This is a genomic window from Shewanella chilikensis, assembly GCF_037953065.1.
GTDB classification, from domain to species: Bacteria; Pseudomonadota; Gammaproteobacteria; order Enterobacterales; family Shewanellaceae; genus Shewanella; species Shewanella chilikensis.
Map to the genome: position 1 here is coordinate 4538472 of NZ_CP149966.1, position 56269 is coordinate 4594740.

The 56269-nt window shown below is 53.5% G+C and carries 59 protein-coding genes, 1 tRNA gene and 1 pseudogene (2 of these 61 only partly in view); 44 read left to right on the forward strand and 17 right to left on the reverse strand.

Annotated features, from left to right (window positions below):
* The 3 genes from WKR14_RS20375 to hslR all read right to left on the reverse strand — a co-directional run.
* Positions 1–69 carry the beginning of a phosphoenolpyruvate carboxykinase gene (locus tag WKR14_RS20375; protein WP_101054222.1) on the reverse strand. It extends 1473 nt beyond the left edge of the window, so the window shows 69 of its 1542 coding nt (coding positions 1–69); the start codon lies at positions 67–69; its stop codon lies off the left edge, out of view.
* A 164-nt stretch (positions 70–233) separates the two neighbouring features.
* Entirely contained in the window at positions 234–1097 is an 864-nt protein-coding gene (gene hslO / locus WKR14_RS20380) for an Hsp33 family molecular chaperone HslO (RefSeq protein WP_339087123.1), read from the reverse strand.
* A 19-nt stretch (positions 1098–1116) separates the two neighbouring features.
* The gene (gene hslR, locus WKR14_RS20385) at positions 1117–1515 is read right to left on the reverse strand and encodes a ribosome-associated heat shock protein Hsp15 (protein WP_101054217.1); all 399 of its coding nucleotides are present in this window, start codon (positions 1513–1515) and stop codon (positions 1117–1119) included.
* A 258-nt stretch (positions 1516–1773) separates the two neighbouring features.
* Between hslR and gspC the strand changes: the two genes are divergently transcribed.
* The 15 genes from gspC to WKR14_RS20460 all read left to right on the forward strand — a co-directional run bounded on the left by gspC (position 1774) and on the right by WKR14_RS20460 (position 15345).
* Positions 1774–2685, forward strand: a complete 912-nt coding sequence (gene gspC / locus WKR14_RS20390; protein WP_165565889.1) for a type II secretion system protein GspC — start codon at positions 1774–1776, stop codon at positions 2683–2685.
* 25 nt (positions 2686–2710) lie between these two features.
* Complete coding sequence (gene gspD, locus WKR14_RS20395; protein ID WP_165565888.1) at positions 2711–4834, forward strand: type II secretion system secretin GspD; 2124 nt, start codon at positions 2711–2713, stop codon at positions 4832–4834.
* Entirely contained in the window at positions 4827–6392 is a 1566-nt protein-coding gene (gspE, locus tag WKR14_RS20400; RefSeq protein ID WP_339087124.1) for a type II secretion system ATPase GspE, read from the forward strand. Before gspD ends, gspE begins: the two co-directional genes overlap by 8 nt.
* 3 nt (positions 6393–6395) lie before the next feature.
* Complete coding sequence (gspF, locus tag WKR14_RS20405) at positions 6396–7619, forward strand: type II secretion system inner membrane protein GspF (RefSeq protein ID WP_101054205.1); 1224 nt, start codon at positions 6396–6398, stop codon at positions 7617–7619.
* Positions 7620–7668: 49 nt separating this feature from the next.
* Complete coding sequence (gene gspG / locus WKR14_RS20410; protein WP_101054202.1) at positions 7669–8103, forward strand: type II secretion system major pseudopilin GspG; 435 nt, start codon at positions 7669–7671, stop codon at positions 8101–8103.
* A 1-nt stretch (position 8104) separates the two neighbouring features.
* Positions 8105–8680, forward strand: coding sequence for a type II secretion system minor pseudopilin GspH (gspH, locus tag WKR14_RS20415; protein WP_101054199.1), 576 nt, complete (start codon positions 8105–8107; stop codon positions 8678–8680).
* Positions 8667–9050: a type II secretion system minor pseudopilin GspI gene (gene gspI / locus WKR14_RS20420; protein WP_101054196.1), complete on the forward strand. Its 384-nt coding sequence runs from the start codon at positions 8667–8669 to the stop codon at positions 9048–9050. The genes gspH and gspI overlap by 14 nt, the downstream gene beginning before the upstream one ends.
* Positions 9031–9774 (forward strand): type II secretion system minor pseudopilin GspJ, encoded by a 744-nt coding sequence (gspJ, locus tag WKR14_RS20425; protein WP_101054193.1) that lies wholly within the window; start codon positions 9031–9033, stop codon positions 9772–9774. The genes gspI and gspJ overlap by 20 nt, the downstream gene beginning before the upstream one ends.
* Positions 9774–10766, forward strand: coding sequence for a type II secretion system minor pseudopilin GspK (gspK, locus tag WKR14_RS20430; RefSeq protein ID WP_101054191.1), 993 nt, complete (start codon positions 9774–9776; stop codon positions 10764–10766). Before gspJ ends, gspK begins: the two co-directional genes overlap by 1 nt.
* A 48-nt stretch (positions 10767–10814) precedes the next feature.
* A complete protein-coding gene (gspL, locus tag WKR14_RS20435) occupies positions 10815–12005 on the forward strand; it encodes a type II secretion system protein GspL (protein WP_226565521.1) in 1191 nt (396 codons plus the stop codon).
* A complete protein-coding gene (locus WKR14_RS20440) occupies positions 12006–12485 on the forward strand; it encodes a type II secretion system protein M (RefSeq protein ID WP_101054185.1) in 480 nt (159 codons plus the stop codon).
* A 9-nt stretch (positions 12486–12494) separates the two neighbouring features.
* Positions 12495–13256, forward strand: a complete 762-nt coding sequence (locus tag WKR14_RS20445; RefSeq protein WP_234555797.1) for a type II secretion system protein N — start codon at positions 12495–12497, stop codon at positions 13254–13256.
* Between the two features lie 215 nt (positions 13257–13471).
* Positions 13472–14035, forward strand: a complete 564-nt coding sequence (nudE, locus tag WKR14_RS20450; protein ID WP_101095902.1) for an ADP compounds hydrolase NudE — start codon at positions 13472–13474, stop codon at positions 14033–14035.
* A 58-nt stretch (positions 14036–14093) separates the two neighbouring features.
* Positions 14094–14906, forward strand: a complete 813-nt coding sequence (gene cysQ, locus WKR14_RS20455; RefSeq protein WP_226565519.1) for a 3'(2'),5'-bisphosphate nucleotidase CysQ — start codon at positions 14094–14096, stop codon at positions 14904–14906.
* 4 nt (positions 14907–14910) lie between these two features.
* A complete protein-coding gene (locus WKR14_RS20460; protein ID WP_101095900.1) occupies positions 14911–15345 on the forward strand; it encodes a GNAT family N-acetyltransferase in 435 nt (144 codons plus the stop codon).
* A gap of 158 nt (positions 15346–15503) precedes the next feature.
* Here WKR14_RS20460 and WKR14_RS20465 read toward each other — a convergent pair whose 3' ends face one another.
* The gene (locus WKR14_RS20465; RefSeq protein WP_039035180.1) at positions 15504–16067 is read right to left on the reverse strand and encodes a NapC/NirT family cytochrome c; all 564 of its coding nucleotides are present in this window, start codon (positions 16065–16067) and stop codon (positions 15504–15506) included.
* Between the two features lie 388 nt (positions 16068–16455).
* Here WKR14_RS20465 and WKR14_RS20470 point away from each other — a divergent pair, with 388 nt between their 5' ends.
* The 6 genes from WKR14_RS20470 (at position 16456) to WKR14_RS20495 (ending at position 23196) form a co-directional block, all read left to right on the forward strand.
* Complete coding sequence (locus WKR14_RS20470) at positions 16456–16815, forward strand: hypothetical protein (protein ID WP_339087125.1); 360 nt, start codon at positions 16456–16458, stop codon at positions 16813–16815.
* Between the two features lie 68 nt (positions 16816–16883).
* Positions 16884–17339: a DUF2057 family protein gene (locus WKR14_RS20475; RefSeq protein ID WP_101054172.1), complete on the forward strand. Its 456-nt coding sequence runs from the start codon at positions 16884–16886 to the stop codon at positions 17337–17339.
* Positions 17340–17461: 122 nt separating this feature from the next.
* Positions 17462–17929, forward strand: coding sequence for a hypothetical protein (locus WKR14_RS20480; RefSeq protein ID WP_339087126.1), 468 nt, complete (start codon positions 17462–17464; stop codon positions 17927–17929).
* A gap of 115 nt (positions 17930–18044) precedes the next feature.
* Positions 18045–18365, forward strand: coding sequence for a heavy metal-binding domain-containing protein (locus WKR14_RS20485; RefSeq protein WP_101054170.1), 321 nt, complete (start codon positions 18045–18047; stop codon positions 18363–18365).
* Between the two features lie 197 nt (positions 18366–18562).
* Positions 18563–20044, forward strand: a complete 1482-nt coding sequence (locus tag WKR14_RS20490; protein ID WP_404830194.1) for an efflux RND transporter periplasmic adaptor subunit — start codon at positions 18563–18565, stop codon at positions 20042–20044.
* Between the two features lie 8 nt (positions 20045–20052).
* Positions 20053–23196, forward strand: a complete 3144-nt coding sequence (locus WKR14_RS20495) for an efflux RND transporter permease subunit (protein ID WP_101054163.1) — start codon at positions 20053–20055, stop codon at positions 23194–23196.
* 95 nt (positions 23197–23291) lie between these two features.
* On the opposite strand, the gene WKR14_RS20500 is transcribed toward WKR14_RS20495, so the two are convergent.
* Entirely contained in the window at positions 23292–23459 is a 168-nt protein-coding gene (locus tag WKR14_RS20500) for a hypothetical protein (RefSeq protein WP_165565880.1), read from the reverse strand.
* 297 nt (positions 23460–23756) lie between these two features.
* Between WKR14_RS20500 and WKR14_RS20505 the strand changes: the two genes are divergently transcribed.
* Positions 23757–24284 carry a DUF2937 family protein gene (locus WKR14_RS20505; RefSeq protein ID WP_286996517.1) on the forward strand — a complete coding sequence of 176 codons (528 nt, stop codon included), beginning with the start codon at positions 23757–23759 and terminating at the stop codon, positions 24282–24284.
* A gap of 81 nt (positions 24285–24365) precedes the next feature.
* On the forward strand, positions 24366–24839 hold the full coding sequence (locus WKR14_RS20510; RefSeq protein ID WP_028780860.1) for a peroxiredoxin: 474 nt from the start codon (positions 24366–24368) through the stop codon (positions 24837–24839).
* A 7-nt stretch (positions 24840–24846) separates the two neighbouring features.
* Here the strand turns inward: WKR14_RS20510 and WKR14_RS20515 are convergent, their stop codons facing one another.
* The 6 genes from WKR14_RS20515 to modA form a co-directional block, all read right to left on the reverse strand.
* Positions 24847–26772 carry a methyl-accepting chemotaxis protein gene (locus tag WKR14_RS20515; protein ID WP_339087128.1) on the reverse strand — a complete coding sequence of 642 codons (1926 nt, stop codon included), beginning with the start codon at positions 26770–26772 and terminating at the stop codon, positions 24847–24849.
* A gap of 90 nt (positions 26773–26862) precedes the next feature.
* Positions 26863–28179: a two-component system sensor histidine kinase EnvZ gene (envZ, locus tag WKR14_RS20520; RefSeq protein ID WP_028780858.1), complete on the reverse strand. Its 1317-nt coding sequence runs from the start codon at positions 28177–28179 to the stop codon at positions 26863–26865.
* Positions 28176–28901 carry a two-component system response regulator OmpR gene (gene ompR, locus WKR14_RS20525; RefSeq protein WP_025010803.1) on the reverse strand — a complete coding sequence of 242 codons (726 nt, stop codon included), beginning with the start codon at positions 28899–28901 and terminating at the stop codon, positions 28176–28178. Before ompR ends, envZ begins: the two co-directional genes overlap by 4 nt.
* A gap of 135 nt (positions 28902–29036) precedes the next feature.
* Complete coding sequence (gene modC, locus WKR14_RS20530; RefSeq protein ID WP_101054153.1) at positions 29037–30125, reverse strand: molybdenum ABC transporter ATP-binding protein ModC; 1089 nt, start codon at positions 30123–30125, stop codon at positions 29037–29039.
* On the reverse strand, positions 30119–30811 hold the full coding sequence (modB, locus tag WKR14_RS20535) for a molybdate ABC transporter permease subunit (protein ID WP_028780857.1): 693 nt from the start codon (positions 30809–30811) through the stop codon (positions 30119–30121). Before modB ends, modC begins: the two co-directional genes overlap by 7 nt.
* Positions 30812–30827: 16 nt before the next feature.
* Positions 30828–31595 (reverse strand): molybdate ABC transporter substrate-binding protein, encoded by a 768-nt coding sequence (modA, locus tag WKR14_RS20540; RefSeq protein ID WP_339087129.1) that lies wholly within the window; start codon positions 31593–31595, stop codon positions 30828–30830.
* 161 nt (positions 31596–31756) lie between these two features.
* Here modA and WKR14_RS20545 point away from each other — a divergent pair, with 161 nt between their 5' ends.
* The 4 genes from WKR14_RS20545 to WKR14_RS20555 all read left to right on the forward strand — a co-directional run bounded on the left by WKR14_RS20545 (position 31757) and on the right by WKR14_RS20555 (position 33838).
* Positions 31757–32542, forward strand: a complete 786-nt coding sequence (locus WKR14_RS20545) for a TOBE domain-containing protein (protein ID WP_101054147.1) — start codon at positions 31757–31759, stop codon at positions 32540–32542.
* Positions 32543–32668: 126 nt separating this feature from the next.
* A complete protein-coding gene (gene greB, locus WKR14_RS20550) occupies positions 32669–33163 on the forward strand; it encodes a transcription elongation factor GreB (RefSeq protein WP_039035338.1) in 495 nt (164 codons plus the stop codon).
* Positions 33164–33292: 129 nt separating this feature from the next.
* Positions 33293–33598 carry an NINE protein gene (locus tag WKR14_RS21425; RefSeq protein ID WP_157823036.1) on the forward strand — a complete coding sequence of 102 codons (306 nt, stop codon included), beginning with the start codon at positions 33293–33295 and terminating at the stop codon, positions 33596–33598.
* Positions 33599–33607: 9 nt separating this feature from the next.
* The gene (locus tag WKR14_RS20555) at positions 33608–33838 is read left to right on the forward strand and encodes a TM2 domain-containing protein (RefSeq protein ID WP_039035336.1); all 231 of its coding nucleotides are present in this window, start codon (positions 33608–33610) and stop codon (positions 33836–33838) included.
* Between the two features lie 39 nt (positions 33839–33877).
* Here the strand turns inward: WKR14_RS20555 and WKR14_RS20560 are convergent, their stop codons facing one another.
* On the reverse strand, positions 33878–34117 hold the full coding sequence (locus WKR14_RS20560; RefSeq protein ID WP_101054141.1) for a hypothetical protein: 240 nt from the start codon (positions 34115–34117) through the stop codon (positions 33878–33880).
* A gap of 286 nt (positions 34118–34403) precedes the next feature.
* Between WKR14_RS20560 and WKR14_RS20565 the strand changes: the two genes are divergently transcribed.
* Complete coding sequence (locus WKR14_RS20565) at positions 34404–35378, forward strand: ribonuclease T2 family protein (protein WP_335921378.1); 975 nt, start codon at positions 34404–34406, stop codon at positions 35376–35378.
* A gap of 6 nt (positions 35379–35384) precedes the next feature.
* Here WKR14_RS20565 and WKR14_RS20570 read toward each other — a convergent pair whose 3' ends face one another.
* The 4 genes from WKR14_RS20570 to plsB form a co-directional block, all read right to left on the reverse strand.
* Complete coding sequence (locus tag WKR14_RS20570) at positions 35385–36182, reverse strand: VOC family protein (RefSeq protein WP_101054135.1); 798 nt, start codon at positions 36180–36182, stop codon at positions 35385–35387.
* A 583-nt stretch (positions 36183–36765) separates the two neighbouring features.
* Positions 36766–36839, reverse strand: a tRNA-Gly gene (locus WKR14_RS20575).
* Between the two features lie 98 nt (positions 36840–36937).
* Positions 36938–38185, reverse strand: coding sequence for a tryptophan permease (mtr, locus tag WKR14_RS20580; RefSeq protein ID WP_101054132.1), 1248 nt, complete (start codon positions 38183–38185; stop codon positions 36938–36940).
* Complete coding sequence (gene plsB, locus WKR14_RS20585) at positions 38185–40611, reverse strand: glycerol-3-phosphate 1-O-acyltransferase PlsB (RefSeq protein WP_101054290.1); 2427 nt, start codon at positions 40609–40611, stop codon at positions 38185–38187. The genes mtr and plsB overlap by 1 nt, the downstream gene beginning before the upstream one ends.
* Before the next feature lie 264 nt (positions 40612–40875).
* Here plsB and lexA point away from each other — a divergent pair, with 264 nt between their 5' ends.
* The 6 genes and pseudogenes from lexA (at position 40876) to WKR14_RS20615 (ending at position 46643) form a co-directional block, all read left to right on the forward strand.
* The gene (gene lexA / locus WKR14_RS20590; protein WP_101054130.1) at positions 40876–41496 is read left to right on the forward strand and encodes a transcriptional repressor LexA; all 621 of its coding nucleotides are present in this window, start codon (positions 40876–40878) and stop codon (positions 41494–41496) included.
* Positions 41493–41984, forward strand: a complete 492-nt coding sequence (locus WKR14_RS20595; protein WP_165565873.1) for a cell division inhibitor SulA — start codon at positions 41493–41495, stop codon at positions 41982–41984. Before lexA ends, WKR14_RS20595 begins: the two co-directional genes overlap by 4 nt.
* 471 nt (positions 41985–42455) lie before the next feature.
* Positions 42456–43577, forward strand: a pseudogene (coxB, locus tag WKR14_RS20600) (cytochrome c oxidase subunit II); the annotation flags it as partial.
* Positions 43578–43595: 18 nt separating this feature from the next.
* Positions 43596–45206, forward strand: a complete 1611-nt coding sequence (ctaD, locus tag WKR14_RS20605) for a cytochrome c oxidase subunit I (protein WP_101054124.1) — start codon at positions 43596–43598, stop codon at positions 45204–45206.
* 1 nt (position 45207) lies between these two features.
* Positions 45208–45771 carry a cytochrome c oxidase assembly protein gene (locus WKR14_RS20610; protein ID WP_028780846.1) on the forward strand — a complete coding sequence of 188 codons (564 nt, stop codon included), beginning with the start codon at positions 45208–45210 and terminating at the stop codon, positions 45769–45771.
* Entirely contained in the window at positions 45768–46643 is an 876-nt protein-coding gene (locus WKR14_RS20615; protein ID WP_025888193.1) for a cytochrome c oxidase subunit 3, read from the forward strand. Before WKR14_RS20610 ends, WKR14_RS20615 begins: the two co-directional genes overlap by 4 nt.
* On the opposite strand, the gene WKR14_RS20620 is transcribed toward WKR14_RS20615, so the two are convergent.
* Positions 46640–46858 (reverse strand): DUF2909 family protein, encoded by a 219-nt coding sequence (locus tag WKR14_RS20620; RefSeq protein WP_025010819.1) that lies wholly within the window; start codon positions 46856–46858, stop codon positions 46640–46642. The genes WKR14_RS20615 and WKR14_RS20620 overlap by 4 nt on opposite strands.
* Between WKR14_RS20620 and WKR14_RS20625 the strand changes: the two genes are divergently transcribed.
* The 10 genes from WKR14_RS20625 to WKR14_RS20670 form a co-directional block, all read left to right on the forward strand.
* The gene (locus tag WKR14_RS20625) at positions 46830–47576 is read left to right on the forward strand and encodes an SURF1 family protein (RefSeq protein WP_101054285.1); all 747 of its coding nucleotides are present in this window, start codon (positions 46830–46832) and stop codon (positions 47574–47576) included. The two genes, WKR14_RS20620 and WKR14_RS20625, sit on opposite strands and share 29 nt — an antisense overlap.
* Positions 47577–47636: 60 nt before the next feature.
* On the forward strand, positions 47637–48179 hold the full coding sequence (locus tag WKR14_RS20630; protein ID WP_339087132.1) for a hypothetical protein: 543 nt from the start codon (positions 47637–47639) through the stop codon (positions 48177–48179).
* Positions 48179–49162, forward strand: a complete 984-nt coding sequence (locus WKR14_RS20635; RefSeq protein ID WP_101054118.1) for a COX15/CtaA family protein — start codon at positions 48179–48181, stop codon at positions 49160–49162. The genes WKR14_RS20630 and WKR14_RS20635 overlap by 1 nt, the downstream gene beginning before the upstream one ends.
* 13 nt (positions 49163–49175) lie before the next feature.
* Complete coding sequence (gene cyoE / locus WKR14_RS20640; protein WP_028780842.1) at positions 49176–50081, forward strand: heme o synthase; 906 nt, start codon at positions 49176–49178, stop codon at positions 50079–50081.
* Between the two features lie 3 nt (positions 50082–50084).
* Positions 50085–50732 (forward strand): SCO family protein, encoded by a 648-nt coding sequence (locus WKR14_RS20645; protein ID WP_339087133.1) that lies wholly within the window; start codon positions 50085–50087, stop codon positions 50730–50732.
* A gap of 105 nt (positions 50733–50837) precedes the next feature.
* A complete protein-coding gene (locus WKR14_RS20650) occupies positions 50838–51155 on the forward strand; it encodes an STAS domain-containing protein (RefSeq protein WP_165565867.1) in 318 nt (105 codons plus the stop codon).
* Complete coding sequence (locus WKR14_RS20655; RefSeq protein ID WP_101054110.1) at positions 51133–51495, forward strand: response regulator; 363 nt, start codon at positions 51133–51135, stop codon at positions 51493–51495. Before WKR14_RS20650 ends, WKR14_RS20655 begins: the two co-directional genes overlap by 23 nt.
* Positions 51496–51516: 21 nt before the next feature.
* A complete protein-coding gene (locus WKR14_RS20660) occupies positions 51517–53607 on the forward strand; it encodes a chemotaxis protein CheA (protein ID WP_286996513.1) in 2091 nt (696 codons plus the stop codon).
* Between the two features lie 12 nt (positions 53608–53619).
* Positions 53620–54171, forward strand: a complete 552-nt coding sequence (locus WKR14_RS20665; RefSeq protein WP_101054104.1) for a chemotaxis protein CheW — start codon at positions 53620–53622, stop codon at positions 54169–54171.
* Positions 54172–54189: 18 nt separating this feature from the next.
* A protein-coding gene (locus WKR14_RS20670) for a methyl-accepting chemotaxis protein (protein WP_339087135.1) crosses the window boundary here: on the forward strand, positions 54190–56269 show its 5' portion. Its footprint extends 506 nt past the window's final position; only the first 2080 of its 2586 coding nucleotides appear in the window; its start codon is at positions 54190–54192; its stop codon lies off the right edge, out of view.

Genomic DNA, 56269 nt, shown 5'->3' on the forward strand with positions numbered 1-56269 from the left:
CAGAATAGCCTGCTCGACCAGTTGGGCACTGTTGAGGTTGAGTTGAATGCGGTTTGCTTCTGCCGCCATAAGTAAGGTCTCCATCTATTATGAGGTCTGGTAAAGTCCCGGTCTGCTGTCGGGTTGGCGCGATTGTAACTTAAGCCGCGGCTAAAGTGTGAGCATGTTCTGAAAAATGACAAAAAAAAGAGAGCGATCACTCGCTCTCTTAAAAACAACTGAATATCACCCCATTATTGGGGAGTATTCGGTGTCTGACTGTTGGCAAAAATGGCTTCAATATCGATGGCATCGAAGCGGTAGTGACTGTTGCAATATTCACAGCCCATCTCCACCAGCCCCTTCTCCTGAATGATAGCGTCTATCTCTTCCTTCGCCAGGGTGCGGATGGCTGCAGCGCTGCGCTCACGGGAACAGGTACACTTGAAGCTGACACTCACAGGATCGAACAGTCGCACCTGCTCTTGATGGTAGAGGCGGTGCAGGACTTCGGTGGCTGGTAGGTTGAATAACTCTTCGGCCTTAATCGTCGCGGTCAGCTGAGTCAGGTGTTCAAACTCGGTATTTTCACTCAGCTCACTCGGCAATACTTGCAGCAACATACCAGCGGCATGTTCACCATTGGCAAATAACCAGATACCTGTAGGCAATTGCTCGGATTGGGCAAAGTAGCTCTCCAGACATTCGGCGATGCTGGGCTTATCCAGCGCCACGACGCCCTGGTAACGCTCGCCTTCAGTCGGGGTCAGGGTGATGACCATATAACCTTGGCCAAAGAGCTGATCCAGTGTTGCATCTGTGGCAATCTCACCCTGCCAGCGAGCAACACCCCTTAATTCCTGACGGTTATTACCGTTGATCACCGCCAGTGACACCGGACCACCCTGCCCCTGAAGCTGTACACTGATATCACCTTCAAATTTCAGTGTTGCCGTCAGCAGCGAAGTCGCCGCCAGCAATTCACCCAGCAGGACCTTAAGGCGCTCCGGGTAATCGTGGGTGCTAATTATCTGGCGATAGCTGTCACCAAGCTGGGCCAGTTCACCCCTTACATCAGCGTTATCAAACAGATAGCGATGGAGAGTATCTTGGTTCATTGGGTTTCTCACAGTTAATTCAGGTCTCGCGGAAGCGAATGATTTGCCGCCGCTGTTTCTTATCCGGCTTGGTATCGGGCGCCGGATTATGCAGTATGTTGAGCCTTCTGGCTTCAGCATTGCTTTCCCGTTTTTGTATACTCTGCGGCGTTTCTTCGTACAGGCTCTGGGCGATAGCCGCTCCCTGACGGACACCGGAAACTTTTTTTATGACGATCTCTTTTTCGTCATATCCCTGGCGTAACCTAATGCGCGCACCGACTTCTGCCAGCTTGCTGGATTTGGCTCTTTGACCGTTGTAATGTACTTTACCGCCGTTGATCATCTCTTTGGCCAGGGCGCGGGTCTTGTAAAAGCGCGCCGCCCAGAGCCATTTATCGAGCCGGACCGCCTCGGCGCTGTCATTACTATTGGCCATGGATACTCCTGTCATAATTGAAAAAGGGGATGAGCTCACAACTCGGGGATAAACCCCTTGTCCAAGCCGCCAATACAGGGTTAAACAGTGGAGCGCTTCACACCCTTTCCAGGCGCGCAAAGGTAGCATAATCGTACAATTTTCGCCAACCAACCCCCTGTTATGGTCTTGTTGCAAACAAGAGTGTGGGTTAGCATGGCGAAGGTTTCATTCACTATTATAATCAGAACAGAGACCTGATTAGAGGGTCCGGAAAATATGGATTTATTGGATAAGATTATCGCCAAGACGGGCAGCATACCGCAAAAACCCGCCAGCACTGCCGTGTTTTGGCTATTGTTGCTATTGGTTCTGTATTTGACGGCACAGATTAGTTGGAAACTAATCCCGACAGGAAAACCGACTGCCAACTGGACACCAACCCCGGTGTCAGGTCCCCAATCACAGAATGTCGACATCAGCGGTATCAATGGTTTGGCGCTGTTCGGCAAGAAAAACGCCAGCAGCACCAAGCCTAAAGAAGTTGCAACTGAAATGATCACAGATGCCCCCAAAACGTCACTGTCGATTCTGTTAACCGGGGTGGTGGCGTCCAGCGCCGAGCAGAAAGGCCTGGCGATTATCGAATCTCAAGGCAGTCAGGAAACCTACAGCCTGGGCGATAAGATCAAGGGCACCTCGGCATCGCTGAAAGAGGTGTATGCCGACCGTATCATTATTACCAATGCCGGTCGTTACGAGACTCTGATGCTCGACGGCCTGCAATATACTACTCAATCTCAAGCCAATGCTCAGTTGCAGCAAGCCCGCAGCGGTGGTGACGTGACCAAGGTTGACCGTCGTGATGCCGACATTGGCCGCGAGTTGGTGGCTTCCCGCGATGAGTTGCTGGCCGATCCCAGCAAAATTACCGATTACCTGGCAATTTCACCGGTTCAAAAAGATGGTGAAGTGCAAGGGTACAGACTCAATCCGGGCAAAGATGCCGGGTTATTCAAGGATGCCGGGTTCCAGCCCAATGACCTGGCAAAATCCATCAATGGTTATGATTTAACTGATATGAGTCAGGCGCTGGAGGTGATGGGCCAGTTGCCGGAGCTGACCGAAGTCTCTGTGATGGTAGAGCGCGAGGGTCAGTTGGTTGAAATCATGTTTAGTTTGCCGCAATAAAGCAGGTTTAGAGGAAAGCACAATAATGAACAATAAACGGATTCGAACCAAGCTTATCGCTGGTCTGGTAGCTACCGCGGCCTTGCTGACCCAGCCAAGCGCTTGGTCTGAGCAATATGCGGCAAACTTTAAAGGCACCGATATTCAGGAGTTTATCAACATAGTTGGTAAAAACCTCAACAAGACCATCATTGTCGATCCCACTATTCGCGGCAAAATAAACGTCCGCAGCTATGACATGCTCAATGATGAGCAGTATTACCAATTTTTCCTCAACGTGCTGCAGGTCTACGGTTATGCCGTGGTCGAGCTGGAAAACAATGTTATCAAGGTAATTAAAGACAAAGACGCCAAAACCTCTTCCATTCGGGTTGCCGATGACAATACCCCGGGACTTGGCGATGAGATGGTGACCCGCATAGTGGCGCTGTACAACACAGAAGCCAAACAGCTGGCGCCTTTGCTGCGTCAGCTCAATGACAACGCCGGTGGCGGCAACGTAGTCAACTATGATCCTTCCAATGTGTTGATGATCACCGGCCGCGCCAATGTGGTCAATAAGCTGGTGGAGATTGTGCGCCGGGTAGACAAGCAGGGTGACACCGAAGTTCAGGTAGTACCCTTGGAATACGCCTCTGCCGGTGAGATGGTGCGGATCATAGATACCCTCTACCGCGCCAGTGCCAACCAGGCACAGCTACCGGGCCAAGCACCCAAGGTGGTGGCCGATGAACGGATCAACGCCGTGGTGGTCAGTGGCGATGAACGCAGCCGTCAACGGGTAGTGGAGCTTATTCATCGCCTCGATGCCGAGCAGGCCAGCACAGGCAATACCAAGGTGCGCTATTTACGTTATGCCAAGGCCGAAGACCTGGTAGAAGTGCTGACCGGCTTTGCCCAAAAGCTGGAAGCTAAAGATGGTGCAGCACCGGCGCCAGGCAGCGCCGGCGGTAAACGCCGCAATGAAATCAATATCATGGCCCATGAAGACACCAATGCTCTGGTGATCAGCGCCGAGCCGGATCAGATGCGTACCCTGGAGAGCGTGATCAACCAATTGGATATCCGCCGCGCCCAGGTGCTGGTGGAGGCCATCATAGTCGAGGTCGCCGAAGGGGATGATGTGGGCTTCGGCATTCAGTGGGCCACAGAGGCCGGTGGTGGTACTCAGTTCAACAACCTGGGCCCCACCATAGGTGAAATTGGTGCGGGTATCTGGAATGCGCAGGACACCAAAGCCTCCCAGACCTGTACCGGTTCGGGTGACACCATGACCTGTACCCAAAACCCTGACACCAAGGGCGATATCACCCTGTTGGCCCAGGCGCTCGGCAAGGTGAACGGCATGGCCTGGGGTGTGACCATGGGCGACTTTGGCGCTCTGATACAGGCGGTGTCCAGCGATACCAACTCAAACGTATTGGCGACCCCTTCTATTACCACCCTGGACAACCAGGAAGCCTCATTCATCGTCGGTGACGAAGTGCCTATCCTTACTGGCGCGCAGAACTCCAGCAATGGCAACAGCAACCCATTCCAAACCGTTGAACGCAAAGAAGTCGGGGTCAAGCTCAAGGTGGTGCCGCAGATCAACGAAGGCAATGCCGTCAAGCTCACCATTGAGCAGGAAGTCTCCGGCATCAACGGCAAGACCAATGTGGACGTGACCTTTGCCACCCGCCGGCTGACGACTACCGTAATGGCCGACTCGGGCCAAATCGTGGTGCTGGGGGGGCTAATTAATGAAGAGGTACAGGAAAGCGTCCAGAAGGTGCCTTTCCTTGGCGATATCCCGATTTTAGGGCATCTGTTCAAGTCATCCAGCAGCGGCAAGAAGAAAAAGAACCTGATGGTATTTATCAAGCCGACCATCATCCGTGACGGTGTCACCATGGAAGGCATTGCCGGCCGTAAATACAACTACTTCCGTGCCCTGCAGCTGGAACAGCAAGAACGTGGTATCAACCTGATGCCTAGGACTGATGTGCCCATGTTGGAAGAATGGAGCCAGGAAGAGTATCTGCCGCCTGAAGTCAATGAGATCCTCGATCGTTACAAGCAGGGTAAGGGGCTGGATACCAAGATGCGTAAAACAGACTCCACCTTGAAGACGCTGGATGAAAACAAGCAGGGCGAAGAAGATGAGTGAAGTCCAGCCGCCAACAGACGATCTGGCCCAGGTTTCCAGTGAACTGGCGTTGGTCGCCGAGTCCGAGAGTGACGAACTGTTTCATTCAAGCAGTCGTGAGCGACTGCCATTTGCCTTTGCTCACAGATACAACCTGGTGCTCAGCAAGAACCAAGAGGAACAATTAACCCTCTATTACACCCAGGCAACGCCCTTGTCTGTGCTGTTTGAGGTGCGTCGCTATGCCGGCCAGGAACTGCCGCTGCACAAACTGGAAGCCAATGAGTTTGAGCGCTACCTGACTCAGGCCTATCAGAGTAACTCTTCCGAGGCGCAGCAGTTAATGGAAGACATAGGCAATGAGATGGATCTCTTTACCCTGGCAGAAGAGATGCCGCAGACCGAAGATCTGCTGGAAGGGGAAGATGATGCGCCCATCATCAAACTGATCAACGCGCTATTGTCTGAAGCCATCAAAGAGGAAGCTTCGGATATTCATATTGAAACCTATGAAAAGCAGCTGGTGGTGCGTTTCCGGGTTGATGGCGTGCTCAAGGAAGTGCTCAAGCCGAACCGTAAGCTTTCATCACTCCTGGTATCGCGGATCAAGGTCATGGCCCGTTTGGATATCGCTGAAAAGCGGGTGCCGCAGGATGGCCGGATCTCACTGCGTATCGGTGGCCGCGCTGTGGATGTGCGGGTATCGACCATGCCATCGAGCCACGGCGAGCGGGTCGTACTACGTTTACTGGATAAGAACGCCGGCAATCTGGACTTGGCACAGCTGGGAATGAAAGACAGCATTCGCCACCAGTTCGATGAGCTGATCCGTAAACCTCACGGCATTATTTTGGTGACCGGCCCCACGGGATCGGGTAAGAGTACTACCCTCTATGCCGGTCTGACCGAAATCAATCACAACGACATCAACATACTCACAGTTGAAGATCCGATTGAATACGAGCTGGAAGGCATAGGCCAGACCCAGGTCAACACCAAGGTGGACATGACCTTCGCCCGTGGATTGCGGGCCATTCTGCGTCAGGATCCTGATGTGGTGATGATAGGGGAAATCCGTGACCTTGAAACTGCTCAGATTGCGGTGCAGGCCTCACTCACCGGCCACCTGGTGATCTCTACCTTGCACACCAACACGGCTTCCGGTGCCATTACCCGTTTGCAAGACATGGGCGTAGAACCTTTCCTGGTGTCCTCCAGTCTGCTTGGAGTGCTGGCCCAACGCCTGGTGCGGACTCTATGTAACGAATGTAAGGAAGCCCATGCCCCGGATGCCCGCGAACGTGAGCTCTTGGGAATAGGTGATGAAGAAGCGTTGATCTATCGCGCCAAGGGCTGCAAAAGCTGTGGCCATAACGGCTATCGTGGCCGTACCGGGATCCATGAACTGCTGCTGGTGGACGACAATGTCCGCGAACTCATTCACGGCGGCCGTGGCGAACTGGCGATTGAAAAATACATTCGTCAGCACAGCCCCAGCATTCGCCATGATGGCATGGTCAAGGTGCTGGCGGGGATCACTACCCTGGAAGAAGTGCTGCGCGTGACCCGCGAGGAGTAATTCATGGCGGCATTCGAGTATAAGGCGCTCAATCAAGCCGGAAAGCAGGTCAAAGGGGTTATCGAAGCCGATACCGCCAGACTGGCCCGCAGTCAGCTGCGTGAACAGAAGCTGATGCCGCTGGATATCGCCCCGGTCACCGAAAAAGAAGCCAAGGCCAGCAGTGGCAGTTGGTTCGCGCGGCGCAAGAAGATCTCCGTGGCCGAACTGGCGCTGATCACCCGCCAGATAGCGACCCTGGTTGCTGCCGGTTTGCCGGTGGAAGAGGCCCTCAAGGCCGTGGGCCAACAATGTGAGAAAGACCGTCTCGCCTCCATGGTGATGGCTGTACGCTCGCGGGTGGTGGAAGGCTACTCGCTGGCCGACTCCATGGCCGAGTTTCCCCACGTGTTTGATGATCTCTACCGCGCCATGGTGGCCTCGGGCGAAAAATCCGGTCATCTGGAAATCGTACTCAATCGTCTGGCAGACTACACAGAGCGGCGCCAACAACTCAAGACCAAGCTGACCCAGGCGATGATCTACCCCATAGTGCTGACCACAGTGGCTATCGGCGTTATCGCCGTGCTGCTGGCGGCTGTAGTGCCCAAAGTGGTTGGTCAATTTGAACATATGGGCCAGGAGTTACCCGGTACCACCCAGTTTTTGATTGCCGCCTCTGACTTTGTTCAGCATTACGGCTTGTTCGTCCTGGGCGCCATAGTATTGCTGGCACTGCTGTTTCAGAAGATGCTCACCAAGCCCGCCTTCAAACTCAAGTATCACAAGCTGTTGCTGCGTTTGCCTGTGGTGGGCAAGGTCAGCAAGGGGTTGAATACGTCACGCTTTGCCCGAACCTTGAGCATCCTCAGTGCCAGTTCAGTGCCCCTGCTCGATGGCATGCGAATCGCCAGTGAGGTCTTGCTGAATGTACGGGTGCGTCAGGCGGTGGAAGAGGCCACGGCCAGAGTGCGTGAGGGAACCAGTCTGGGGGCAGCACTGACAAATACCAAGCTGTTCCCGCCCATGATGTTGTATATGATAGCCTCGGGTGAGAAGAGTGGTGAGCTGGAGCAGATGCTCGAGCGCGCCGCAGATAACCAGGACAGGGAGTTTGAGTCCAACGTCAATATCGCCTTGGGGGTGTTTGAACCCCTGTTGGTGGTGAGTATGGCCGGGATAGTGTTGTTTATTGTTCTGGCGATTTTGCAACCGATATTGGCGCTCAACAATATGATTAGTGGCTGAGTCTCATTTCACCGCAGCCATTTGAGATTTTTTAGGAGGAAGTAAGTTAATGCAAAGCAACAACAGACAGAAAGGTTTTACCCTGCTGGAAGTGATGGTGGTGATAGTGATCCTGGGGATCCTGGCCTCCATGGTGGTGCCCAACCTGATGGGTAACAAGGACAAGGCCGACCAACAAAAGGCGGTATCTGACATAGTCGCACTGGAAAACCAGCTGGACATGTACAAGTTGGACAACAGCGTGTACCCCACAACCGAACAGGGGCTGGAAGCTCTGGTCCAGAAACCGACCATTTCACCTGAGCCTCGTAACTACCGCGACGGCGGTTATGTTAAGCGTCTGCCTATGGACCCCTGGGGGAATCCGTATCTGCTGATGAGCCCAGGCGAACACGGCAAGATAGACGTCTTCAGCTCAGGTCCTGACGGACAGCCCGGCACAGAAGACGATATAGGCAACTGGAATCTGCAAGACTTCCAATAAGATGCAAATCAGGCGCTCACTGGGTTTTACCCTGCTGGAAGTGATGCTGGTTGTGCTGCTGATGGGGCTGGCAGCTACGGCTGTGACCATGACAATGGGGGACAGCGGCCCCAAGCAACAGTTAACCCGTGAGGCGCAGAGATTTATGGCGGCCACAGAGACAGTGCTGGATGAAACTGTACTCAGTGGCCAGTTTATCGGAGTGGTGGTGGACAAGGATAAGTACCACTTCGTGCTGTTTAAAGAAAACAAATGGCAACCGCTGGAGCAGGACAGACTGCTGGCCGAAAAGCAGTTGCCGGAAGGCATTACGCTGTCGGTCGAGCTCGAAGGCTTACCTTTGGTGCAGGAAGATGAAGAGCAGGATTCCTGGTTCGACGAGCCCTTTATCGAGGAATCGGACGCGGACAAAAAGAAGTTTCCCGAGCCGCAGATCATGCTGCTGCCAAGTGGCGAAATGACCGCTTTCGAGCTGAGCTTTATCGCCAGCGACAGCCTGGGTGAAACCGTCGAGGTACTGGTCAGTGGTGATAGCCTGGGGCGCCTCAAGCTGGGGAGGTTCGATGATTTCGAATAAACTTGCCCGGCAAAGGGGGATGACGCTGCTGGAGGTGATAGTCGCCCTGGCGGTATTTGCCATTGCTGCGGTGGCCATTACCAAGAGCATAGGCGATCAGATTGCCAATATGCCGATTCTGGAACAGCGCACCCTGGCACAGTGGGTGGCAGATAACCAGATGGTGGATGCCAGGTTGGAAAAGGGCTTTCCTGCTCTTGGACGTAAAGATGGTCGCAGCGAACTGGCCGGCCAAACCTGGTATTGGCGCAAAGAGGTGGTCAAGACCACAGATGATAATTTTCGAATGATCCGGATCAGCGTCAGCGATGATGACAAATTCGAGCGGATCATCGCTCAGGTGAACTCTTATGTACTCAAGCAGGAATAGCGGCTTTACCCTGCTGGAGATGCTGATCGCCATAGCGATCTTCGCCATGTTGGGCCTGGCAGCTAATGCCGTATTACAAACTGTGCTGAAGAACGACGAGGTGACCCGCGATTTTTCACAGCAACTCAAATACTTGCAGCAGGGCTTTGGGGTGTTGGAGCGGGATCTGGGGCAGATGGTGGCCCGTACTCCCAGGCTACTGGAAGGCGGCCGTGGCAGCACAGTATTTCAAACCGGGACCGATATTCTGGACTCTGAATCCGAGGCGCTGGTGTTTTTCCGTCTCGGTTGGCTCAACCCGGGAGGCTTGCTGCCACGAGGCAGCCTGCAGTCTGTGGCCTATGTGGTGCAGGAAGGCCGGCTCGAGCGTTGGTACTATCCTTACCCCGAGCCGGAATTCGGCGCCGAGCCGATTAAAACCGTATTGATGGATAAGGTGTTATCGGTCAAATACGCGTTTTTTGTCGAGGACAAGTGGCAACGCAAGGTTGAGGCCAGCAAGTTACCCAAGGCGATCGCCATAGAGATAGAGACAGAGGACAGAGGCGTTATCAGCCGCAAATTCCTGTTGCCGATTGGAGCCCCGGCAGCCGACAAACAGAATGATAATAGTGGCGACACTAACAAAGGGGATAACAACAGCAGCACTAATACCGATGGCAATCAGCAGGAGTCGGACGGCCAAGAGGGTAATGACTCAGGCCAAGGTAAAGAGGAACTCTGATGAAAGGCAAACAAAGAGGGGTTGCTCTGATAGTGGTGCTGCTGATAGTGGCGATTGTGGCCGTGCTGGCGACCAGTATTACCGGGCGCAACCAGTTGTCGGTGCGCAGAACCTTGAATCTGGCGCAGTATGACCAAGCTTACTGGTATGCCATTTCGGCCGAAGAGTTGGCGCGCAAGGTATTAAAACAAGATCTGGATGACTCGGAAGGTCGGGTACATTTGCAACAATACTGGGCACTGGCAGATGTCATTCTCCCGGCAGAAAATGGCGAAATCGGCGGCACCATTTCCGATCTTCGCAGCTGTTTTAACCTCAACGCCTTGAGTGTCAGCAGCAAAGAGGCGGCTGATGGCCAACCGCAAAAGATGTCGCTGGCCGCCAGACAGTTCAAAGGATTACTGGAGTCCTTGGGGATGGATGAATTCGGTGCCGAACGTCTGACCCATACGCTGAAAGATTATCTGGATGAGGATTCGATAGCCTCACCCTTTGGCGCCGAAGATGCTGAGTATGAAGCGCGAGTTGTCCCTTACCGGGCGGCCAACACGCTAATGAGTCACAGCAGTGAACTCAGGGCCGTGTTTGGCTTTAACCAAGAGACTTATCGCATTTTAAAGCCCTATGTTTGCGCCATACCGGGAAATGACCGACAGTTGTTGAACGTCAATACCATCAAGGTTGAGCAGGCTGCACTGCTGGCCGGCATGCTGGAAAACCAGATCTCGGTAGGCGAGGCAGAAAGCATTATTAACCAGCGCCCAGCGGGGGGCTTCGACAAAATAGAAGATTTCTGGGCGCTGGGTTCTTTAACCTCGATTGCCAGTAAGAATGATCAGCTCAAGTCCAGTTTTGTGGTCAACAGTAAGTTTTTTAAGCTGGAGGCCAAGGCCAGGGTGGATGATGCCCTGTTCCGATTGGAAAGTATGCTGCATATAGTGGGTGGGAATCGGCTCGAAGTGTTGACCCGGCAATATGGCGGACAAGAATAACAGGACAAGCCCCTAAGCCTCCAAGGCCAGGGATTGTGGAGAATAATAGTGAGTGAACGCTTATTTATCCGTTTAGGCAAGAACCTGGGCTCGCCCTGCGCCTGGGTCGTATGGTCTGAGCAGGAACAGGAGATTATTGCCTCGGGAGAGCTGGTTGATGCGCGGTCGCTGGCAACCCTGACGCAACGAGCCGGGAATCGCCCGGTCGATGTGTTAGTGCCGGCCAGTGCCATTCAGCTTACTTCGGTCGAACTACCGGAGAAGGGCCAACGCCAGGCTCTCAAGGCGTTGCCTTTTCTGCTTGAAGATACCCTGGCCCAGAATGTTGATGAGCTGCACTTCGTCGTTGGCCCCCGCAGTGGCGAGAGCCTAAGTGTGGCTGTGGTTGCCCATGAACAGATGCAAAACTGGATCTCCTGGCTGAACGAGGCCGGGCTCAAGGTACGTAAAATGGTACCGGATTGTCTGGCTCTGGAGCGGGAAGACTGTGATTGGGCCCTGATGGCCTATGAAGATCAGCTGTTGCTGCGTACCGGCGAAGGCATGGGTATGAGCATGCCCAAGGAGTGGCTGCAACCCTTACTGCCTGGGTTGCTCGAAGAGCAGCAAACGGCACCGAGCCTGGCCTGCTATACCGAATTTCAATGGCCAGAGCTGGAGTGTCGGCAGATGCCGCTGGAGATGCCCATGCTGGTGTTGGCCAAGGGGCTACTCAAGTCACCTATCAATCTGCTGTCCGGCCCCTATGTCCCCAAGCGTGAATACAGTAAGCATCTGCTGCTTTGGAAACGGGTGGCTGTTGTCGCCGCCATAGCTCTGCTGCTTGGCCTGATTAACAAGGGGCTTAACATACATCAGATGCAGAGTGAGGCCGATGACTTGAAGGCGCAGAGCGAAAACATTTATCGTCAGGTGGTTCCCGGCAGTTCGCGGATAGTCAATCTGCGCTCGCAGCTGGAATCTCAGCTCAGAACCCTGCAGGGCAGTGGTTCGGGTGGTGAATTTTTTGCCATGCTGGATGGACTGGAAGGCGCTTTCAAACAAGTGCCGGATCTCAAGCCCAATAGCCTGAGATTTGATGCCGGGCGCAATGAAATCCGTATGCAGGTGACGGCCAAGAGCTACGCCCAGATAGAACAGTTCAAAGAGCTGGCCGGGCGTCAATTCCATCTCGAGGGTGGGGCAATGAACAGTACTGAAAATGCGGTCACCAGTACTCTGACCCTGAGGAGCAAATAAATGGAAAATTTGCGTAACTGGTGGGAATCACTGGCGCAGCGGGAGCAGCAATTGGTCGCGGCCATGGCAGTGATAGTCGCTGTCGGGATCCTTTATTGGGGGATCTGGACACCGATAAGCAATGCCGAGCAGAAGGCACAGAGTAACCTCAATGCTCAGACCCAGATGCTCAGCTTTGTGAAACAGACAGCCAATAAAATTGCCGGTATCAAACAAAGCGGCGACAGACCGGCTCTCAAGGGGAGTCTCAGCACTGTGGTGACCCAGAGTGCCGCCAGCTATGACTTAGAGATCACCCGCATGGCACCACAGGGGAAACAGATCCAGATCTGGATGGATGAAGTGCCCTTCGATAGCCTGATCTCCTATCTTGGGGATCTGGTACAGAAACAGGGCTTGTCGCTGGACAGCCTGGATCTGGCCGAAGGTGATAGCCCTGGCATGGTGAAAGTCAGACGAATCCAGTTATCTCAGTCGTAAGGTGTAGTCTTGAAACTGATTAGTAAAATAATACTCTGTGTGCTGATCTACCTGGCATTTATGCTGGCACTCTTTCCTGCAAGGTTAGCGGTTTCGCTGGCACCTCTGCCAAATAATCTGCAACTCGGTGGCGTCAGCGGTACTATCTGGAGCGGCAGTATTGATGTCATTAAGCTGCAACAACGTCAGCTGGAACAGCTGAGCTGGGATCTCAGTCCCTGGGCGCTGCTGACCGGCAAAGCCAAACTGGACTTCCAGCTGGGCAGTCGCGCCAGTGCTGTCAGTGCCAAGGGGCAACTCACCTTAGCTGCCGGCGGTATCAGCGCCGAGAAGCTGCGTTTTGAAGCACCGGCAGAATTTCTCTTGGCTGGCAGTCGTCTGCCATTTCGCACCCAGGTAAGCGGTGAAGTCTCAGTGTTACTGGACACTCTGGCGCAAGGCCAGCCTTGGTGTGAGGCGCTCAGCGGCAAAGTATTTCTCAATCGGGTCGGCATCAAGAACCAGTTTGGCCAATATCCCTTGGGAGACATAGAACTCGGCCTGCAGTGTGTTGCCGGTCAGGTGCAACTGGCGACCGATGAAGAGAAAAACGCCATAGGCGTGGCCGGCACCTTGCTGCTCAAGGCCAATGAACAACTTGAGGTCAAGGCCCGCATTCGTGAGACTCAGGCTCAGTCTGAAGATCTGAAAAAAGCGCTGCCATTTCTGGGCAAGCGTGATCCCCAAGGATATTTCCCCATCAATTACAACGGCAAAATCCCGGGTCTTTAAATAAGCAGGCAGCCGGGTTTCTCTCGGCTGCCATTTGTTCAATTTGAGCTTTCCCGTTTAAAACCCTGCGGAAACCCGCCAGCGCTTGTATCCAAGTCGACTAATCTGAAAATTCCCACCGCCCAGACAAACTCTGCAGCTCTGTTATTTCGTGTGAATTGGTATAACATTGTAGCCTGAGTCACATTTTCAGTTTGTCAGCGTCAGAGGCCTCTATGACAGAGCGGCAGAAGAAGCCGGAAATATTACACACCGAAGTTGTTGCCCGCAGTCGTCTGTTTCAAATAGAACAGGTACATCTGCGTTTCTCCAATCAAGAGGAACGTCACTACGAGCGGATGAAAGGCGCCAGCCGCGGCGCCGTGATGGTGGTGCCGGTTCTCAATGGTGAATGGTTACTGCTGGGCAGCGAGTATGCCGCGGGTACCCATAACTATGAGCTGGGCTTTCCCAAGGGACTAATCGACCCGGGTGAAACCGCCGCCGAAGCCGCCAACCGTGAACTGCAGGAAGAGATAGGCTATGGTGCCCGTAAACTGACCAAGCTAAAGGAGTTGAGTCTGGCTCCCGGGTATTTCGCCAGTAAGATGCAAATTTTCCTGGCCGAAGATCTCTATGAGAGTCGCCTGGAAGGCGATGAACCTGAACCGATAGAGCTGGTTCCCTGGCCGCTGGCGCGCTGGCAAGAACTGCTGGACATGAATGATTTTTCAGAAGGACGCAGCGTCAGCGCCTTGTTTTTGGCGATGAAACAGCTGAGACTGACAGAATCCCCCTAAAAATGGCCGTAGCGGCCACTGACTTTTGCTTATCCGATGGAAAGCGTTTGGAGTAGTTATGAAGCCAGAAGAGTTGATAGATCATGTTATCGCCATTGCAATGGAAGCGGGGCAGAAAATTCGCCAGATCTACCAACAAGGCAGTTTCAGCAAGGAAACCAAGGAAGATAACACCCCTGTCACTTCGGCCGATATCGCGGCCCACAATATCATCTGCAGCAGCCTGCAGGCATTGACACCGGATATCCCGGTATTGTCTGAGGAAGCCGCAGATATTCCCCTTTCTGAACGCAGCCAGTGGCGCCGCTACTGGTTGGTGGATCCCTTGGATGGCACCGGAGAATTTATTGCCGGCAGCGGCGATTTCTCGGTGATTATCGCCTTGGTTGAGCACAACCGTCCTATTATGGGGGTAGTTTATGCGCCCATGACCGAGGTGTGCTACTACGCCATCGCGGGACTCGGCGCTTATAAGCGCACTTCCCTGGCGGAGCTGCGAATTCACAGCAAGCTGTTACCGAAAGAGCAAAATAACGCCCTGCGCCTGGCAGTCAGTCGGCGTCAGGATCCGCAGTCCGTGCTCAAGCTATTCAACCAACCCAAACATTGTGAGCTTGTTGCACTCGGTGGCGCTGCGCTCAAGAGCTGCCTGGTAGCCGAAGGCAGAGCGGATTGTTATGTACGTGTAGGCCCCACTGGCGAGTGGGATACGGGCGCGGCGCAGATCATCATAGAAGAAGCCGGTGGCCAGTTGATGGATACTGAGCTGCAACCCTTGACCTACAACGAGCGTGAATCCTTGGAAAACCCTAACTTTATCGTGGTCGGTTCCCCGAACCTCGAATGGGACAAGATACTGACCGGAGATTAATCTAATGCAGATAAGACCAATATCCAGAGCCGATCTGGATGCCGTATTGGCCTTAGAGCTGGCAACCTTCGGTGAGCATTGCTACCCGGACTTCTTTTTCCGTCAGGCATTGGATGCTTGGTCCAGTGGTTTTCTGGGGAGCTTTGTCGACGGTCAGCTGGTAGGTTACCTGCTGCGGGTGAGCAGCGAAAAGCCTGGACAGCACTGGCTGTTGTCGCTGGCTGTATCTCCGACGAAACAAGGCCAAGGGATAGGCAAGCACTTGCTCAGTGCTTGTCTGGATGATTGCCGCCACTGTGTCGATGAACTGTTATTAACGGTAGCGCCGGATAATTCGGCCCGCCATCTCTATAGCCGTATGGGGTTTGAAAACCTGGGGCTGGAAGCCGACTATTTTGGTGTTGGTGAACACAGACTGCTGATGCGCTGGCAAAGATAACCCCCTTGTTCCAGACCAATGCCTCTCTTTACTGCAGATAAAAACACCGAGTGTTTTGCTTAATCGCGCCCCTCCATCAAGCCTGTCGATCGCTAGTCCAGCTTCACTTCAGATATAAAAAAACCGCTGCAAGCAGCGGTTTTTCCAGCTCAAAATGATTAGCCCTTTGGATAAGGATGCGCTACACCCTTGTGGCAATCCACGCAGGTCTTTCTGCTTTCAGGATCTTTCTTAAAGTTCATGCTGTGCATTCTAACAGCCATCTTCTTCATGGTTTCAGGCTGGTTCTCATAGATGCGGGTGTGACAATGCTGACAGTTGGCAGAGTCATTGGCACGGAAGTAGTTCAGTGCTTTATCAGCCTGTTCTTTACGGTTAGCGTCCAACCACTCCTGAGTGTTGAAGCCATCGATAGTCAGGAAGCCGTAGAGATCCTTGGAAACAATGATCTTCTTCACCAGATAGTCAACCGGGCCGTGAGGCAAGTGACAGTCTTGACACTGAACAGTAACGCCAGCACTACCACCACCGTGGGCAGAAGCCAGTACTTCATCTTTCAGTGAGTGGTTGCTGTGGCAGGTCATACAGAACGCATCTGTACTGGTTGCATGCAGCGTCTGCTGGGTAGCGAAGTAGCCAACAACACCTATCACTATGCCGACGACCAGTAGCGACAGGATGGAATACTTTGCGCTGGGTTTAAAAATTGCACGCCAGTTCATCACTCTTCTCCAAAATAAAATTCTTATATCTATATTGAGCTATTCGTTGTTCTGAAATTTGATTATAAACCAGTTTTCTTTCATTAATCTGACCCGAAAAGTGCAAAATGAGACTTAGCTCTAACTCTCAAGGCCTATTGACGACTGAATTTTAAGTTAATGCCATATATGCACTTTTCCTAAACTTAAAGCATGGCACCCGCTTAATCAAGCATAGTCAATCGAATAATTAACATACAACTAATTCTCGAAACAATAAATGTGATCCAAGCGACGCTAAAGATGTAATGAACAATTTTATTTTGGACAAGACGAAACTATTTAATCAAGATGTCTGTCTATTGAGGTAAGCACAGACTGTGTGCTTCACCAGAACCCAAGGATAACGATGAGAAGCTTGCTGCTGATACTGACACTGATAATGATGCTGGGACAGGCCATGATGCCTGCAGCCGCGTCTGTTTCTGTGTCTGAACATCAGCCAATGGCAGCCATGGACTCATCTGCATCCACCAGCATGGATATGGATTGCTGCCAAGGTCAGCAACATTGCCCAGATTGCGATCTGGGTATGGATTGCGGCACCATGGGCAACTGTGCCAGCCACTGCACACCTGGAATAAGCCTGCTTACCGCCGGCCATCCTTTGTTGGTGACAGGAAGCCAGCAGATAGCCCTGCCGAGCTGGAGCTTGCAAACCGCTATACTCTCGCAGCAAACACCCCCTCCCAATTCAACACAGATGTAACTCTGGCCTTACGGCCGCAAAGCTTTAGTTAATGTTTTTACATCTGAATATTTTTGGGAGTTCCCACTATGTCTGCATACAAAATTTCTGCATCTCGTTTTAGCGCCGCCCTGTTAATGTTTGCCAGCCTGTTTATGGCTTCAGGCAGTTTCGCAGCCGAGTTAAACCTGCCGGATAATCTGGTGATCAAGGCTATTGATGGCCAAGCTGTATCCAACTTTGACCGCCACCAGTTATCCGCCGGAAAACATATTGTCGAACTCAAATACCGGGACATTTTTGCCGTCAATGCCGATGACTCGGGCTCTTGGGTTAAATCCGGCCCCCTTTATCTGACACTGACTGTCGCCGAACAACAAAGTCTGCAACTGCAGTTACCGACTCTGGATACCGAAGCGGAAGCTAACGCCTTTATTCGCAGTCCAGAGTTGAAAGTTGTAGATGAAGCGGGCCAGGCAGTTCCGGCCGAGATAATGACCCATGGAGATCTAATGGCCGACTGGTTGGCACAGCTGCGCCGCTGAGTTTTCAGAGTGGAATGAGACAGAGGCTCTACCATGCTGCTAACAATGATTGCCGGAGAAAGTGTAGCAATGTCATCACACTTCTTCAGATGTGAGTCATATCAAGGCAAGCTTTTGAAAGCATGGTAGACTGTTGGGGTCCATTCTCTCTGGAGTTCAAGCTCAAGATGCTATCGGTTCGCCGCCACATCCTGGTTCTGTTTACCATGTTCGCATTGCTCGGGCAGGGTATGCTAACCAATGGACACTGGATGGTGCCAACAGCTGAAGCGCATTCCGGAAAAATGGATTCCACGGCACACTCAATGGCTGCCACCATGGATTGTCACACTCAACAGACAAACGCCAGTCACTGCTGCGATGACTCGCAAATTGATACAGTGCTTCCCGACACTGTGAGTCATTGTTGTGAAGGCAAAGGATTCTGCAAGAGCGACTGTAACCATTGCCTGGTGATATCTGTAGCGGGTACCCTCATCGCCGTCGGTTCCTGGCCGGTGATGTCTCTGCCCGAAGCCGCCGTGGCCACGCCTATGCCTCATTTCCACTCTGTTTCTATCGGCCAGACAATCAAGCCACCCATAGTTTGATATCCAAGGCACACTTGTGCCCAAAATCTGCCAATAAATACGAATTTTTAATGGGATAAGCGCCAAGAGTGCACAGTTGCACCTGGCCAAAGCGTATCCCAAACGGAGTGAATCAATGAAAACCTTTATCAGCGTCCTGATTATTGCCCTATTGTCTGTCACCCTGGCCCGTGCCAGCTTCGCAAACGACCGTGAACATCACCACGGCCAGCAACAAGCCGCGGTAACTGCCGAATATAGCTGCCCCATGCACCCTGAAGTGACAGGTAACAAAGGGGATTCCTGTCCCAAATGCGGCATGTTTCTGGAAAAACCGCAACAAGCCGGCTATCACTGTCCCATGCACCCTGAAGTGACAGGAAAGAAAGGTGACTCCTGCCCCAAGTGTGGTATGAATCTTGAGCCTGTAGCAGGCCAGAAACACCACCACCACTAATCAAGCTGTAGCTGGAGATGAGGCATATGAGCGATTCAAACCGTAAACGCCAACGACTGGCCTGTGCGCTTAGTCTGGTGTTGGCTGTCGGCCCGCAATGGAGTATGCAGGCAATGGCCCAGGGCAATCAGCCCCAAGGGCAGGAACAACACAAAGATCATCAACATGGGACGGCAAGCCAGGAGTATTACTGCCCCATGCATCCGGAAGTCACCAGCCATGAGCCGGGACGTTGCCCCAAGTGCAACATGTTTTTGGTCAAAGATGAGGCCACCGAAGCTTTGGCTGAACCAACACAGGCTCAGCAAAAAACCTATATCTGCCCCATGCATCCGGAAGTGACCAGTCACGAGCCGGGACGCTGCCCCAAATGCAATATGTTCCTGGTCGAAGAGGAAGAAGAGGAGCCAGGTTCCCATGCCGGTCATGCCGAAGCTACAGAAACCCAGGCTACAGAAGCCAAAGCCACGGAAAGCAAGGCTAATGACCATAGCCAGCACGCCATGCAGCAGAGCAAGCCCGCATTGGAGATTAAACCTGCACCTCTGGATCAGGGCAGCAACATCAAATATGTCTGCCCCATGCATTCTCATATCATCAGCGACGTGCCCGGCACCTGCCCCATCTGCGGCATGAACCTGGAAAAAGTCGAGATGGGCGGCCACTCGGAAACCGTTGAGATTGATGTCTCAGGGCAGATGCAGCAAGCCTTGGCTCTCAAAGTAGCCAAGGTGGAAAGAGACACGCTGTGGAAGTTCGTCAAAACTGTAGGCCAAATAGACTATGACGAGAGCCAGATCAGTCATATCCATGCCAGGGTCAACGGCTGGATTGAAAAGCTTAAAGTAGAGTCTGTCGGTGACAGGGTCGAGAAAGGCCAGTTGCTGTACGAGATCTACTCACCAGACCTGGTCAATGCCCAGGACGACTATCTGTTGGCCCAGGAGACGCTGAAACGCTCAGGCAACAGTGCCAACTACCAAGAGCTATTGCGTAAGGCCGGGCTACGCCTCGAACTGCTGGGCATGAACCAAGAGCAAATCAAACAGCTTGCCAGGACAGGCAAGACCCAATACCGGGTTCCTTTCTACGCCCGCGAAAGCGGCATAGTCAAACAACTTGAGGTACGTGACGGCATGTATATACAACCTCAGACCGAGGTCATGTCACTGGTCGACCTCTCCAAGGTCTGGGTCATCGCCGATGTGTTTGAAAACGAGCAAAGCTGGCTGGAAGTGGGACAGACCGCCGAGGTCAATATCCCCGCCATGGGACTCAAGGGCATAGAAGGCAAGATTGATTATATCTATCCCGAGCTGGATCCCATCACCCGAAGCCTGAGAGTCAGAGTGGTACTCAACAATGATCAAGCGATGGAGCTGAGGCCCAAGACCTTGGCCAAGGTTTCCCTCTATGGTGGCCCGAAACGCGATACTTTGGTGATCCCTCAGGAAGCCTTGATCCAAACAGGCAAAGAGAACCGGGTCATAGTCAAACAGGATGATGCCAGTTTCAGCGCCAGAAAGGTCACTGTCGGCATGTTGAGTCAGGGTAAAGCAGAGATCCTCGAAGGCCTGCATGAAGGCGAAAACGTGGTGATTTCCGGGCAATTCCTGCTGGATTCAGAGGCCAGTCTCAAGGGTAGCCTGATGCGCCTGAGCTCAGGCCACCAGCACTAGGAGGCAACATGCTGAAAAAAATCATTGAAGCCTCCATCAAACAAAGGGTGATGGTGCTGATTGTCACCCTGATGGTGACGGTTTGGGGGATTCAGGCGCTGCGTACCACGCCGCTCGACGCCCTGCCGGATCTGTCCGATGTGCAGGTCATCATCAAAACCGCCTATCCGGGACAGGCACCCAAGCTGGTAGAGGAACAGGTGACCTATCCCCTGTCCACCGCCATGCTGGCCGTGCCCGGGGCCAAGACGGTGCGCGGCTATTCCATGTTCGGTGACTCCTATGTCTATGTGATCTTTGAAGATGGCACCGACATCTATTGGGCCCGCTCCCGGGTATTGGAATACCTGAGCCAGATAAGCAGTCGTTTACCCGAAGGGGTGCAACCCTCACTGGGGCCCGATGCCTCCGGGGTCGGTTGGATCTATGAATATGCCCTGGTAGACCGCAGCGGTAATCTGGACCTTTCGCAACTCAAGAGTTTGCAGGACTGGTATTTGAAGCTGGAACTGCAGAGTGTTGCCGGGGTATCGGAAGTCGCCACAGTCGGTGGCATGGAACAGACCTATCAGATAGTGCTGGAGCCGGACAAGCTGGCGATTTACAAGCTGGACATCGCCTCGGTCAAGCAGGCTATTACCAAGGCCAACAACGAGGCCGGTGGCTCTGTGGTGGAGATGGCCGAAGCCGAGTATATGGTACGCGCCAAGGGCTATCGTCAAACACTGGCGGACTTTCGTGAAATCCCGCTGGGGATCACCAGCCCCTCAGGCACACCACTGCTACTGAAAGACGTTGCCACCGTACGCAAGGGCCCGGCATCCCGCCGTGGCATAGCCGAGCTCGATGGTGAGGGCGAAGTCGTCGGTGGCATCATAGTCATGCGCTATGGGGAAAACGCCCTGGCGACTATCGAGGCGGTGAAAACCAAGCTGGAAGAACTCAAGGCGGGGCTCCCCGAAGGCGTGGAGATAGTTCCCACCTACGACAGATCGCAACTGATTGAAAATTCGGTCGACAACCTGCTGCACAAGGTGCTGGAAGAGATGGTGGTGGTGAGCATTGTTTGCTTGCTGTTTCTGCTGCATGCTCGCTCGACCCTGGTGGCCGTCATTACCTTGCCACTATCGATACTGATCGCCTTCATTGTGATGAACAAGATGGGGGTTAACGCCAATATCATGAGTCTTGGCGGTATCGCCATCGCCATCGGGGCCGTGGTAGATGGCGCCATTGTGATGATCGAGAATATGCACAAGCACCTCGAGCATTTCAAACAGGATCATCAGCGCCAACCCGACGCCAAAGAGCACTGGAAAATTGTCGCCGAGGCCTCCATTGAGGTGGGCCCGGCACTCTTCTTCTCCTTGCTGATCATAACCCTGAGTTTTGTGCCGGTATTTGCCCTCGAAGCCCAGGAAGGCAGGCTGTTCAGCCCGCTGGCCTATACCAAAACCTTTGCCATGGCGGCCGCGGCGGTGTTGTCGATCACCCTGGTGCCTATCCTGATGGGCTTCTTTATCCGCGGCAAGATACCCTCGGAAAGCAGCAACCCACTGAGCCGGGTGTTGATAGCCATCTACAAACCTATGCTCAATGCTGTGCTGCGCTTCCCCAAGCTGACCCTGCTGGCGGCTCTGGTGGCGCTGGCCAGTGCCTGGTATCCGGTGAGTCATATGGGTAGTGAATTTATGCCCGAGCTAGAGGAAGGCGATCTCCTGTACATGCCAACAGCCTTGCCGGGCATCAGTGCCAGCAAGGCCGCCGAAGTGCTGCAGCAAACCGACCGGCTGATCAAAACCGTTCCGGAAGTGGCGCGGGTGTTTGGCAAGGTTGGCCGCGCCGAAACCGCCACGGATCCTGCGCCATTGACCATGCTGGAAACCACCATAATGCTCAAACCCAAAGAGCAGTGGCGCGAAGGCATGGATCTCGACGGCATTATTGCCCAGCTGCAAAGTACGGTAAAAGTGCCCGGTCTTACCAACGCCTGGGTGCAGCCGATCAAGACCCGTATCGACATGCTGTCTACCGGTATCAAGACACCTGTGGGGATTAAGATCACCGGCGCCGATGTCAATCAACTGCAGGAGATAGGGGCCCAGATAGAAGCGATTCTATCGGCGCAGCCTCATACCAAGTCGGCCTATGCCGAGCGGGTGGGTGGCGGCCGCTACATAGACATCACGCCGAAACTCGAGGTGACCTCCAGATATGGCATGACCCTGAGCGATATTCAGGACGTAGTACGTTACGCAATAGGCGGCATGAATATCGGTGAGTCGGTTCAAGGTGCCGAGCGCTATCCCATCAACCTGCGCTATCCAAGAGAGTTGCGTGACAATATCGAAAAGCTCAGAGAGCTGCCGGTGATCACCAAGAGTGGCCACTATCTGCCGCTGCGCAATCTGGCCGACATCGAAATCACTGATGGCGCGCCTATGCTCAAGAGTGAGAATGGTCGTTTGATCTCCTGGGTATTTGTCGATATCGGCGGCACGTCCATCGGTGAGTATATCGAAGCGGTCAAGCCGGTATTGGAGCAGGAACTGGATCTGCCGGCCAGGTACAGCTACAGCTTTGCCGGCCAGTATGAATATATGCAGCGGGTCGATGCCAAACTGCAGCAAGTGATCCCCATGGCACTGGCGGTGATCTTCATTCTGCTGATGATGACCTTTGGCTCATCCATGCAGGCCAGCATCATTATGCTGTCACTGCCGTTCGCCTTGGTGGGCAGTACCTGGTTGCTGTATCTGCTGGACTACAACATGTCGGTCGCTGTCGCGGTGGGCATGATAGCCCTCGCCGGGGTCGCCGCCGAGTTTGGTGTGGTCATGCTGGTGTATCTCAACAATGCCATCAAGCACAAGCAGGACAGAGGCGAATACCACAGAGTGGAGGACCTCAAGGACGCCCTGATTGAAGGTGCGGTAATGCGGATCCGCCCCAAGGCGATGACAGTGGCGACCATCTTCTTCGGTCTGCTCCCTATTATGTGGGGCGCAGGTTCAGGCAACGATGTGATGCAGAAGATTGCCGCGCCCATGGTCGGTGGCATGGTTACCGCCCCTGTGCTGTCGCTCTTTGTTCTTCCGGCGCTCTATCTGCTGATCTACCGTCGTCATTTAAGCAAACCTAAGGCTGAATAAGCCAGTAGATGATTGCAAAAGCAAAAACGGCTGCCAATGCAGCCGTTTTTATTGGATTGATATCGGTTATGTTGAGGAACAATAAAGTTTGTACACTAATCAGTCGCTGTGGGCTGGTTTTCAGATGATGTACCTAGCTCGCCAGATGAAATACTCTGTTTTGATATTTCAATTTCCTTGAGAATTTTTTTAGCTTTAACTTTGGCAGCATTAACAACTTCGGGCTTCTCCTGTTGGAGAAGCTCTTCCAGCGTTCTTCCCATGGTACATCCCTCGCTCAAGATCAATTAGGAAAATCCTCCCCTTTAGGCTGGCAAACTTGAACACTTTCTTATTTGGTGATGGCTTACGTAAATTTCGACGAGAGACTTAACTTCAACTTATTCGAAAAATATTTTTGTCAAACTATGGTTGTTTTTGTCAATGTATAGTTTCAGCGACATTTGGTTTCAGCCCCGAGTGCTATGGGCGACACAGATAGAGCGGCAACAAAGCCAGAAGCGGTCAGTTAAGATACAGGGCGGCTGCGGCAATCTGGTTTGGCCGGAACTCAGGGAGGCATGATGCTTAGAACCATACGCGACTATCTCAGACTGCTGCTGTTCTTTGTAGGGGTGCTGGCGGGGATTCAGCTCCCCGGCTTTGTCGATCAATATGGCAAGAGCCTCCAGGCCCACCTGAGCGAGATCCAAACCCAATTGGCCGGGTTTCAGCACGATGCCGACCGTTTCTTCGGTGGCGATCTGGATAAGCTTATCGCCCACTATGTGACCAACAAAGATCCGGTATTTACCTCCGGCGGTGATAAGCTCAACGCCATGGTAGAACGCCGCTCCAAGTTGCAGCAGGCCTTGGCCGATTTCCGCGAGAGTCTCTACAGCCCCTACCTGCAACTGGCGTTTGCGCCACAGGCGGATATCCGCCGCGAAGTGTGGGACAACTACAGCCACAATATTCTGCTCAAAGGCGATGCCATAGCCATTGGCCTACTCAGTGGCTTGCTGCTCGCAGCCTCGGCCGAGCTGCTGCTCAGCTTATGCTGGCTGGCGTTGCGGGCGCTGTTTCGGCGCCGGCCGTCTGCCGCCTGATTGCCCCTGTAGAATGTCTGTGTTTGTCCACTCCATTAACGGCTATGATGGTTTGTAATTCCCACTGAAAGGACAAATATCATGATTGCACAAGGTCAAGCTCTGCCGGATGCCACTCTGAGCCAACTCGGTAAAGAGGGCATGATCAACCACAAGGTTAAGGAACTGTTTGCCGGCAAGAAGGCCGTGCTATTTGCTGTTCCCGGTGCCTTTACCCCCACCTGCTCCGAAGCTCACCTGCCGGGTTATGTGGTGCTGGCCGATGAACTCAAGGCCAAGGGCGTCGATATCATTGCCTGTGTATCGGTCAATGATGCCTTTGTGATGAAAGCCTGGGGTGAAGCCCAAAACGCCGGAGAGATCATGATGTTGGCCGATGGTGATGGTGCCTTCACCAAGGCGCTGGGGCTGGAAATGGACACTGGCGCCTTCGGTGGCTTACGCTCGCAGCGCTATGCCATGGTGATAGACGATGGCGTGGTTTCTTTGTTGAATGTGGAAGCGCCCAAGACTTTCGAAGTCAGCAAGGCTGAAACCATACTGGCGAGTCTCTAATAGCGACTCAGGCAGCTTTAATGCCGAGATTCTGTTCTATCTCGGCGACACCGGCAGCCACCTGAGAGGCGATTGCCTGCCCTTGCTCTGAGGCGGTGATCGCCTGGCTGCGCAGCTGTTCCATGGCGCTGGAGAAAGATTGCAGATGCGCCAGCTGTGACTGGGCATACTCAGTACCCTGCTGAGTCCCGCTCGCCATGGCAAAAGCTTGCTGTCTCACCTCCTGCGCCAGCTGTTTCAGGCTCTCGGCTCTCTGTCTCTGCCTGTCGCTCGCCTCGGCTATGCCATCCATACTCTGCCCCAGACTCTTGTTGGCATTGGTAAGCCGATTGAGAATGGCACCTATCTCATCGAGCGAGCTCTGGGTGCGACTGGAAAGGCTGCGCACCTCATCGGCCACCACGGCAAAGCCTCGGCCCTGCTCACCGGCACGGGCGGCTTCTATGGCGGCATTGAGCGCCAACAGATTTGTCTGCCCGGCGATATTGCCTATCACGTCGATAATTCCCGCCACAGCCGCCACTGAATCATCCAGACTGGCAAGCGCTTGATGACACTCGGCAACTGCGGTGCGGGTTGAATCTGTGGCTTCCAGCATCTGCTGCGCTTCGAGTTCACTCTGGTGCATCTGTTCGGCGGTATTGCCGGCACGGGTGGCCAGCGAAGCTGAGCTGTCACTCACCAGTCCGGCCAATTCACTGAGCTCCAGCGTTTGCTGCCGAGCCTGATCCACCACTTGTTGGGTCTCACGGGTACTGCCGGCCATTTCACTGATTTTTTGCACCAGGGCCGACAGACTTTGAGAAATACGCGCCAATTGCTGCCGCTGCTGTTCATCCTCGGACTCGAAACGATTCAGCAGAGCATTGAAGTGGGCGGCTATCTGGCCGGTTTCACAGCGACGACTGATATTGAGGCGCTCGCGGGTATTGGACTCACTCAGTTGACTGAAGGCGGTGTTGAGCAGTTGCAACGGCTTCACCACCCTGAGCTGCTGCAAAATCAAATAAGCCACGGCAAATAAGGCCAGCACAGCCAAAGCCAGATAGAGCCAAAGCTGTAGCTCGTGTTTGAGCTTGTCGGTACGCCGTTGCTGCTCAGCGGCCATGGTCAGCAAGTTCTGCTGCAACTTGTGCATATCGGCGCGCAGCGCATCCTGCATTTGACGGTTATCCAACAGTTGCTGCTCGGTATTGGTCACTTCCTTGGCGTAGCGACTGCTGAGACTCAGAAGTTCAGCGCGGTAGCTCTCCCCTATCTCCTCGCGCTCGGGTTCATCGTCACCCAGGGCAAATTCATCGGCCTCTACTGTGCGATAGAGACCAAGCAGTGGCAAGGCGCTGAGTCTGTCATGCCAGTCGGCCAACTGGGTTATGGTGCTGTCGAGGTAAGGCTTGAGTCTTTGCTCCCGTCCGAGCAGGTAATCCTGGGTCAGCTGTGACAACTGGTAAACCAGCGGCGGAAGCTCCCGACTGAGCTGCAGATATTCATGCGCCACTTGTGGCGCCGTTGCCAGCCCTTGATCACCGTAATCCGCCAGGCGCTTGTTGTTGTCCAACATTTCGGTTTCGGCATGGGCCAACAGCTGCCTGGGATTTCCGGCCAACTTGCCGGCGGCGCGATATTTACCATCCAGAGCCGTCACCAATTGCGCCAGCTCCTGTGCCAACTGTGAATCTGCCGGTAAACGGTCATGAATATCATTGAGCTGGGCTCTGGCCTGCTCCAATCGCCCGGCATCGCCACTGGCGAGATACTTATCCAGATTGGCACGGATATCCACCAAAAATTCTTGCTGCAAGCCTTGCAGCGTCTGGCTCTGCAGTTCTGCCTCTTGTCTCTGTTCACTGCTCCAGAGCACCAGTGAGGCGAGCAAGGCCGCCAACAAGAGCAACAACGCCGAAGCGCCGAGAGAAAGGGTGGAAATCTTCATGGCAAACTGCGCCCAATTGATTGAACTGAGCGCAGTTTATGACTGGAGCATGACAGTTGAATGACAATCGGCCATAAAGCGTATGGCGTGTTAATCTCTTGGCAACCACACCTGAGCGTGCAGCCCACCCTGGGGGCGATTGCTGAGAATGACCTTGCCCTGATGCCTGTCTATGATGCGTTTGATGATCGCCAGTCCCAACCCTGAGCCGACGCTGCCGCGGGCGCTGTCGCCTTGGGTAAAGGGCTGGAACAGCTTGGGGATCTGGCTCTCGGCAATACCCGGGCCATTGTCTTCCACACTGAAACCTATGCGGTGTTTTTCCACCTGGGAAGCGATACGGATCCAGCCGCGGCCATAGCGGAAGGCGTTTTCCACCAGATTGCCGATCACCCGCTTGATGGCCAGGCTCTGCATCGGCACTTCGGGGCACTCGGCCAGTACCAGCTCTATTTCACCGACTCTGTTGCTCTCGGCCTGGGCCACTTCGCGGATTAAACGGTTGATCTGTTCCGGCTCACGAATGCTCTCCTGATCCTGGCGGATATAGGCGATAAACTGATTGATGATGGCATCCATGTCTTCAATGTCTTTGACTATGCCCTCCTGCAGGTAGGCATCGTCGTCCACCATCATCTCGGAAGCCAGCCGAATTCGGGTCAGGGGTGTTCTAAGGTCGTGGGAAATCCCCGCCATCAGCAGCGCCCTGTCCTGCTCCAGCTGTTTCATACTCTGGGACATACGGTTAAAGGCATTGGTCACTTCGACGAGCTCACTGGAGCCGGTCAGCGGCAGCGGGTCAGGGAAATTGCCTCTGGAAACTGAGATAGCCGCCTTTTGCAGCCGCCGCAGCGGCCGGTTCTGTTGCCGGGCAAACCACCAGCCACCGGCGACACTCAAGGCGCCTATCACCAGCAGATAGAGGTTAAGGGGCGACAGGGCATTTTCGTTCCAGCCATTGAGGGGAACCTTGATCCAGATGGAGGGAGCCTGAGGCGGGCGGATCCAGATCTGCAGCAGATTGCTCTGGGCAATACGCACTTCGGCCGGGCCACCGAGATATTCCGACATCTGGGTTGAGAGGAAACCATAGTAGGTCGCCCGCTCGATACCGGCTTCCCTGGCCTGTTTCTGGTTATAGACATGCATGCCATCGTCGCGCACCTTGGCATTGAGGGCGTCCACTATGGTGAGGTGTTCACGGCCCACCTCGACCCCATCGACAAACAACAGATTGATCTGGCGGGCGATAAGCTGGTTGATCTGCTGGTAGCTGGGCTTAATGAAATAAACCGTCACAGTCAAATAGGAGACCAGCTGATTGATCAGCAACAGGCAGCCTATCAGCATGACCGTTTGGCTGAAGGCACTCCTGGGCAACAGGCGTTGCCACCAGCGCAGCTTCATTTACGGGCGGCACCATCTGGCACAAACACGTACCCCAGGCCCCAAACCGTTTGGATATAGCGCGGGTTGGCGGGATCCTTTTCAATCAGCCGCCTAAGCCGGGAAACCTGGACATCGATAGAGCGCTCCAACGCCGAATAGTCGCGGCCACGGGCCAGATTCATCAGCTTGTCGCGGGACAAGGGCTCCCTAGGGTGGGTCACCAATACCTTGAGCACGGCAAATTCACCACTGGTGAGGGCGATGGACTCTTCGTTGTGGTACATCTCACGGGTGGCCAGGTTGAGGCTGAACTCGCCGAAGCTGACCATCTCTTCCTGCTGCGAAGGCGCGCCGGGGATCTCCTGCACCTGACGGCGCATTACCGCCTTGATCCGTGCCAGCAATTCTCTGGGGTTGAAGGGTTTTGGCAGATAGTCATCAGCGCCGAGTTCCAGGCCTATGATGCGGTCGACTTCATCGCCCTTGGCGGTCAGCATCACTATTGGCAGTGGGTTGCCCTGTTGTCGCAGGCGGCGACAGATGGACAGGCCATCTTCTCCCGGCAACATAAGGTCGAGCACCAGCAGGTGAAAGTTCTCCCGCTCCAGCAAGCGATCCATTTGCTCGGCATTGGCGGCGCTGCGCACCTGATAGCCTTGTTCCATCAGATAGCGCTCCAACAAGGCCCGCAGCCTCATATCATCATCGACAACCAGAATCTTGGAGGTTTCTTGTCCCATGGGCTATTCCTCGAGTGCCAAGCCTGAAACTGGCACAATAGTATCTGAAAAAGTGGCTAAATATCTTAAATTTAGCCATTTTGATACCAAAAATCACCCGAGACTTTGTAACAGTAGTTGATCTTCTGTTGCACCTCAGTGAGAACGGGCCAAATCGGCGGCCGTGAGGCTGACCCCTTTAATCTGGGCGAAGAGTGACATCCCGGGCTGCAACGCCAGCTCCTCAAGGGCCCAGCGGGTAATATTGGCCCACAGCGGCATACCCGCCAACCTCAGTCTTAGCTGCACATAGTCGCGGCTGTCGACCCGGCTCACCTCTTCCAGGGTTACCGGCAGGATATTGCGAATACTGCTGCCGCTCGGCACCTGCAGGCACACAGAGACCTGGTTGCTGTGAACCCGCACCCGTATCGGCTTATCCTGTTTGGGTAACAGTTCATTGACCCACAAGCTGTTGCCGTCGGCAAGCTGCAAACGGGTCATGGCATACTCGGGATGACTCTCGGCCACAGTGGCATGCAGCAGCGAGCTTTGCTCCTGAGCACTGAGCCAGGGTCTCAGCTCGTCACTGTCCCACACCTGTTCCAGCGGGCCGCTGAGGACGCAGCGGCCCTTGTCCAGCACCAGCATCTGATCCGCCAGTTGCAGGATCTCATCCAGACTGTGGCTGACATAGATAATCGGCAGCTTAAGTTCGGCGGTGAGCCTCTGTAGGTAGGGCAACAGCTCGCGCTTGCGCGGCAAGTCGAGCGATGCCAGCGGTTCATCCATCAAGAGGATCTCTGGGCGGGTCAGCAAGGCCCGGCCTATGGCGACCCGCTGCTTTTCCCCGCCGGAGAGGGTAAAGGGAAACCGATCGAGCAGCTTCTCCAGCCCCAAGAGTTGCACCACGGTATCAAACTCGCGACTGTCTTTATCCTTGCGGCCATAGTTGAGATTGCCGCGCACCCGATAGTGGGGAAACAGCCTGGCATCCTGAAACACAAAGCCGGCGTTACGCCGCTCAGGTGGCAGGTTGATCTTCTTTTCTTTATGAAACAACCAGCGCTCTCCCAAACGGATCTCACCGGCATCCGGCGTTGCCAAACCGCCGAGAATATTAATCAGTGAGGTCTTACCGGCGCCCGAACGGCCAAAGACGGCGCTGACCCCGGAGAGAGGTAATTCTGTGTCCACATCCAGTAGGGTTTGCCCCAGCTGTTGCCTGATAGCGATTTTCAGCATTGTCCCAGCGTCCTCTGTTGCGCCCGTTTGCTGAGCCATTGGGAAGCTATCAGCGAGGCCAGTGAAATTAATATCGCAATCACGCACAACCTGGCGGCCTCGGCCTCGGCGCCAGGGGTCTCGATAAAGGAGTACATGGCCAAGGGAATGGTGCGGGTTTCACCTGGTATATTGGAAACAAAAGTAATGGTGGAACCGAACTCCCCGAGACTGCGGGCAAAGGCCAGCACCATGCCCGAGACTATGCCGGGCGCGGTCAACGGCAAGCTGATGGTGAAGAAGACCTTGAGTCGGCCGGCGCCCAAGGTGCGCGCCGCCTGTTCCAGGCGCACATCCACCCCTTCGAGCGCCTGACGAATGGCACGAACCATTAACGGGAATGACACCACCGCGGCCGCCAGCGCGGCGCCGCGCCAACTGAAACTGAAACTGAAGCCAAAAGTGTCATAGAGCCAGCCACCGAGAAAACCGCTGCGGCCCATGGAGACCAGCAACAAATACCCTATGACCACAGGTGGCAGCACCAGTGGCAGGTGGATCAGGCTATCGAGCACAGACTTGCCGGGGAACTCCAGCCGCGCCAGCACCCAGGCACACAAAATACCAAGCGGCAGACTGCAGAGCACAGCCACAGTGGACACCTTGAGACTGAGCAGCAAGGCGGCCACTTCATAGTCGGTCAACAAGCTCAAAGTCAGGATCTCAGTTTACGCCGAAGCCGTATTTGGCAAATACCGCCTTGGCAGCGTCGGACTGCAGGAATTGATAGAAACCTTCAGCGCCTTTGTTGTGCTCTTTACCCACCAGCGCCATGGGATAGCTGATTGGCTTATGAGTCTCTTGGGGGAATACCGCCAGCTGTTTTACCCCTTTGGCAACCTTGGCATCTGTGGAATAGACAATCCCCAGAGATGACTCGCCGCGTTCAACCAACGCCAAGGCGCCGCGAACACTATTGGCTCTGGCCAGCATAGGTTCGGCCTGTTGCCACAAACCCAAGTTTTCCAGCGCCTGCTTGGCATAGCGACCGGCCGGCACATGATCTGGATCGCCAACCGCCATCCGACTGTTACCCAAAGCCTGTTTGAGATCCCAGGAAGCCGAGATTTCAACCTGGTTCAGCGCACTGCTTTTCGGCGCGATCAGCACCAGAGTGTTACGCAGCAGAGTGACCCGACTATCACTGTCAATGGCCTTGTTTTCATCGAGATAGTCCATCCATTTCTGGTTGGCCGACAGAAACAGCTCGGCGGGCGCACCTTGGGCAATCTGGCGTGCCAGCGTCGAAGAGGACGCAAAAGAGAACACGGTTTCAGTGTTATGCTTGCGGTCATATTCGGCGCCCAGTTCATTCATGGCATTGGTGAGTGAGGCGGCGGCAAAGACGGTGACTTTTTCCTTGGCACTGACGTTAAAGGCCAACAACAACCCCAGAGCCAGGCTCAGGGCTGGACGAAACAGGGACTTCATAACGACTCCTTGGTGAAATGATTACACTATTTTGGACACTGCCAACGTTATATACATAGTTATATAACGATAAGCAAGCCTGTGAGCGTCAGTGAGTGATCCCTGTGGTCTTTATCAGCGCAATGAGGGAGAATAACCCTGACACTGATAAGGAATACACCATGGATCTCAAAGCCCTGTTGACTCTCAACAATGCCGATAAACTGTTTGCCAATCCCAAACGCATTGCGCTATTGAAGCAGATACGCATTACCGGCTCCATCAGCCAGGGCGCCAAACAGGCGGGCATCAGTTACAAGGCGGCCTGGGATGCAGTCAACGACATGAATCTGCAGGCCCCTCAGCCTGTGATCAGCAGTGAAAAGGGTGGTAAAGGCGGTGGCGGCGCCAAGTTGACCGAGTTTGGCGAGCGTCTGCTGAAACTCTACGAACTGATGGATCAGATGCAGGACATGGTGCTCAAGGCGCTGTTGGATGCGGCCGTCCCCATGGATAATCTGTTGGATCTGATGGCGCACTTCTCGCTCAAGACCAGCGCCCGCAATCAACTGGCCGGTGAAGTCATTGCGCTCAAGGATGATTCTCTCAATGACAATGTCAGGGTCAAATTGGCCGGCGGGCAGGAGATAGACGCCGCCATCACCCATGCCAGCACTGACAAACTGGGACTGCATATCGGCAAGAAGGTATTGCTGCTGTTCAAGGCTCCCGCCGTCAGCATCCACTCGCTGCAGCAGCCCCTCAGCAGTGGCAACCGCCTCAAAGGCCAGTTATTGCAAATAAAACGCGATACCCAGCGCAGCGAAATTACCCTGGATATCGGCGGCAACGACCGCCTCTACGCTTCGGTATGCAACGACAGCCTTGAGGGCTTGCCATTGGCTCTGGGCGATCATCTGCAGGCCTGCTTCGAGCCGGGGCAGACACTCATCGCCTGTGTAAAATGACAAACAAAGGCATCCTGTTTATCCCATTGGCAAGAAGGCGCACTTGCAAGCACGCCTGAGTTCTGTAAACCTTCTGCATTATTGGCATCGGCGCCTGGCGCCATCAGCAGTTGACCGAATAAATCGATGAAAGCCCATTTGATTACCCGTAAGGGCTGGGAAGCCCTGGACAAAGAACTCAAATATCTGTGGAAGGAATACCGTCCCGAGATCACCCTCAAGGTACAGGAGGCCGCGGCCCAGGGTGACCGCTCCGAAAACGCAGATTACACCTACAACAAACGCTTGCTGCGACAGATAGATCGCCGGATCCGCTATCTGGTTAAACGTCTGGAAGAGCTTAAAATAGTCGACTACTCACCGCAGCAGGAAGGAAAGGTGTTTTTCGGCGCTTGGGTCGAGCTGGAAAACGACCAGGGCACTGTGGTGCGCTACCGGATTGTCGGCAAGGATGAAATAGACACCAAGAAAGGCTATATCACCATAGATTCCCCCATGGCGCGAGCACTCATAGGTAAACAGGTTGATGATGAGGTCCAAGTGCAAACCCCATCCGGGATCAAAGAGTGGTACATCAATGTGATCCAATACCAGGCGTTTGAAACAGATGTGTCAGAATAATCTCAATTTAACAATTTGTTATTGAAAAAAATCCCAGGAAAAAGGTAGACTTCCCCCGTTTGGCTCGAAGAAGTGCAGGGAGATGCCTGCCGGGCCGGACGACTCAGCTTTCAACATAGGAACAAGGAAGTGCAGACTCTCAAAAAATCCGATAAGAGTTATGGCGTAGCCGTGTGCCTTTCAGGCATTTTCGGCATCTTGGGCATACACCATTTTTACTGTGGACGTATTCTGCATGGCCTGTTTGATCTCGGTCTAGCAATAGTAGGTATTACGCTGATTTCGACAGATGATCCTACCTTGGTATTCACCGGAATAGCTGTACTGGCGGTCGATATTATCCACACAGTGATAATCACTTTCATGTTACTCGTGGGAAGCTATAAAGATGGGCAGGGTAGGCTGATCACTTACCCGGGACAAAAGTTAACTTAAGGACAAACAATGACAATCGAAAATGAGCAACTGAGCGACAAGGGTTTCGTACCTACTCTACTGCTGTGCTTCTTCCTGGGCAGCTTCGGCGTGCACCGTTTTTACACAGGTAAAATCGGTACGGGTCTGCTGATGTTACTGACCCTGGGTGGCCTGGGTATTTGGACTCTGATCGACTTTGTTCGTATTGCCATCGGTAGTTTCCGTGATGCCGAAGGCCGCCAGATCAAAGCAGCCTGATCCCTGGATGCCAGTGGCTGGAGCCACTGGCATCCTTACTCACTCCTTAGAAAGTACTCTTCCCTTACGTAACATCTCTTCCGCTTCCAGACGCTCCTGCTCCCTTTGTGCCTGAGTGGTACACCTTCTTATCGGCATCCTCGAACCTGTCACTGTGACTTTTTCACAGCGATAACCATCACTGCGATCGACTTCTGCTTGAGCCTGCTGCGTTTCATCAGTACTACTACAGGCTCCCAAACACAACACCATAACCGCCGCGGAAACACATCCTTTCATTTACTTTTTCCTGTAAAATTCTGCTGTCATTCCCAAGCTACACAATTAATCGACAAGCAACAATTGCGCTGCATTTCACCAACAAAGGCAAAGATACAAATTGGCGCCATTGAACTGCGGCCAAAGCGTCTAATATTCCGGCTATGGCGCATCAGCTCTGAGCCTTGAAACCAAAACCAAAGATCATTTATTTAACATAAGTTGCACTTCAAACCGATATAGATACAAAGTGTCACATGGCAAAACTAAAATCTGCATGATGACAATTTCGTCAAAGAGGAACCTTATGACCCGCTTACTGATATTATTGCTGTGGCTGTTACCTATCGGGATCATGGCAGCCCCCTTTTCCGGTGAGTTGCTGATAGACAAGACCTGTCCGCTGTTTCAATCGAAGAACAAGGGCACTAATCCCGGGCAGCTTTACAGCAGCCCAGGGCAGAGGCTGGAGATAGTTGAACGCCTTGGTCACAACACGCCCACCTGGTTCAGGGTCAAGACCTCAGCCACACAATCACCTCTGCGTTGGATTGCCGCCGACTGTGGCCAACTGCAAACAGGTGTGTTGCCCACGGAATCTCAAACCGATAACGCCTGTAACCTGGCCGATAAATACGATAGTCATCTACTGGCTCTGTCGTGGCAAAACGCCTTTTGTGAGTCAAAAGGTTCCAGCAAACCCGAATGTCGCAGCCAAAGCGCCGACCGCTTTGATGCCAGTCATTTCAGCTTGCACGGCTTATGGCCCAATAAGCGCTCTTGCGGCATCAGCTATGGCTATTGCGGCAAGGTCAAACACAAGCCCGATGACTTCTGCAACTATCCCACCATTGAGTTAAGCAAAGCTGTATCCCGGCGCCTGGCTCAGATGATGCCCAGTCACGCCTACGGCAGTTGCCTGGAGCGGCACGAATGGTGGAAACACGGCAGTTGCCGGGATGAAAATGCCGAAGCCTACTTTTCATTGGCACTCAGACTGACCACAGAGGTGAACCAGGCAACGCCTCTGCTCAACCTACTGCAACAAAACATCGGCGCCAAGATAGCGACCGATTCTTTAAGACAAGCGTTTCAACAGAGCTTTGGCCCTTCGAGCGAGCACAAGCTGAGTCTTAAATGTCACCGGGGAATGTTAACCGAAATTCAACTCAGCCTTCCCGAAAAGATAAATGACAGCGACCTGAAGACTCTGTTGCTACAGGCACCCAGAATTGCTTCCGGCAACTGTGGTAGCCAGATCCGCATCGATGCGGCCAACTGAGAGAAATTAGAGCGCCATAGTCAGGCGAATAATACTGAACACTGCCCCCTGGGGGTCGTTGAGCACCGCAAAGCGCCCCACATTGGGAATATCTGTGGGTGGCACACAAACCTTGCCGCCCAATTCAGCCGCCCGACAAGCCATCAGATCACAGTCATCAACACTGAAATAGATCATCCAGTGGGGCGGCACGTCACCCCACTGCTCTGTCATTTGCAGCATTCCACCAATGCCTTCATCACAGCTGTCGCTATTGAGAAACCATTCTGTATATTCAAAATCAACAGCATTCTCACTGCGACGCATCTGCCAGTTGAACACCTTGGGATAAAAGATCTTAGCCTCTTCGGGTTGTCGACAGGCGAGCTCAACCCAGCAAAGAGTGTTGGCTTCCCACTTACGCCCGGCACCGGGATGTTCGACGCCCTGCCAAACCGAAAAATGGGCCCCTTCGGGATCGGTAAATAGCGCCATCTTACCGGCGCAGCCAACCTCGTGGGGGCCCATCAGAAGCTGGCCTCCAGCGGAGCTGATGGCCTCGATACAGTGATTAATATCCTCCACCGCAAAGTAAACCGCCCAGTGACTGGGAACCCCCTGCTGCTGTAATTCAGTAGGCAATTGGTAAATGGCGCCTATATCTTCATGCGCCTGCTTCAACATAGTATAGGCGCCTTCCGGCATGGGAATATCTTCAGCTTGCCAACCAAAGAGTCGACAATAAAAGTGCTTGGCACTGTTCCAGTCCTGCGTCCCCAGCTCTACCCAACAGGGCTCGCCATGTCTGTATGCTGTAATCTTCATTATCCGGTTCCCATTTCTGTGTTGCGCAGTGGAGGCTGATGAAGCCGGTTCCATTTACGTTAAACACTAATAGAAATTATACCAGGCTGTATAGAAAATATACGACGGCAATGCCGAATTGAGAATATATGGATTTGACGATGTATAGAGGAAAAAAGCCGTAGTCTGTTGGTTAGCATAAACTTTCCCTGTCACTCTTCCCTATGCAACACAATCTGCCAACCAACAAACTACGACGGAACAATGAGATGCAAAATCTCAAACATAAAAAGGATGTAGGGCAATGGACACAATCCCTTTATGAAGAGGTAATACTGTCTTATCCCGGGTAGGATAACTGTCAGACAAATCCCAAGAGAGTTTGTCACCATTCCTAAAGCGGCGCTATTTAGACTCAGAAGGTTCAAAATGACCAGCCCCCTTTGAGAAAGGTACGGCCTTTCAGTTTATTGGCTTGTACAGATAGAAAAACGAGACCTACACCTGTGCAACCTAAATGGTCATAGGCTACAGATAACGCTCAGAGCAAAAACGAATATTGATTCATAAGCTACTGGGAGCAAATATTAACTATGACGAAACTTGGAGCGGGTGATGGGAATCGAACCCACGTATGCAGCTTGGGAAGCTGCCGTTCTACCATTGAACTACACCCGCACAAAACACTCGGCGTGGACGATATAAATTACTGACTTTTATAGTCTTGTCAAGAAGCCGCTCTTTCATTTCTTTGAAAAAGAGAGCAGCTTCTCGCTTCATGAATACTTAGGCAGGATACCAGCCATGGCCAACAGATGGCAGGCTGCCGTGAGTAATCCAAACAGCACCACTATGGCTATCAAAGGTGTCCCCCCCGGCACACGAAAGCCCTGGCTATCGGCGAATTGTTGTCTTGAGCGCCAAGCCATCAAGGCCGGCACTATAACGGCCCATACCGTAGCCGCCAAGGCAGCAAAGCCGATAGCAACCAGGAAGCCATCGGGAAACAACATACCCAACAAAGTCGGAGGCAGGAAAGTCACCAAGGCGGTCTTGGCCCTGCCGCTGCGACTGTCGTCAAAACCAAACAGATCTGCCAGATAATCAAACAAGCCCAGGGTTACTCCCAGGAATGAAGACGCCACCGCCAGATTGGCAAACAGAGTGAGCATGGTGTTGAGCAGCGAGTTATCCATCACCTTGGACAAGGCGCCGACCAATACCCCCATATTGCCACCCTGAGCAATAATAGCGCCGAATTCGCCGCGGGAAATATTCCCCATGGTAGCCACCAACCAACACAGGTAGATAGCCAAGGCAATAAAGGTACCAACAAAAATCGCCTTGATAATGGTGCCCGGTTGCTTGCCGTAGTATTTCACCAGCGACGGCACATTGCCATGATAGCCAAAACTCGCCAGGCCAAAAGGAATGGCCGCCCACAGATATGAGCCATAAGAGTTCTCACCATCAGGTAGTAACAACTTGCTGGTGTCTATGCCGATCAGCAGATTGCCTATCGCCAGAAAGAAGCTGATGATCATCCCGCCCAGCATTATAGTGGTGATGCGATCCACTGCCTTGGTGCTGATAAGCACCACCAGTGCCAACACCAGGGCAAACACCAAGGCGGCAAAGCTCTGCGGCAGGCTGATATCCATACCTTCCAGGCTGTGATTAACTATAGAACCGCCGCCACTGATATAGGCGTAAGTGAGGATATAGAGCACGAAGGTTATCGAGGCGCCGTTAAGCACCCGCCAGAACTGCCCCAAAGTTTCCTTGGTGAGGGTGTCAAAGCTGGCGCCCGGCTCAAAATGCAGGTTGGTTTCCAGCAGCAGCAGCCCGGACATGAACATGCAAAACCACACCCCCAACAACATAAGCACAGAGTAGCCAAACCACATGCCGGCGCCTTCTACCGGCAGCGAAAACATACCTGCACCGACTGTGGTCCCGGCGATGATCATGGCGCCGCCCAGCAAAGACGCCTTGGCAGGCGCCGCATTCATATGATTGGCCATCAGGCCTCCTGTTCGGCGGCGACGCTGTCAACTATGGTTTGCTTGACCTGAGGACGCAGTAGCTGGTTAGCATAATCTCGGGTTCGCTCTATATCATGGCGGGTATCTTCCTTGGTGAGATACCCAAGCTCTTTGAGCTTGATGCTCACAATGCCATAGAGTTTTTTGTCGTAAAACTCGGGGGCAGTAATCCCATGCAGCGCGCCCAGACGACTGGCCAACTTGTGGCTTTCGCGCTCCAAGTCGCCACGCTCAATACCCGGGTGAGCGGCCAGCAAGTTAAAGATGATGGCATAACGCTGAAGAGTTTCGCTCATGGTTTCGGCCAGCAGCGCCAGCGGATTGATCCCGGCTTCCAACACTCGGAAACCATCGGCTTCTTCGGCCACCAAACCTTTGACAATGAAACGATCCAGCAGTTGATCGGCATAGGCACTGACATCGGCCTTACCCATAAACAGTTCGGCCTGCAGCAGAGGGTAGAAATCCTCAAGCACCGCCTGCATCTGAGCTCGGCTGCACTGCTCTTGACGCACCAGGCAGCTGGCCAGCAAAGCAGGCACCATAAACAAGTGAATAATGTTGTTGCGATAGTAAGTCATGGTTACCGCAATCGACTCGTCGATTGAGATAATATCACCCAGTGCATCTTCCTGAACCGTAAACTTATTCAGCTCCAGACCTTGTTGCAGCAATTGCTTACCGTCACCTTCGGCCACCGAGATGTACTGGGTGTAAGGAACTTCCTTGAGCAGATCCAGATACAGGTCCAACTGACGTTCCAACTGGCTTCGCTCCAGCGCATTCTGCTCTGATGACAAGAGTACCAGGCTGGTAAGAGTCACGGCGCTGGCTGCTGCGGCATCGTTGATATGGGTCATCACTCGATTGGCCAGAGTATTGACAGCCGGAGTCAACCAGCTGGGTTTCTGCTCGGGATCAGCCGCCACTTCTTCGCGCCAGTTGGGTGCCGCTTCACTGAGGAAGTTCTGCAGGGTCACAGGTTCACCAAAGTTAACATAACCCTGACCAAAATTACCCAGCTTACGCAAGGCGCCAACCACCTGCCAGACAGATTCTTTTTGCTTCTTCTTGCCGCTGAGTTCTTTGTGATAAGTGGCCACTTCCATAACATGGTCATAACCCAGGTACACAGGCACCAAAGTCACCGGCCGCTCAATACCCCGCAACACAGAGTTGACTGTCATCGCCAGCATCCCTGTCTTTGGCGACAGCAGCCGCCCGGTACGGGAGCGACCACCTTCGGTGAAGTACTCGACCGAATAGCCTTTGGCAAACAACTGATCCAGATACTCACGGAACACTGCGGTATAGAGTTTATTCCCGTTGAAACTTCGGCGGATAAAGAAAGCACCACCACGACGGAATATAGGTCCGGCAGGCCAGAAGTTCAGGTTGATACCGGCGGCTATGTGGGGCGGAACCATACCCTGAAAATAGAGAATATAGGAGAGCAGCAGGTAATCCATATGACTGCGGTGGCAAGGTACATAAACTATCTCATGACCATCATGGTGCAACTGGCGTATCTGCTCGGCACCCTTAATGTTGATCCCCTTGTAGAGCTTGTTCCATAACCAAGTGAGGATCCGCTGGGCAATACGCACCAGGCTGTCTGAATAGTGGGCTGCAATCTCATCGAGATATTCCTCCGCCATCTCCCTGGCCCTGGCCTCAGGGATCTTCTTGGCTGCAGCCTCCTCCTTAATTGCCTTCTTAAGCGTTTCCGAACGTAACAATTCATTGAACAACGCCTGACGATTAGGCAGTAATGGCCCTGTCATCACCTTGCGTTGCCGACGAAAATGCACCCTGGCCACCCGAGACAACTTATGGGCAATAGCCTTGTCGGTTCCATGTTCATCGGCCATCAGCCGCAGCGATACCGCATTGGAAAACTGCACAAAGTTGTCACGTCCCAGGAACAGGATCATCAGAAACTTGCGCAGCCAAGTGGGATTTTCCCGCTCAAATACGGCGGCGCGCATGCTGTCATCTTCCTTGCCCGGAGTGCGGCCCCAATAGAGGCTCACGGGCACCAATTGAATATCCAATTCAGGATTGACCTGATGCAGGTTCAACAGCGAAGTGAAACAGCTGAGAAAAGGTTTATTGCTCTTACGCTTACCGAACAGGGGCTTGGCACCTTCCAGGCAGACGACTCTGGGGACGGTAATATCATCAACCTTGAGCGTCTCATAAGGGCAAGGCAAACCAAACTTACGGGTAACTTCCGCCAACGCCGCGATATCACTGACAGACTCCGTCTTCATCACGTAGGCCATCGGCTTGGCGAGATCCAGGTTCAAATCTGCGAAAGGATCCTGAGGCACCACAGTGGTATGCACCAGCTTGCTTTGGAGCCAGCGAAGGGATTTAAACCAGAATGAATCTTGTTTGGACATGTTTTTCAGTGTCTGAGCCACAATCAATAGCCCAATAGAATACCAGAACTTCCTGAACCTTAGCTAGGGAAGGTGCGAACCGGCCCCGACGACTCCTCTGGCAAATGCCTTGAACTCCCCATTGATGCGTAAGCCAGGCCGTCCAAATCTGCCACAGGTTGAAACATTTACCCTTCCCCTAAACGTTTCAATTTTGGTTAATACTTGCACTGATCAAAATACTGTATATACTGACAGGTACTGTATGAAAAAACAGGAATCATCATGAGACCACTGACACCGCGCCAGGCACAGATTCTGGAACTGATTAAACGCAATATAGCCGACACCGGCATGCCACCAACCCGGGCCGAAATTGCTACCCGGTTAGGCTTTAAGAGTGCCAATGCCGCCGAGGAACACCTCAAGGCGCTGGCCAAGAAAGGCTGTATTGAGATCATACCAGGCACCTCTCGCGGCATTCGTCTACCTCATGATGAACAAGCCGAGTCAGAAACCGGCCTCCCGCTAATAGGTCAGGTCGCCGCCGGTGAACCTATACTGGCACAGGAGCATGTGGAACAGTATTACCAGGTCGACCCTAGTATGTTCCATCCCAGTGCCGACTTCCTGCTGCGGGTGCGCGGCGACAGCATGAAGAATATAGGCATTCTCGAAGGTGATCTCCTGGCGGTTCACAAGGTACAGGAAGCCCGTAACGGTCAAGTCGTGGTGGCCAGGGTTGAAGATGATGTAACGGTAAAACGTTTTGAAAAGAAAGGTAATGTGGTTTATCTACATGCCGAGAACGAGGCTTACTCCCCAATCAAAGTCGACCTGACTTTTCAGCCGTTGACCATTGAAGGACTGGCGGTAGGGATAATACGCAATGGAGACTGGCTATGAGTATAATGACAGGCAACGCCCCAAGACACCCAGGCCTGTGGACAGACACCAGTATTGCCGGCAATCAGCCTTGGCAACATACAGGTATCTCCAGCTTGGCCAGCCATAGCCAGGGACGTCAGGAGTTATTGCGCCTCTGCCCTCAATTGGCGCAACTGAGCCAACAGGGGCGCTGGATTGTCTTGATTAACGCCCCGGCCAGCATAGGTTACAAGGAAACCTTAGCAAGGGCCGGTGTCAGAATGGATAGAGTGCTCTTGGTGCGCACCAAGGATGAAGTTGAAGCCTTGTGGGCAACAGAAAGAGCCCTGACCAACGGCACCTCCAGTGCAGTGATCAGTTGGATAGACAGCCTGGATGCCCGTGATAACCGCCGATTGCAGCTGGTCGCCCGTAACGCCAGAGCCATGGGCGTAGTGCTGGAAACAGGACGGCAGGCGAAAGAGATAGATAACCGCCTCAACGAACTTACCCGCTCCATCCATTGATGGTGTGTTTAAAAGGCCATTCTAGAATGGCCTTTATTCTGCGCCTTTTTGGTGCAATACCTTTCCTTAGTAAATCGACGCAAACCCGCGCTGGTCAGCCTCTCACGCAGAATTCACCTCTGGATTAACAGGCGCTTTTTTTTCATATAGTTAGAAAACATCGTGATCTTGATCAATATTTAATCTACAAGTAATGTAGGAACAACGATTGTGTTATCTCCATGCAATTCGTCGTAGGTTGACCGTCCCATTTCGATTCATAGCGAGTGGTGCCGTCGCCGGAAATGCTGAGTATATTCAGCGGTAAGTGCAACAGTGGTTACCACCTGTATACCTAGAGCTAAGTGAAACCGCCGCCGCACTTTGAAGTCATCGTTGCTTTTTTGGGAACTGAAGAGTTTGCATAGAGCAAAGACTTACTGTGTGACTCTTCTTTGTAGTTGCGAATGCAATTGACAGAGGAGATGTCTTGTGAAGCAATGGCTGTGTGTTTTGCTGACCTTGTTGTGCGTCAGCTTGTTGTCTCCAGGTGCTCAGGCAGATATGCCCTTGAATATGACTCAAGGGGTAACTGAGATCAGTGGCAAGGTGTATCACCTGCACATGATCATTCTATATATTTGCTGCGCCATAGGTTTGGTCGTATTCGGCGTGATGATCTACGCCATGATCAACCATAGAAAATCTAAAGGGGCAGTCGCGTCCCAATTCCATGAAAGTACCAAGGTAGAAATTGCCTGGACGCTTATCCCCTTCTTAATCCTAATCCTAATGGCGATCCCCGCAACCAAGACGCTGATTGCCATGGAGGATCCCAGTGATGCCGACCTGACGGTCAAGATCACCGGCTCGCAATGGAAATGGCACTACAGCTATTTCGGCGAAGACATCGACTTCTTCAGCATATTGGCAACGCCGAGATCCCAGATAGAAGGCCAGGAAGCCAAGGGCGAGCACTACCTGCTTGAAGTCGACAAGCCGTTGGTATTGCCCATCAATCGCAAAGTCCGATTCTTGATGACCTCAGATGATGTGATCCACTCCTGGTGGGTGCCCGCCTTTGCTGTCAAAAAAGATGCCAACCCCGGCTTTATCAACGAGGCCTGGACCCGGATAGACAAGCCGGGGATCTACCGCGGCCAATGTGCCGAGCTTTGCGGTAAAGACCACGGCTTTATGCCGATTGTGGTGCAGGTACTGGCAGAAGAGGAGTTCGACGCCTGGATAGCAGAGCAGAAACAAGCCGCGGCTACGGCCGCCGAAGAAGCTCAGGCAGCCCTCAGTGAGACCATGAGCCATGATGAGGCCATGGCGCTTGGCGAACAGATCTATATGGCGCGCTGCGCCGCCTGTCATCAGCCCAACGGCGCCGGACTTCAAGGGGTATTCCCTGGGCTCAAGGGCAGTGCTATTGCCATAGGCCCAATAGCTGCCCATCTGGACATAGTGATCCATGGCAAGACAGGCACCGCCATGCAGGCCTTCGGCAAACAGATTACCGCCAAGGAACTGGCCGCTGTGGTGACCTATGAGCGTAATGCCTGGGGCAATAACACAGGCGACACAGTGCAAGCCGCCGACGTCAATAACCACGGGCAGTAGGGGGAGAAGATGAACTCATTCAGTCAAGATGCGAAAGCCGGCGTTCAGGAAATCACTGAGCAGGAACACCAGCATCATCACGCCCCCAAGGGGATCATGCGCTGGTTGCTGACCACCAACCATAAAGATATAGGCACACTCTATCTCTGGTTCAGCTTCATCATGTTCCTGATAGGGGGCGCCATGGCCATGGTGATCCGTGCTGAGTTATTCCAGCCCGGATTGCAACTGGTCGAGCCCAACTTCTTTAACCAAATGACCACAGTTCATGGCCTTATCATGGTTTTTGGCGCCGTGATGCCGGCCTTTACCGGTCTGGCCAACTGGTTGATCCCCATGATGATAGGTGCGCCGGATATGGCGCTGCCGCGGATGAACAACTGGAGCTTCTGGATTTTGCCTTTCGCCTTCTTAATCCTGCTTAGCTCATTGTTTATGGAAGGCGGCGGCCCCAATTTTGGCTGGACCTTCTATGCCCCATTGTCGACCACTTATAGCGCCGACAGCACTGCCTTGTTTGTTTTCTCAATACATATCATGGGGATAAGCTCAATCATGGGGGCGATCAACGTGATAGTCACCATAGTGAATCTGCGCGCACCTGGCATGAACTGGATGAAGCTGCCCCTGTTCGTCTGGACCTGGCTTATCACCGCTTTCCTTCTGATAGCCGTCATGCCGGTATTGGCCGGGGCTGTGACCATGGTACTGACAGACAAATTCTTCGGCACCAGCTTCTTCGATGCCGCCGGCGGCGGAGATCCTGTGATGTTCCAGCATATTTTCTGGTTCTTCGGCCACCCCGAGGTGTACATAATGATATTGCCGTCATTCGGCATCATCTCGGCCATCATTCCGGCATTCAGCCGCAAGCCTTTGTTTGGCTACGCCTCAATGGTCTACGCCACCGCCAGCATCGCGATCCTCTCCTTCCTGGTGTGGGCACACCACATGTTCACCACAGGTATGCCTGTCTTTGCCGAACTCTTTTTTATGTACTGCACCATGCTGATTGCCGTGCCAACCGGGGTCAAGGTATTCAACTGGGTTGCCACCATGTGGCGGGGATCCATCAGCTTTGAAGCCCCTATGATGTTCGCTTGTGCCTTTATTATTCTCTTCACCATAGGCGGCTTCTCCGGCCTGATGTTGGCAATCACCCCAGCCGACTTCCAATACCATGATACTTACTTTGTGGTTGCCCATTTTCATTATGTGCTGGTCACCGGTGCCATCTTCTCCATCATGGCCGCCGCCTATTACTGGCTACCCAAGTGGACCGGGCATATGTACAGCGAGACCTTGGCCAAGTGGCATTTTTGGTGTTCGGTCATTTCGGTCAATGTGTTGTTCTTCCCGATGCATTTCCTCGGGTTGGCCGGTATGCCCAGACGCATCCCCGACTACTCGGTGCAGTTTGCCGATGTCAATCAGATTGTCTCCATAGGCGGTTTTGCCTTTGGCCTGTCACAGCTGATATTTCTGGTGCTGGTGATCAAGTGTATTCGCGGCGGCGCCCAGGCTCCGGCCAAACCTTGGGAAGGTGCCCAGGGGCTTGAGTGGACACTCCCAAGTCCGGCGCCTTATCACACCTTCAGCACTCCGCCGGAGATTAAGTGATATGGCAGACTCCCGCCCTGACAACCGTAAACTGGTACGCCTGCTGCTGCTTGGCGCCGTAGCCATGTTCGGCTTCGGCTTTGCCCTGGTGCCGCTCTATGACGTGCTTTGTCAGCAGTTGGGGATCAATGGCAAGACCAACACCAGCGCCGCCACTTATAGTGCCCAAGTGGATAACAGCCGCTTGGTCACTGTGGAGTTTATCTCTCAGGTGGCCAAGGGAATGCCGTGGGAGTTCAAGCCGGAAGTGACCCGTATCAAGGTGCATCCCGGCCAGTTGACCCATACCCGCTTTCTGGCCCGCAACCTGTCACACCAATACAAGATAGGTCAGGCGATCCCTTCCGTTTCACCGGGACAAGGCGCCGCCTACTTCAATAAAACCGAGTGCTTCTGTTTCAATCAGCAGCCGCTGGCTGCCGATGCCAGTGCCGAGCTGCCGCTGGTGTTTTACGTGGATCCGGACCTGCCGGACTCCATCAGCACTCTGACCCTCTCTTACACCCTCTATGACATCACGGATAGACAGATATCCGATGCCCTGGAGCAAGGAGCAGCGAAATGACCAGTAAACATGAACACTATTATGTTCCGGCTCAAAGCGCCTGGCCGATTGTCGGCGCATTGGGGCTTTTCCTTATCGCCTATGGTGCCGGTACTTATGTATCCCAGCTCAAGTCTGACGGGGGCCACGGCAGTTACGTACTGCTGGCGGGAATTGCCGTCATTCTGTTCATGCTGATTGGCTGGTTCAGAAACGTGATCCATGAATCCATGAGTGGTCTCTATTCGCCACAGATGGACAGGTCATTTCGTCAGGGAATGAGTTGGTTCATCTTCTCTGAGGTGATGTTCTTTGCGGCCTTTTTCGGCGCCCTCTTCTATGCCCGTATGGTGGCCGTGCCTTGGTTGGGTGGCGCATCCAACAATGCCATGACCAACGAAGTGCTCTGGCCCGGATTCAGCGCAGGCTGGCCCTTACTGAAAACCCCGGACGGTACTGAAACCCAAGCCATGGGTTGGAATGGTTTACCCCTTTTCAACACCATTATTCTGCTCACCTCCTCTATTACCCTGCACTTTGCCCACCTAGGGTTAGAGAAAGGCAAACGCACCGCCTTAACCCTCTGGCTTGGACTCACCATCTTGCTGGGACTGGCCTTTCTAATCTTGCAGGGAGAGGAATATGTCCATGCCTACACTGAGCTGGGGCTGACGCTGCAGTCCGGTGTCTATGGCAACACCTTCTTCCTGCTGACAGGTTTCCACGGTATGCATGTGACTCTGGGCACGCTATTCCTGTTGGTGCTGTTTTTCAGGGTTTTAAAGGGGCACTTCAGCGCTGAGCGTCACTTTGCCTTTCAGGCCGGCAGCTGGTATTGGCACTTTGTCGATGTGGTTTGGCTATGCCTGTTTGTTTTTGTGTATGTGCTTTAGTAAGGCCGGGGATTGGGGGAAATAATCCCCAGCGCCAATGCCAGCAGCAACAAAAGAACCACCAGCGCCGAAAACAACACCCGGCGGCCAAGAAAACGGCTCATGGGAACAGATGAATCGCCGCGCACCATGATCCACAGGGCGCGACCAAGGTTGAAAATGATGAACAGCAGTAGCAGTACCAATATGACTTTAAAGAAAAAACTGACTGACATTCACTCTCCCATCCCTTGGGGGCGTTACCTTGCACTGTTATTTACTTTGGGGCTGTTTCTACTCATGGTCAAGCTGGGATTCTGGCAACTGCAGCGCGCTGAAGAAAAGCAACTATTGGCTCAGGAGATTGCCGCCAAAGCGGATGCGGGGCCAAACAGTTTTTCAGCTCTGCTGAGGCAAGACCCTGGCAGCCGGCTCACAGGGCAGAAACTGCAGCTGAGTGCCAATGTATTGAGCGGCAAGCAATTGCTGCTGGACAACCAGGTGTATCAGGGACGCGTGGGCTACCTGTTGCTGCAACCTCTGCAAGTTGAGCCGGAGCAACCCTGGCTATTGCTGGAGCTGGGGTTTATCCCAGCCGCAGAAAAACGCAGTGAACTGCCAGAGATATTGCCATTACCGCCACGCCTCACCCTCGAAGGCCGATTGTGGCAAAAGGGCAGTAACCCACTGAGCCAGGAGCTCTTGGCCGAAGCCGGTTGGCCCAAGCGAATACAAAATCTCAACTGGCCGCAGCTCGAGCACTTGCTTGGGCACAAACTGATCCCGGCCGTGCTGCAGCCGGAGCAACTGGAAGGTGTGGACTTGCCAAGACCCTGGCAGCCATTGCCCATGTCGGCTGAAAAGCACCTGGGTTATGCCCTGCAGTGGTTTTCCATGGCTGCCGCCCTGTTGTTACTGCTTGTCTGGTGGCGCTGGAAACTGAATCGACACTAACCACACTAACCATAGGGCGAGCTGAATTCAGAACGCCCAATTACAGCAAGAGGAGCCAGGATGAACTCCCGAACCCAAAGACCACTCTTAATACTACTGCTGGCCTTTGCCCTGCCGGTGATACTGGCAAAACTGGTACTGAGCTTCGAGCTATATCAAGGCGGGGCCACCAATAAGGGCCAGTTGCTGCCGGCTAATCGGGGTTATCAGCAACTTGGGCTCGACAACCCGCTTCCCGGCCGCTGGCAAGTCCTATACCTGATACCGGCCAACTGCGATGAACTATGCCAGGAACGACTCTTCATATTGCAGCAGAGCCATACGGCGCTGGGTGCCGAGATGGACAGGGTCGACACCCTGATTTTCATCAACCGGGAAAGCGACACGGAAGCTCCGCTAAACAACGACTTTCATCGAGTCACTCTGGATAAACCTCTGACCGCCGAGAATCCATTACAGCAGCAGATGTTGGTGATAGTCGACCCTCTGGGCGCTTGGGTGTTGGCCTATCCCGGGGTAGTGGATCACCAGAGCCAACTCCTGCAGGGCAAGGCCTTGGTCAGCGACCTGCGTAAGCTGTTGAAACTCTCGAGGGTGGGCTGATGAAACTGAACTTGCTACTGAAGATGACCCTCATCTGCACTCTGACGGTCATCCTGTTGGGCGCCTACACCCGGCTGTCGGATGCCGGCCTTGGCTGCCCCGACTGGCCCGGTTGCTATGGCCATCTCAAGGTGCCTTCTCAGGCCCATGAATTGGCTCATGTCGAACGCCACTTTCCGGGACAAGAAATAGAACCCAAGAAAGCCTGGCTGGAGATGATCCACAGATATGTGGCCGGCTCGCTGGGGATTCTGGTATTACTTATTTTGATCCAGAGTTGGCGTGGCAGCGCAACCCCGAAGAAGCTGCCGGGACTGATCGCCGCCCTGATCGTATTTCAAGCGCTGCTGGGAATGTGGACTGTGACCATGAAACTGATGCCCGTCGTGGTCATGTCTCACCTGCTCGGGGGATTCACCCTGTTTTCGCTGCTGTTGCTGCTGTATCTCAGGCTCCGACCGCTGCAAATCCCGGATGGCGATCCCAAAGCCCGCACCTTGGCGCCTTTGGCCATGGTGGCGCTGGCTGTTGTGGTACTGCAAATTATGCTTGGCGGCTGGACCTCCTCCAACTACGCCGCCCTGGCCTGCACAGAGTTGCCTATCTGCGAAGGTGACTGGAGCAGCAACCTACGTCTGGCAGATGCCTTCTCTCCTTTTCAGGGGCAGCATCCCAGCTTTGAGTTCGGCGTATTGGATTATCACACCCGGATGACCATACATATTGCCCACCGAATAGGTGCCCTGCTGACCGCGATACTAGTACTCACCCTGGCATTCATGCTCTGGCGCAGAGCCGACTCGAGCATGTTGAAGCGCTCGGCTCTGGTACTCACCTTAGTGCTGGGATTACAGCTGTCATTGGGCCTGGCCAACGTCTTGCTGCATCTGCCGCTGCCGGTGGCGGTTGCCCATAACGGCGGCGCAGCCCTGCTGCTGCTGACTTTGGTATTCATCAACTATGCGCTTTGGCGTAAAGCCTGAAGAGGGACTGTTTATGGCCAAACTACTCTCCATAGCCCAGGATGCGACCCGCACAGAGATCTCCTGGCGCGATTACCTGGAAATGACCAAGCCCAAGGTGGTGGCGCTGATGCTGCTCACCGTCCTGGTGGGCATGTGCCTGGCGTTGCCCGGTGCCGTCCCCCTACAGCCCTTGCTTGCCGGGCTAATGGGAATCGCCATGATGGCTGGCTCGGCGGCCGCCTTGAATCACCTTATCGATCGACGCATTGATGGCCTGATGGCCCGCACTTATAACCGCCCCTTACCCAAGGGACGAGTGAGCGTGAGCCGAGCCTTGAGCTTTGCCGTCTTGCTTGGATTGGCGGGCTTTACCCTACTCTATTGGCTGGTGAATCCACTCACCGCCTGGTTGACCTGTGCCAGCCTGATTGGCTACGCCCTTATCTATACCGCCTATTTAAAGCGGGCAACCCCCCAAAATATCGTGATAGGTGGCCTTGCCGGTGCCATGCCGCCACTGCTGGGTTGGACGGCGGTAACCAATGACTTTCACGGCCACGCCTGGCTGTTGGTGATCATTATTTTCACCTGGACTCCACCTCATTTCTGGGCCTTGGCCATTCACCGTCAAAAAGAGTACGCCAAGGTGGATATCCCCATGTTGCCTGTGACTCACGGGGTAGAATTTACCAAGACCTGTATTCTGCTCTACACCCTTCTGCTGGCCATCGCCTGCTTATTGCCGGTTTTGGTTGGCTTGAGTGGCCCCGTCTATCTGCTGGCTTCCACCATTCTCAGTTGCCTGTTTATCTACAAGGCCTGGCAACTCAAGTTTGCCGACCGCCCCGGGCTGGCGATGGCCGTGTTCCGTTTCTCCATCTATCAGCTGATGCTGCTGTTTATTGCCCTGCTTGTGGATCATTACCTCTGGAGTTGAATCATGAAGAAACGCATCTTGGTGGCGGGTATTTTACTCATAGGTCTTGGCGGTTTGGCCAGTGTGCAGCTGTTTCACCGACCTTCGTCTCAGCCGCCGCAGGCACTGAAAACCAGCTTTCAATATGAAACTCCAAGGCCACTGCAGCCCTTTGAGTTGCAGGACCAAAACGGTCATCAATTCGATAATGACAAGCTAAAACAGAAATGGAGTCTGATTTTCGCCGGTTACACCTCCTGCCCGGACGTATGTCCCACCACCCTTGGCAAACTCAGTGCCGTCTACCCGAAACTGGCACAAGTGGCACCGATACAGGTGATACTGCTTAGTGTCGACCCTGAGCGTGACAGCCAAAGTAAACTCAAAGACTACCTGGCCTTCTTTAATCCCGAATTCATAGGTTTGCGGGCCGAGCACCCGGCATTACTGCCCTTCAGCCGCGATCTGGGCCTGGTGTATTCGCTGGTCAGCGATGGCCCTGACTACCAAGTGGATCACAGCGCCTCTTTGATTCTGATCTCGCCAGACGGCCGCCGCTACGCCACCATCAAGCCCAGTTCACAGACACCCGGACAACTGCCGCAAATCCGCAACGATGAACTGCTGGCCGACTTTCGCACTCTGGTTACTCAGTATCAAGGGCCTCACTAACTCCCTAAAGAGCCTAGTAGATTCATATACCATTTTTCTTTTGAAAATAGGCAGAAGTGAAATTTGCCGACTATCTTTTGTGTGGTGGGAAAACAGGGAAGCACTATGTCCATCGACACACTGGCACTGGGAACAGAAATAAACATTCGTAATATTCAGCCACTCTACCAACAATTATTGGAACTCCTGCATCGGGTCGATGAATTGATCCTGGATGCTGGTGAGTTGCACAAGGTGGATACTGCCGGCGCCCAGTTGCTGTACCTGTTTGCGCTGAGTTGCGACAAGCGAGGGTTGAAACTGTCATGGCAACAGGCTCAACCCGCCTTTATCGCTCAACTGACGCGCCTGGGTATCAGGATCCCGACACTCGATTCAGATTTTGAAAAGGAAACGCTCAATGAAGACTATCCTCGCAGTTGATGATTCAGCCTCCATGCGGCAAATGGTGAGCTTTACCCTCAAGACAGCAGGTTTCGACGTGACCGAAGCCAACAATGGCGAGGAAGCGTTGAAAGTAGCCCAAGGCAGAGAGTTTGACCTGGTGATATCGGACGTCAACATGCCAATTATGGATGGTATCGAGCTGATACGTAACTTGCGCGAGCTACCCAACTACAAGTTTGTGCCCATGTTGATGCTGACCACAGAGTCGACCTCAGACAAGAAGCAACAGGGACGAGCCGCCGGAGCCACAGGTTGGATAGTCAAACCCTTCAACCCGGATCAGCTGTTGGCCACGGTTCGCAAAGTATTGGGTTAGCCTCCGGCAAGGAGCGGATATATGGACATAGATCTGAGCCAATTCACCCAGGTGTTCTTTGAAGAAAGCCTCGAAGGCCTGGAGGTCATGGAATCTGAGCTGCTGAAACTGACCGTGCCGCAACCGGATCCGGAAACCATAAATACCATTTTTCGTGCCGCCCATTCGATTAAGGGAGGCAGCGCCACTTTTGGTTTCAACCAGGTCGCCGGATTCACCCACTTACTGGAAACCCTGTTGGATGAAATCCGTGATGGCCGCCGGGAAATGACCGCCAATCATCAGGATATGTTGCTCTTGTCGGTGGATCTGCTGCGCAACATGCTGCAGGCCTTGATGGCAGGTCAAAGCTTTGAATCACCCCAGCAACAAGAGCTGGAAAACCGCTTCAATCAGGAACTGTCCGAAGTTGCCGGGGTCGAAGAAGCACCGGATAACGCCAGCCAAAGCAATGAAAAGTCAGCAGCCAAAGTATCAGAAACCAAAGATTCTGAAACCAAAGAAATTGGGCTCAGCTGGCAGATAGATTTCCATGCCGGCGCAGACATTCTCAGATGCGGCAACGACCCCATTTTGATGTTCAACGAGCTTGCCGAGCTGGGTGAGCTAAAGGTCAGCCTGCCTGCGCAGGAACTGCCTCAGTTTGAAGACCTGGATCCCGAATCCTGCCGTCTGTATTGGCAGCTGCAACTCGACACAGAGGCGCCACTTGAGCGGATAAAAGAGGTGTTTGAGTGGGTCGAGGACGACTGTGAAATCCATTATCAGCAGTTACCCGCCAAGGCACAGCTTGTCGAAGGTGTCTCACCGCAGGAACAAGCCCCTATCTCGACTTCTGCCCCAGTCTCCCAAGAGCCACAGGTCGCAGCCACCACAGCCAAAGTGGAGTCCGGCAAGGCTGTTGCCAAAACGGCGGAAACCAGTTCTATCCGGGTCAGCACCGACAAGATAGACATGCTGATCAATATGGTGGGTGAGCTGGTGATCACCCAGGCTATGCTGGGGCAGATAGGCCAACAGGAACACATTGACGATAACGCCCTGCTGTCACTGCAGCAGGGGCTGGAGCAATTGGCCAATCACACCCGGGATCTGCAGGAAAGCGTGATGCAGATCCGCATGCTGCCTATCAGCTTCGCCTTCAACCGTTTCCCCCGCTTGGTACGCGATATAGGTCAGCAGCTGGGCAAGAAGGTCGAGCTGATCCTCAAAGGTGAGGAGACAGAGCTCGACAAGACAGTGATGGAGAAAATTGTCGACCCCATGGTGCATCTGGTACGTAACTCCTTGGATCACGGCATTGAATCCCCTGCCGTGCGCAGTGCCAAGGGTAAACCGGAAACCGGCAGGATCACCCTCAACGCCTTCCATCAAGGCGGCAATATCGTCATAGAAATAACCGACGACGGCGCCGGATTGGATACCGGCAGAATTCTCGCCAAGGCCAGAGATAAAGGCTTGGTCGGTGCTGAAGAGGAACTCAGCACAGAGGCGATTCAGCAGCTCATCTTTAAACCCGGCTTTTCTACCGCCGACAGCGTCTCCGACCTCTCTGGCCGGGGCGTGGGTATGGATGTGGTCAGACGCAACATTCAAGCACTCAGCGGCAGTGTGGAGCTGGCCTCGACGCCCGGCAAGGGTAGCCGTTTTACCATTCGCTTGCCTTTGACCCTGGCTATTCTCGACGGCCAGTTGGTGAGGGTCGGCGAGCATACTTATGTGGTGCCGCTGGTCTCCATCTATGAGTCGTTGCAAGTGGAAAGCAGCAAGGTCAACAAGCTGTCTGAAGAGCACGAAGTGATCCGCCTGCGAGACGAGTACCTGCCGGTCATCCGCGTTTATCAGGAGTTCAATCACCTGGCTCAGGCCAAAGAGGTCAAAGAGGGGCTGGTGATGGTGGTGGACAACAACAACCAAAAAGTCGGCCTGCTGGTCGATGAGTTGCTGGCGCAGCAACAAGTGGTGATCAAGAGCCTGGAAGACAACTACGCCAAAGTGCCCGGGGTGTCCGGTGCCACCATTCTCGGTGACGGCCGGGTAGCGCTGATAGTGGATATTCCCGGACTCGTGACCATGTCTGGCCTCAATCAAACTCAGGAACATGCAGCCTAGAAGGGAAGCGCAATGACAGAATCCAACCCTGCAACATCAGCAGCTGCAAAAGATCAATCACAGCAATACCTCACCTTTATGATGGCCGATGAGGAATATGGCGTCGATATTCTCTCGGTGCAGGAGATCCGTGGCTGGGAAGCAACCACGGTGATTCCCAATGCACCGCCCCATGTCAAAGGGGTGATCAATCTGCGCGGCACCATAGTTCCCATCATAGATCTGCGCCAAAGGTTCGGTATCAAGACCCTGGCATATGGCCCAACCACAGTAGTAATAGTGCTGAAGGTGCACCTGGATAAACAGTACAAGGTGATGGGCATAGTGGTGGATGCCGTTTCCGATGTTTTCAGTATCACCCAAAGCGAGATCCGCAGTGCGCCCGATTTTGGCCAGGACACGGACATGCGTTTCATCCATGGGCTCACCTGTGTGGCCGATAAGATGGTCATACTATTGAATATCAATATGTTACTCGGTAATGAAGTGCTGCCGGATGCATCACAACTTTCCAGTTTGCTGCAGCAACTGGACTTGGAACAGCCTCAGGCTGCCAACCTTTAAGACATCGAGGAAAGAAGAATGGATGCCGCCAATGCCAACATAATCAACAGCAATCCCTGGAATCTGCTTGGCTTAATCACGGGCATCGCCGTGATGGCGCTCATGCTGCTAGGCCAGGATCCCAATATCATTATTATTCTGCAGGGCGTCACCCTGGTTTGCATACTGCTTGGGCTATTGCACTCACTCAAGCACAAAGGCACCCTGGATAGCGCCATCAACCAACTGCAGCGGTTGCTGAAAGACGGCACGCAGCAGTTTGCCGAGCTTAATCTTCCGGGCTGGCAGCCACTGCTGGACGAGCTCAGTCGTTGGCGTCAGGGCCAGCAACAGCAGCAAGCCATTCTCAAGGCTCTGGATATCTGCCAGGCCAATGTGATGGTGGCCAATCCGGCCGGTGATATTCTCTACTTCAACCACTCGCTGCAACAAACCATGCAGGACGCCGAGGCCGACATTCAAGAGGTATTGCCCCAATTCCAGGCCGACAAGCTGCAGGGCGCCAATATGGATGTTTTCCACCGCAACCCTGAGCATCAAAAGAAATTGATCGCCGGCTTGGAGCAAGTTTACTCGACTCAGATCAAGGTAGGTCGTCGTACCTTCAGCCTGATAGCTTCGCCGGTATTCGACGAAAACAAGCAGCGTATTGCCACTGTGGTCGAATGGCAGGATCTCACCGAAGCCCTTAGCAAACAACAATTGGAGCAGCAAAGCGCTACAGAAAATACTCGCATCAAACAGGCACTCAATGTCTGCCAGGCCAATGTGATGGTCGCCGATACCGACTACAAGATCATCTACCTGAACGACTCACTGAATGAAATGCTGGCCGGCAATGAGCAAAAGCTGCAACAGGAGTTGCAGGCCTTCAACATGAGCGAGCTGATTGGCAGCAATATCGATATCTTCCATCGCCATCCTGAGCATCAGCGACAATTGCTGGACCAGCTCACCGACAGCTATAACACCCGCATCAAGGTGGCCGGGCTAACATTTAATCTGATTGCCACCCCGGTATTTGAACAGGGCAAGCGTACCGGAACCGTGGTGGAGTGGCAGGATATCACCGCCAGCCTGGCCAAAGAGCAGCAGGAAAAACAGCTGGCGGCCGAAAATGCCCGCATTCGTCAGGCATTGGATAATGTCAGTTCAAATACCATGGTGGCGGATAACGACGGCAATATCATCTACCTCAACCAGGCTGTGCAGCAGATGTTTCAGGCAGCCGAGAAAGATATTCTCCGCGACCTACCCACGTTCAATGCCGGCAAACTGCTGGGACAAAATATCGATGGATTCCACAAGGTCCCCAGCCACCAGCGCAATATTCTCGCCGGATTGACCGAGACCTACGACAGCCTGCTGCAAGTTGGCGGCCGTACCTTCAGAATCATTGCCAACCCGATACTGGACCCGGAACAGGGGCGAATTGGCACTGTGGTTGAATGGGCCGACCGTACCGATGAAGTGGCCATAGAGCAGGAGATTGACGCCATTATCACGGCGGCCAACGACGGCGATCTGAGCCGCCGCCTGGATATTCACAACAAGGAAGGCTTCTTCCTTAATCTCTCCAGCGGCCTCAACCGCTTGGTCGGCATAGCCGATAATGTCATCTCCAAAATCGCCGATATCTTCGATGGCCTGGCCAAGGGGCAACTGGATCGAAAACTTGACGGCGAATATCAGGGTCAGTTTGCCAAGCTGCAGCAAGATGCCAATGCCACCATCAGTAAGTTGACCGAAGTGATTGGGGGCATCAATGACTCAGCCAATACTGTCACTTCGGGAGCCGAAGAGATAGCTCAAGGCAACGCCGACCTTAGCCAGCGTACCGAAGAGCAGGCCGCCTCCCTGGAGCAAACCGCCTCCAGCATGGAGCAGATGACGGCCACTGTGAAACAAAGCGCCGAAAATGCCACTCTGGCCAATAGTCTTGCCCAGCAGGCCAGCGAAAAGGCAGGCGAAGGCGGCAAGATAGTCAAACAGGCCGTCAGCGCCATGGAGGAGATCAACACCTCGAGCAAACGCATTGCCGACATCATCAGCGTGATAGATGAAATCGCCTTTCAGACCAACCTGCTGGCGCTGAATG

Excerpts from the sequence above, each read along its gene's own strand:
- hslO (WP_339087123.1), bottom strand. The coding sequence starts at position 1,097 with ATGAACCAAGATACTCTCCATCGCTATCTGTTTGATAACGCTGATGTA.
- hslR (WP_101054217.1), bottom strand. The coding sequence starts at position 1,515 with ATGGCCAATAGTAATGACAGCGCCGAGGCGGTCCGGCTCGATAAATGG.
- gspC (WP_165565889.1), top strand. The coding sequence starts at position 1,774 with ATGGATTTATTGGATAAGATTATCGCCAAGACGGGCAGCATACCGCAA.
- gspD (WP_165565888.1), top strand. The coding sequence starts at position 2,711 with ATGAACAATAAACGGATTCGAACCAAGCTTATCGCTGGTCTGGTAGCT.
- gspE (WP_339087124.1), top strand. The coding sequence starts at position 4,827 with ATGAGTGAAGTCCAGCCGCCAACAGACGATCTGGCCCAGGTTTCCAGT.
- gspF (WP_101054205.1), top strand. The coding sequence starts at position 6,396 with ATGGCGGCATTCGAGTATAAGGCGCTCAATCAAGCCGGAAAGCAGGTC.
- gspG (WP_101054202.1), top strand. The coding sequence starts at position 7,669 with ATGCAAAGCAACAACAGACAGAAAGGTTTTACCCTGCTGGAAGTGATG.
- gspH (WP_101054199.1), top strand. The coding sequence starts at position 8,105 with ATGCAAATCAGGCGCTCACTGGGTTTTACCCTGCTGGAAGTGATGCTG.
- gspI (WP_101054196.1), top strand. The coding sequence starts at position 8,667 with ATGATTTCGAATAAACTTGCCCGGCAAAGGGGGATGACGCTGCTGGAG.
- gspJ (WP_101054193.1), top strand. The coding sequence starts at position 9,031 with ATGTACTCAAGCAGGAATAGCGGCTTTACCCTGCTGGAGATGCTGATC.
- gspK (WP_101054191.1), top strand. The coding sequence starts at position 9,774 with ATGAAAGGCAAACAAAGAGGGGTTGCTCTGATAGTGGTGCTGCTGATA.
- WKR14_RS20440 (WP_101054185.1), top strand. The coding sequence starts at position 12,006 with ATGGAAAATTTGCGTAACTGGTGGGAATCACTGGCGCAGCGGGAGCAG.
- nudE (WP_101095902.1), top strand. The coding sequence starts at position 13,472 with ATGACAGAGCGGCAGAAGAAGCCGGAAATATTACACACCGAAGTTGTT.
- cysQ (WP_226565519.1), top strand. The coding sequence starts at position 14,094 with ATGAAGCCAGAAGAGTTGATAGATCATGTTATCGCCATTGCAATGGAA.
- WKR14_RS20460 (WP_101095900.1), top strand. The coding sequence starts at position 14,911 with ATGCAGATAAGACCAATATCCAGAGCCGATCTGGATGCCGTATTGGCC.
- WKR14_RS20465 (WP_039035180.1), bottom strand. The coding sequence starts at position 16,067 with ATGAACTGGCGTGCAATTTTTAAACCCAGCGCAAAGTATTCCATCCTG.
- WKR14_RS20470 (WP_339087125.1), top strand. The coding sequence starts at position 16,456 with ATGAGAAGCTTGCTGCTGATACTGACACTGATAATGATGCTGGGACAG.
- WKR14_RS20475 (WP_101054172.1), top strand. The coding sequence starts at position 16,884 with ATGTCTGCATACAAAATTTCTGCATCTCGTTTTAGCGCCGCCCTGTTA.
- WKR14_RS20480 (WP_339087126.1), top strand. The coding sequence starts at position 17,462 with ATGGTAGACTGTTGGGGTCCATTCTCTCTGGAGTTCAAGCTCAAGATG.
- WKR14_RS20485 (WP_101054170.1), top strand. The coding sequence starts at position 18,045 with ATGAAAACCTTTATCAGCGTCCTGATTATTGCCCTATTGTCTGTCACC.
- WKR14_RS20490 (WP_404830194.1), top strand. The coding sequence starts at position 18,563 with ATGCATCCGGAAGTCACCAGCCATGAGCCGGGACGTTGCCCCAAGTGC.
- WKR14_RS20495 (WP_101054163.1), top strand. The coding sequence starts at position 20,053 with ATGCTGAAAAAAATCATTGAAGCCTCCATCAAACAAAGGGTGATGGTG.
- WKR14_RS20500 (WP_165565880.1), bottom strand. The coding sequence starts at position 23,459 with ATGGGAAGAACGCTGGAAGAGCTTCTCCAACAGGAGAAGCCCGAAGTT.
- WKR14_RS20505 (WP_286996517.1), top strand. The coding sequence starts at position 23,757 with ATGATGCTTAGAACCATACGCGACTATCTCAGACTGCTGCTGTTCTTT.
- WKR14_RS20510 (WP_028780860.1), top strand. The coding sequence starts at position 24,366 with ATGATTGCACAAGGTCAAGCTCTGCCGGATGCCACTCTGAGCCAACTC.
- WKR14_RS20515 (WP_339087128.1), bottom strand. The coding sequence starts at position 26,772 with ATGAAGATTTCCACCCTTTCTCTCGGCGCTTCGGCGTTGTTGCTCTTG.
- envZ (WP_028780858.1), bottom strand. The coding sequence starts at position 28,179 with ATGAAGCTGCGCTGGTGGCAACGCCTGTTGCCCAGGAGTGCCTTCAGC.
- ompR (WP_025010803.1), bottom strand. The coding sequence starts at position 28,901 with ATGGGACAAGAAACCTCCAAGATTCTGGTTGTCGATGATGATATGAGG.
- modC (WP_101054153.1), bottom strand. The coding sequence starts at position 30,125 with ATGCTGAAAATCGCTATCAGGCAACAGCTGGGGCAAACCCTACTGGAT.
- modA (WP_339087129.1), bottom strand. The coding sequence starts at position 31,595 with ATGAAGTCCCTGTTTCGTCCAGCCCTGAGCCTGGCTCTGGGGTTGTTG.
- WKR14_RS20545 (WP_101054147.1), top strand. The coding sequence starts at position 31,757 with ATGGATCTCAAAGCCCTGTTGACTCTCAACAATGCCGATAAACTGTTT.
- greB (WP_039035338.1), top strand. The coding sequence starts at position 32,669 with ATGAAAGCCCATTTGATTACCCGTAAGGGCTGGGAAGCCCTGGACAAA.
- WKR14_RS20555 (WP_039035336.1), top strand. The coding sequence starts at position 33,608 with ATGACAATCGAAAATGAGCAACTGAGCGACAAGGGTTTCGTACCTACT.
- WKR14_RS20560 (WP_101054141.1), bottom strand. The coding sequence starts at position 34,117 with ATGAAAGGATGTGTTTCCGCGGCGGTTATGGTGTTGTGTTTGGGAGCC.
- WKR14_RS20565 (WP_335921378.1), top strand. The coding sequence starts at position 34,404 with ATGACCCGCTTACTGATATTATTGCTGTGGCTGTTACCTATCGGGATC.
- WKR14_RS20570 (WP_101054135.1), bottom strand. The coding sequence starts at position 36,182 with ATGAAGATTACAGCATACAGACATGGCGAGCCCTGTTGGGTAGAGCTG.
- mtr (WP_101054132.1), bottom strand. The coding sequence starts at position 38,185 with ATGGCCAATCATATGAATGCGGCGCCTGCCAAGGCGTCTTTGCTGGGC.
- plsB (WP_101054290.1), bottom strand. The coding sequence starts at position 40,611 with ATGTCCAAACAAGATTCATTCTGGTTTAAATCCCTTCGCTGGCTCCAA.
- lexA (WP_101054130.1), top strand. The coding sequence starts at position 40,876 with ATGAGACCACTGACACCGCGCCAGGCACAGATTCTGGAACTGATTAAA.
- WKR14_RS20595 (WP_165565873.1), top strand. The coding sequence starts at position 41,493 with ATGAGTATAATGACAGGCAACGCCCCAAGACACCCAGGCCTGTGGACA.
- ctaD (WP_101054124.1), top strand. The coding sequence starts at position 43,596 with ATGAACTCATTCAGTCAAGATGCGAAAGCCGGCGTTCAGGAAATCACT.
- WKR14_RS20610 (WP_028780846.1), top strand. The coding sequence starts at position 45,208 with ATGGCAGACTCCCGCCCTGACAACCGTAAACTGGTACGCCTGCTGCTG.
- WKR14_RS20615 (WP_025888193.1), top strand. The coding sequence starts at position 45,768 with ATGACCAGTAAACATGAACACTATTATGTTCCGGCTCAAAGCGCCTGG.
- WKR14_RS20625 (WP_101054285.1), top strand. The coding sequence starts at position 46,830 with ATGACTTTAAAGAAAAAACTGACTGACATTCACTCTCCCATCCCTTGG.
- WKR14_RS20620 (WP_025010819.1), bottom strand. The coding sequence starts at position 46,858 with ATGTCAGTCAGTTTTTTCTTTAAAGTCATATTGGTACTGCTACTGCTG.
- WKR14_RS20630 (WP_339087132.1), top strand. The coding sequence starts at position 47,637 with ATGAACTCCCGAACCCAAAGACCACTCTTAATACTACTGCTGGCCTTT.
- WKR14_RS20635 (WP_101054118.1), top strand. The coding sequence starts at position 48,179 with ATGAAACTGAACTTGCTACTGAAGATGACCCTCATCTGCACTCTGACG.
- cyoE (WP_028780842.1), top strand. The coding sequence starts at position 49,176 with ATGGCCAAACTACTCTCCATAGCCCAGGATGCGACCCGCACAGAGATC.
- WKR14_RS20645 (WP_339087133.1), top strand. The coding sequence starts at position 50,085 with ATGAAGAAACGCATCTTGGTGGCGGGTATTTTACTCATAGGTCTTGGC.
- WKR14_RS20650 (WP_165565867.1), top strand. The coding sequence starts at position 50,838 with ATGTCCATCGACACACTGGCACTGGGAACAGAAATAAACATTCGTAAT.
- WKR14_RS20655 (WP_101054110.1), top strand. The coding sequence starts at position 51,133 with ATGAAGACTATCCTCGCAGTTGATGATTCAGCCTCCATGCGGCAAATG.
- WKR14_RS20660 (WP_286996513.1), top strand. The coding sequence starts at position 51,517 with ATGGACATAGATCTGAGCCAATTCACCCAGGTGTTCTTTGAAGAAAGC.
- WKR14_RS20665 (WP_101054104.1), top strand. The coding sequence starts at position 53,620 with ATGACAGAATCCAACCCTGCAACATCAGCAGCTGCAAAAGATCAATCA.